The following is a 57,671-nucleotide window of genomic DNA, read 5'->3' on the forward strand; positions in this document are numbered from 1 at the left end:
CAGCTCAACCAACTCGGCTACCAAGTGACCCTCCAAACAGAAGGAGCTGCCTGACCGGCGGCTACAGACACGAGACCGGGGGATTTTCGAATCAGGGGGTGGCGGCGGCGTCCCACAGGTCGCATTTGTGTGCGGCCTCGGTATCCGACGTTGCGGTATTGCCGCTCTGTGAGGCGGTCCGCAGCTGAAGCACTTCACCAGGCGTCGAGGTCTGGTCCGGCATGGCGGGCTGGCCGGGGGCGCTCGGGGCCGAGCCGTGGATGAAGGAGCCCCAGTAGGCGGTCATCTGGTCGGCCAGGGTGCGCTGTTCGGCGTTGAGACGGGCGCTGATGCCGTATGGCTTGAACAGGTAGTTCAGTTCGGCCGCGTGCGTCGCGCCGAAGTCGAAATCGGCGTTTTGCGGCAGGGAGGCGAACAGCGGGGAGGTGCGGTCGGCGAACTCGTACGCATAGACCTGTCCCCGGTTGGCCAGGCGCTCGCTGGTGCGCAGGGCGGGGCAGGCGAAGAGCTGGTCGCCGAAGGCCGCGGCGTAGGCGTAGCCGGGGCGCGGGTAGGTGCTGAGCGGGTAGCGCGCCAGGGCCTTGGCGCCGGTGGCGTCGCCGAAGGCGGACGTCAGAGCCTTGGGGTAGGCGTCGGCGGTCAGGGGGTTGCCCCAGCGGTCGAAGCTGTCGTAGGAGAAGACCAGGCCCTCGTCGCTGTTGGCGCCGTTGAGGACGGGGACGTGGGAGGCCCGGCCGGAGGTGAAGGCTTGCGCGGGCTGGAGGGGCAGTGCACGGCCGCCGACGGTGTAGTTCCAGGTCTCGAGGAATGTGCCGTTCTGTGCGTCGAGGATCGCCTTGGCCGGCTTGGCCCGCAGGCAGTCGGCCGCGGTCGCCGCGACGGTGCAGCCGAGCTTCTTGGCGAAGGCGAGTCCGTTGGCGACGGCCTTCTCACGGGGGATGCCCGCGCAGTCGAAGTAGGCACCGCTTTGAATGATGGCCGCGCGGTACAGCCCTCGGCTGGTCGGGGAAGCGAGCTGGGTGCAGACCGCGCCGCCGCCCGCCGACTCGCCGGCCAGGGTGACCTGCCGGGGGTCACCGCCGAATGCCGCGATGTTCGACTGGACCCAGCGCAGCGCCTGCTGCTGGTCGAGCAGGGCGAAGTTGCCGGTGGTTCCGGGCAGGGTCAGGAAGCCGAGGGCACCGAGCCGGTAGTTGACAGTGACCACGACGGCGTTCGTTCGGCGGGCGAAGGTGTCGGGGACGATGTCGCGTGCGGCTCCGCCGATGTTGCCGCCGCCGTGGATCCAGACGAGAACAGGCAACCGTGACGCGCGGGCGGCTGTGGACGGCGTGTACACGTTCACATCGAGGCAGTCCTCGGTGGTGTGCTGCGTCGCGTAGCCGGGCGCCCAGTAGGTGTTCTGCGCGCAGTAGTCGCCGTAACGGGTGGCATCCCGGACACCGCGCCAGTTCGCCGGGCGATGGGGGGCCTGCCAGCGCAGGTCGCCGGTGGGCTTCGCGGCATAGGGAATGCCGAGGAACTGCCGCCCCCCGGCGGTGCTCTCCCCGCGCACCAGGCCCTGGTCGGTGCGGATCAGGGAGCGTTCAGAATCGGCCGCTGATCCGGCCGGGCCGGGCGGGCTCGCCAGAGCGGGGGCGCAGGTGAGCGTCAAGGCGGCGGCGGTGAGCGTGATCAGGCTCCGGCGCACTCGGCGCCAGGGTCTCAAGGTCAGGGGCATAGGGTCTCCCGGTGCATGGGTGGCTCGGCTGGGACGGCTCGGGCACCATGAGAGTAGGGGCAAAGTGACATAGGTGACTAGTGCCATAGGGGAAGGGGCGCAACCGACTGATGAAGCTGGAGCACGTGCTGCTGGGAATGGTGGCCATGCGTCCCTGCACGGGATACGACCTGAAGCGCTGGCTGGACAGCGAAATGGGCCGCATGCTCCGCATCCGCACCCAGCAGAGCCAGGTGTACCGGACGCTGAACCGCATGTGCGCCGACGGCTGGGTCCGCTACGACGTGCAGCGCAACGAAGGCCGGCCGGATGCCAAGGTGTACGTCGCCGCCGAAGCCGGCGAGCGCGAACTGCGCGAGCGCCTGGCCGTTCCATACGTGCCGTCACCCGATTTCGGCGACCCGGAGTTCTTGGTCCGCTATACCTTCGCGATCTTCCTCGACCGCGACGAACAGGTCCGCCTCGTGCAGACCGAACTCGACGCACGCCTTGCCCAGCTGGACAGGTTCCGGGCCCGGGAAATCCGCGATGAGCCCTGGCTGCCCGGCGTCGACCGGCCCCGCATGGCCCAGATCCTGGATCATGTTCACGGCTACAAGGACCTCGCTCTGGACACGCACGTGCGCTGGCTTAAACAGACACTGGCCGAGCTCACCGAGAAAGCGGGGTGACCTCGGCCGCCCGCCGGACCGAACACCCGAGGAGAATCCTGCGTCGCAACATGGCGAGTACGTTTCGCAGGCGCATGGCGCCACGGTAGGACGCGGCGGGTTGAGCCCGGGCGGACTCCCCGTGAACGTTCGGCCGCCCGGTCCTTGGTGTGCCGGGGGAAACCCCCACCGCGGACGCTCATGCAGGCACCATCGATCCGGCGTGCAACGAAAGGCCGTTCGCCATCCTGTTGGCCGCAGCAGGAGCGGTGCTGTTCCTGGGATGGGTCAGTCAGCTGTGAACCGGACGGCGTGTGGTTCCGGCTCAGGTATCGCGCCAGTTCGGGGTTGATTCTGCGGCTCCCACCTGGCGAGGAACCTACTAGGAAATAAACGGCAATTCGCCTACATCAAATGCCCTCTCAGAGCTACCGAATAGCGCACGGCCAGGCCGACTCCTCACCAGCACGCCGTTCTCGCCGGGCCGACGCGATGTCCACCCGCGCTCGGCTCTCTCCCCAGACCTGCCCTGGTCCCCCCGCGCGACGTGGCTGATGCCGTGAGGCGGGTCCGCCCGGCACCCAAGAGGCAGCGCGCTGGTGGTGACGGCCGTCATAGCCGGGGTGGCCGTCGCCACCTGTCCGGTCGCTGCCGGGGCCGCCAACTCCTAACCGCAGACGGGCAGTTGCTCGCCCCGCGTGGCCATCGACAGCTACTCCGACATGCTCGACAAGACCGAGTTCCAGGGCACCTTCGTCGGTAACTTCTCCGCCCTCGCCGTCGATACGGACGGCCGCATCGCCGCCGTCTCCGACCGGTCCTCGCTCTTCACCCTCGACGCCCGGACCTACGCGCCCCGCACCGTCGTCCCCCTCGCCGACGAGAACGGCGCGCAGCTCGACTCCGAAGGGCTCGTCGTCGAGCGCGACGGCAGTCGGCTGATCAGCTCCGAGACCGAGCCCTCCGTACGGCGCTACGACCGCCACGGCACGCTCCTCGGCAGCCTCCCGGTGCCCGACGCGCTGCGGGTCGCCCCCGCCGGGCGGGCCGCGCGGAACCTCACCTTCGAGGGGTTGACCCTCCAGCCCGGCGGCCGGACCCTCGTCGCCGGTATGGAGGGAACGCTCGCCGGTGACGGCGCAGGGATCGTGCGGCTGCAGACCTGGCGGCGGCATGGGGCCGGCCATGACTTCCGGCTCGCCGCCCAGTACGGCTACCGCGTCGACGCCGGGCTCTCGATCAGCGAGACCACCGCCACCGGGGACGGGCGGCTGCTCGTGCTCGAGCGTGGGTTCACGGCCGGTGTCGGCAACACCGTGCGGCTGTACCTCGCCTATCCGGGTCGGGCCGGCGATGTGAGCCGTGTGGAGAATCTCACGGGGGACGAGCGGCTCGTGCGCAAGACGCTCCTCGCCGACCTCGTCGACTGTGCCTCCCTCGGCGCCCCCGCCAAGCAGCCGCAGCCCAATCCCCTCCTCGACAACATCGAGGCCCTGGCCGTCACTTCGCACGGCCCCGGCGGCCGGCTCCGGCTCCTGCTCGCCAGCGACGACAACCAGAACCCCTCCCAGATCACCCGGATGTACCGGCTGACGGTTCGGCTCCCGTAGAACCACTGACGCCGTACAACTTTTCGCCCAGTCGTGAGTCATGTGGAGCGGGTGCGCCGCAGAAGCGCGCCCCCTCCAGCACAAGGGGATGGAAAGCCTCCATGACTCACCACCGAATAACGGGCCGCATAGCGGGCCGTATGGCGGGGCGCATGTCCCGGCGCGCCCGTGCCACCGCCGCGGTCCTCGCCGCGGGCGTGCTCGTGCCGCTGGCCGCGGGCGCGACGCCCGCGGCCGCCGCGACGCCGACGGTCAGCTGCACCTCCGGCAAGTCGGGACTCGCCGCCAAGCTGACCCAGGACATCACCGCCTCGCTCGCGGGCCGCGCCTCCACCACCGCCGTCGCCGTGCGCGACAACACCACGAACACCACCTGCGGGCTGCGGATCGGCGACCGTTACGACTCCGCCAGCGTCGTCAAGGTCACCGTCCTGACGACGCTCCTGTGGGACGCGCAGAAGACCGGTCGTCAGCTGACCGACCGCGAGAAGCAGCTTGCCTCCGACATGATCACCAAGTCGGACAACGCCGCCACCAGCGCGCTGTGGAAGCAGCTCGGCGTCACCAAGATCCAGGGCTTCCTCAACGCCGCCAAGATGTCCCGGACCATCCCCGGCTCGGGCGGCTACTGGGGCCTCACCCAGATCAGCGCCGGCGACCAGATGCTGCTCATGAACCTGCTGGCGCTGAAGAACACCGTCCTGACCGACGCCTCGCGCGGCTACACCCTCGGCCTGATGTACAAGGTCGTGCCCTCGCAGCGCTGGGGCGTCTCGGCCGGCGCCCCGAGCACCGCCCGCGTCCAGATCAAGAACGGCTGGCTCTCGCGGGCCACGCACGGCTGGCGCGTCCACAGCGTCGGCGCCTTCACCAGCGGCGGTCACAGCTACACGATCTCCGTGCTGACGCACGACAACAGCTCGATGCAGTACGGCGTCGACACCATCCAGAGGGTCGCCCGCGCGGTCCACAAGGACCTGGCCCCCGCGGCCACCGCCACGGCCGAGGTCTTCGCGCCGCCCGCCGTCCCGCACGAGGCGCTGCCGGCCACCCCGGAGACGGCCCCGAAGGAAGCGGTTCCCGCCACCCGCTGATCGCCCGCTGATCGCCCGTCGATCGCCCGCGGATCACTCGTTGATCACCGCCGCGGCCCGTCCTCGGCCTCGATGTGTTGCAGCGGAATGAAATCCCCTGCTCGCGGCGTTGGTGCCTTCCGGTAGACCAGATGAAAACCGGGAGGCACCACGTGGCGTCGGCAGAGCAGTCGGCAGATCAGGGGTGGGCGCGGCGGCTGTCCGGATACGCCTGGCGGTACCGGCGCAACGTCATACTCGCGCTCGGCTCCTCGCTGGCCGGCATGGCCGTCATGGCGCTCGTACCCCTGATCACCAAGGTCGTCATCGACGACGTCATCGGCGACCGGACCAGCTCCCTCGCCCTCTGGACCGGCCTGCTGATCGCCGCCGCCCTCGTCGTCTACGTCCTGACCTTCATCCGCCGCTACTACGGCGGCCGCCTCGCGCTCGACGTCCAGCACGACCTCCGCACCGAGATGTACGGGACGATCACCCGCCTCGACGGACGCCGCCAGGACGAACTGTCCACCGGACAGGTCGTCGGCCGCGCCACCAGCGACCTTCAGCTCATCCAGAGCCTGCTCTTCATGCTCCCGATGACCATCGGGAACATCCTGCTCTTCCTCATCTCCCTGGTGATCATGGCGTGGCTGTCGCTGCCGCTCACCCTGATCGCGATCGCCGTCGCCCCCGCCCTCTGGTTCATCGCCAAGCGCAGCCGCACCCGGCTGCACCCCGCCACCTGGTACGCGCAGAGCCAGGCCGCCGCCGTCGCGGGCGTCGTCGACGGCGCCGTCTCCGGCGTACGCGTCGTCAAGGGCTTCGGCCAGGAGGACCAGGAGACCGGCAAGCTGCGCGAGGTGAGCCGCAAGCTCTTCGCGGGGCGGCTGCGCACCATCAAGCTCAATGCGAAGTACACCCCAGCCCTTCAGGCCGTCCCGGCGCTCGGACAGGTCGCGATGCTGGCGCTCGGCGGCTGGCTCGCCACCCGCGGCCAGATCACGCTGGGCACGTTCGTCGCATTCTCCAGCTATCTCGCGCAGCTCGTCGGCCCGGTCAGGATGCTCGCCGTGGTGCTGACCGTCGGACAGCAGGCGCGGGCCGGTGTGGAGCGCGTACTGGAGCTGATCGACACCGAGCCGACCATGAAGGACGGCACGAAGGAGCTCCCGGCAAACGCCCCCGCCACCGTCGAGTTCGACGATGTGACCTTCGGCTACGACGAGGAGCGCCCGGTCCTCGACGGCTTCTCGCTGGAGATCAGGCCCGGCGAGACCGTCGCCGTCGTCGGCTCCTCCGGCAGCGGCAAGTCCACCGTCTCGCTGCTGCTGCCCCGCTTCTACGACGTGACGCACGGCGCGGTCCTGGTCGGCGGTCACGATGTGCGCGAGCTGACCCTCGACTCGCTGCGCGCAGCCATCGGGCTCGTGCCGGAGGACAGCTTCCTCTTCTCCGACACGGTGCGCGCGAACATCGCGTACGGAAAGCCGGACGCCACCCAGGAGGAGATCGAGACCGCGGCGCGCGCCGCGCAGGCCGACCGTTTCATCGCCGAGCTGCCCGGCGGCTACGACACCAAGGTCGGCGAGCACGGCCTCACCCTCTCCGGCGGCCAGCGCCAGCGCATCGCGCTCGCCCGCGCGATCCTCACCGACCCCCGGCTGCTCCTCCTGGACGACGCCACATCAGCCGTCGACGCACGCGTCGAGCACGAGATCCACGAGGCGCTCCGATCGGTCATGGCCGGGCGTACGACCCTGCTGATCGCCCACCGCCGCTCCACCCTCGGCCTCGCCGACCGCATCGCCGTGCTGGACGGCGGACGGCTCGCCGACATCGGCACGCACGAGGAGCTGACGCGCCGCTCGGCCCTGTACCGGCGGCTGCTGACCGACCCGGACGAGCTCGGCGGCGTATCGCCCGGGCACATACCGCTGCCGACCGTGGAACCGGCAGAGGACCGCACCGTACGGGACGAACTCGACGCCGAATTCGACGCCGAGCGCGGCATCACCCCCCGGCTGTGGGAGCGCGAGGAGAACGCCGAGGAATCTGCGGCCCCCGGCGCGACCCCCGAACTGCTCGCCCAGGTCGAGGCGTTGCCCCCGGCCGACGGCACCCCTGGCATCGACGAGGCCCGCGCCGTGCGCCCCGAGCACGACTACGGGCTGCGCCGACTGCTGCGCGGCTTCGGCCTGCCGCTGCTGGTCAGCCTGTCGCTGGTAGCCGTCGACGCCGGCATGGGCCTGCTGCTTCCCGTGCTGATCAGACACGGCATCGACAAGGGCGTCAGCCAGCTGGCGCTCGGCGCGGTGTGGGCGGCCTCCGCGCTCGCGCTGGTGAGCGTGATCGTGCAGTGGACCGCGCAGACCGGCGAGACCCGGATGACGGGACGCACCGGCGAGCGGATCCTCTACTCCCTGCGCCTGAAGATCTTCGCGCAGCTCCAGCGGCTCGGACTCGACTACTACGAGCGCGAGTTGACCGGCCGCATCATGACGCGGATGACGACGGACGTGGATGCCCTGTCCACGTTCCTGCAGACCGGTCTGGTCACCGCGTTCGTCTCTGTGGTCACCTTCTTCGGCATCATGGTCGCCCTGCTCGTCATCGACGTACAGCTTGCGCTGGTGGTCTTTGCGACCCTGCCGGTACTGATCGTCGGCACGTACTTCTTCCGCAAGCAGAGCGTGAAGGCGTACGAACTGGCCCGTGAGCGCATCAGCGTCGTCAACGGCGACCTCCAGGAGTCCGTGTCCGGACTGCGGATCGTCCAGGCGTTCCGGCGCGAGCGCGACGGCGCGGACCGGTTCGCGGCCCGCAGCGACAGCTACCGCCGGGCGCGGATCCGCGGCCAGTGGCTGATATCGGTCTACTTCCCCTTCGTCCAGCTGCTGTCCTCGGTGGCCGCGGCGGCCGTGATGATCGTCGGCGCGGGCCGGATCGAGGCGGGCACTCTGACCGCCGGCGCGCTCGTCGCGTATCTGCTGTACATCGATCTGTTCTTCGCGCCCGTGCAGCAGCTGTCCCAGGTCTTCGACGGCTACCAGCAGGCGACGGTGTCGCTCAGGCGCATCCAGGAACTGCTCCAGGAGCCGACGTCGACCGTCGCCGCGAAGAGGCCCGTCGATGTGCCGACGCTGCGCGGCGAGATCGCCTTCGAGGACGTGAACTTCGCCTACGGCGACGAGGAAGACGCCCTCACCGGCATCGATCTGCGCATCCCGGCCGGTCAGACCGTCGCCTTCGTCGGCGAGACCGGCGCGGGCAAGTCGACGCTGGTCAAGCTGGTCGCGCGGTTCTACGACCCGACGAGCGGCCGGATCACCGCCGACGGCGCGGATCTGCGCGAGCTGGATCTGACGGCGTACCGGCACCGGCTCGGCGTCGTCCCGCAGGAGGCGTACCTCTTCGCGGGCACGGTCCGGGACGCCATCGCCTACGGTCGCCCCGGCGCGAGCGACGCCGAGGTGGAGGCCGCGGCCCGGGCCGTCGGCGCGCACGACATGATCGCGACCCTGGACGCCGGCTACCTCCACGAGGTCTCCGAGCGCGGCCGCAACCTCTCGGCGGGTCAGCGCCAGCTGATCGCCCTGGCCCGCGCCGAGCTCGTCGACCCGGACATCCTGCTGCTCGACGAGGCGACCGCGGCGCTCGACCTGGCCACCGAGGCCCAGGTCAACCAGGCCACGGACCGCCTCACCGGCCGCCGCACCACGCTGGTCGTCGCCCACCGCCTGACGACGGCGGCGCGCGCGGACCGGGTGATCGTGATGGACGGCGGTCGGGTCGCGGAGGACGGCACCCACGACGAACTGCTCGCGCTGGGCGGCACCTACGCGATGCTGTGGCGGACGTTCATCGGGGAGGACGAGCCGGCCGCCGTGTGAGGGGTGCGATGCGGCGACAGGACGAAGTCCGGCCAGTCGGCCGAGGCTTGTGAGGCCCCCAGGGGCCGAGCAATGCGAGGGCGGCAAAGGGGGAGGGGCCGCGATGCTGTGGCGGACGTTCATCGGGGAGGACGAGCCGGCCGCGGTGTGACCCGGTTCGGCTGCCTCAACCTCGCGGATGGCGTCTCGCGCCCGGCAGTTGGCCGACTGCCGCGACACGCCTTCCGCGCCACCGGGACGAAGCCCAATGCCTGATAAACCAGGATCAAGCTGACGGCGGCTCCGAATCCGGTGAAGGGCAGGCACGTGAACACCCCCAAGATCGATGACGCTTCGGCGCCGTCAACCATGTCCTCCGCCGTGGGGTGGCGACAGCGCTCCCACGGCCTCGTCACCCCACGCCCGGCCACCGTCAGTCCCTCCTCCGAACCCGTCCGCCGCCGAGTCGACGCGGCTGGGCGAGCCGTCGTACATTCCGCGGTGCTGCTGCTGACCGTGCTTCTGCTGCTGCTGATCCAACGACTGCCGTGGAACGGGGACCTCGGCCTCCACGCCGCGACGATCGAGCGGCTGCGCACCGATCTGCTCCATCCGGGCAGCCCGCAGGTCGATGCCGACACCGACAGCCCGTACTACTCACCGTGGACCGTGCTGCTCGCCCTGGTGGCCAAGGCGACCGGAGTGAACGCCTTCACGATGCTGCGGATCGCGGCCCTGATCACGCTCCCTCTGCTGCTCACCGGTATCCGGCACTTCACCCGGACGCTCAGCAAGCGCCGGCTCGCGCCGCCGCTGGCCGTGCTCTGCCTGCTGCTGCTCTGGGGCCCGCCCCTGCTCGCGTGGAGCGGTTTCCTGGAACTCGGCTCGCTCGCGCTCGTCATCTCGTACCCGAGCACCTTTGTCGTCGCGCTCTCCTTCCACTTCTGGGCACTGCTCACCAAGGCCCTGCGCACTGCGGCGTCATGGAAGGCCTACATCGGGCTCGGCCTGATGTGGGCCGTGATCATGCTCAGCCACCAGTTCTCGGGGGTAGTCGCGACCCTCGGGGCTCTGGCCGTGCTGCTCGCCGCACGGCCGTGGCCGGCCAAGGAGACCTGGCTGCACCTGGCATGGGGCTTCATGCTCGGCGTCGCGGTGATCGCCGTCTGGCCGTACTACTCGTTCTTCTCGCTGTTCGGCTTCGACGGGCTGGAGGAAATCCACCTCCCGCTGTACAGGGACATGCCGGCCCGCTTCGGCCTCGCCTTCCTCGGGGTCGTCGCCCTGCTGTTCCGGTGGCGGCGGGACAAGCGCGACCCGCTGGTGATCCTCTTCGCGCTGGGCACGCTGGTGGTCGCGGCCGGCGGTCTCACCGGCCACTGGTCGTGGGGCAGGGCGCTGCCCGCGGCGATCATCCCCGCGCAGTTGGCCATCGCCCTCGCGATCGCGGAAGCCGGGAACAGGTTCGTCCGCAATGCCCTCGCGGCGGTCACAGCCGCCGCGCTGCTGTTCGGGGCATGGACCCAGTCCACCGCCCTCGGCTATGTCATGGTCGGCGAAGCGCTGCCCCAGGCCGTACGGGAGAAGTCCTGGCCGTCCTGGCAGGGCCCCGAGTGGGTGACCCGCGCGGTGAAGCCCGGCGACACCGTCATGACGACGTACCGCACCGGCCTGATGCTGCCGGCGTACGGCATCTACACCGTCGCCCCCGGCTTCGACGACATCTTCCTGCCGGACCAGAAGGAGCGGCACGCCGCCGTTGAGCGCTTCTTCGCGCGCGACACGTCACGCAGGGACCAGCTCGACATCCTGCACCGCTACAACGTCAAGTGGCTCCTGCGGTGGGATCCCGAGGGCGGTCTGCCGTCGAAGGACCCGGCGCTGCGCCGGGCCGACTTCGGGCCGGACGGCCAGACGCTGTACAAGGTGGTGGGCTGACCGGCCGCCGTCGGTGGCGTCCCCGGCTTCCCCTTGGACGAGGTTCGTGAGTGGATGAGATTCGCGAGCCGTCCCGCGCCCGTCACCGTCTGACGGATTCCTGAGCCTCGCAACCGTTCAGCCCCCGGCTGCGTCGTACGCATGTACGGAGCCGTGACTAGGGGGCGCAGAGTGTTCGGTGTGGCGGGGAACAAACGACTCGGGCGGCGGCTGCTCGCGCAGGGCCTCGCCGTGCTCATGGCCGCGGCCGCCCTCACCCTGGCGGGCCCGGGCACACAGCGCGCCGACGCCATCGTCTCGGCCTGCAGCGGACGGCCGCTGAAGACCGTCAAGTTCGCCACCGGCGAGCTGCGCGTCTACAAGAAGCGGCAGTACGCCTGCGCCATCACCGTCTCCAACACGCCCGGCACCCGGCGTGCCATGTCCGTCTCCCTCCAGGCGCGCGGCGGCCATCCCGCTGGGGACAGGGGCACTTTCACCCGTCACGCCGGCCCCGTCACCGTCCACGCCCTCAACCGTTGCGTACGGGCCACCGGCGCCGTCTCCGGCGTCGCCCGCTCGACCGGCTGGATCCTCTGCTGACCGAGCCCCGGCCCCACTTGACCGACTCGCGTCCCAACTGGGGCTGGCGGGCACGGCATTGCCCCCGCTAGGTTCACCGCGACCGCTGGTGAATCAAGGGGAGGGTGAATGCGCAAGGCGCTCAGATGGCTGTTGTCGCTCGTGGTGCTCATTGGCACCGTGAGCGCGGCCGGCGCGACGGCCGGTGCGGCTACCGCCGCAGAGCCGACGACCGGCACGGACATCAAGGACCGGATCCTCGCGATACCGGGCATGAGTCTCATCGAGGAGAAGCCGTACCCGGGTTACCGCTTCTTCGTCCTCAACTACACACAGCCGGTCGACCACCGGCACCCGGCCAAGGGCTCCTTCAAGCAGCGGATCACCCTGCTGCACAAGGACACCAACCGTCCCACCGTCTTCTTCACCTCCGGCTACAACGTGAGCACCACGCCGCGCCGCAGTGAGCCGACGGCGATCATCGACGGCAACCAGGTCTCCCTGGAGTACCGGTTCTTCACCCCGTCGCGGCCCGATCCGGCCAACTGGTCCAAGCTGGACATCTGGCAGGCCGCCAGTGATCAGCACCGGGTCTTCACGGCGCTGAAGAAGATCTACGCCAAGAAGTGGCTCTCCACCGGCGGCTCCAAGGGCGGCATGACCGCCACCTACTTCGAGCGCTTCTACCCCCGGGACATGGACGGCGTCGTCGCGTACGTCGCCCCCAACGACGTGGTGAACAAGGAGGACTCGGCGTACGACCGGTTCCTCGAGAACGTCGGAACCAAGGAGTGCCGGGACAGGCTGAACGCGGTCCAGCGCGAGGCTCTCGTGCGCCGCGAGCCGCTGGCGGCCAAGTACCAGCAGGCCGCGACCGCCGAGGGCTACACCTTCAAGACCATCGGCAGCCTCGACAGGGCGTACGAGGCCGTGGTCCTCGACTACACCTGGGCGTTCTGGCAGTACAGCCTGCTCGCCGACTGCGAGTCGATCCCGGCCGCGGCGACCGCCAGCGACCAGGAGATCTACGACTCCATCGACGCGATCTCCGGCTTCTCCTTCTACACCGACCAGGGCCTGGGCACGTACACGCCGTACTACTACCAGGCAGGCACCGAGCTGGGCTCGCCCGACATCAAGCAGCCGCATCTGAACGGGCTGAGCCGGTACGGGTACCAGCCGCCGCGGAACTTCGTGCCGCGTGACATCCCCATGCGCTTCAAGCCGTGGGTGATGAACGACGTCGACAAGTGGGTCCGGCACAACGCCCACCAGATGATGTTCGTCTACGGCGAGAACGACCCGTGGGGCGCCGAGCCGTTCCGGGTCGGCAAGGGCAGCCGCGACAGCTACGTGTACGTCGCGCCCGGCGGAAACCACGGGTCCAACGTCGCCGGCCTGGTGCCGGACCAGAAGGCGAAGGCCACCGCCGCGATCCTGAAGTGGGCGGGCGTCGCCCCGGCCGCCGTCCAGCAGGACGCCGAGAAGGCGCAGCCGCTGACGAAGTACGACGCGAAGCTCGACAAGCGGGACATCGAGCGGGAGCCTGCCCTGCGGCCGTAACTCCGGGCAGGTAAGTCAGTGGGCTGTGCCCGTCGTTGAGTGATCCTCATACTCGGCGGGCACAGCCCACCGGCTCGTCACCGCCCAGCCGTACGTAGAGCGCCGTAGACGGCGGGCACTGCGCCCTGTTCCGGACCGCCGACGCCACCTCGAACTCCGGTGCCCGCACGCCCGATCCGTCGCAGGCCGTCTCCTTCACCTGCCCCTTGCTCGCGCTGTACACGCAGTCGCCGACGACGGTGTGCGGGCCGCCGCCCTCGCCCGGGTCGCCCGGATGAGGTGGCTCCAGATTGCGCATACAGGCGTACCCGCGGCCCACCTCCCCGTCGCCGTCCTCGTCGGCCGCCGGACGGCTCTCGGAGATGTGCAGCACGAAGTCGGTGGCCGCGGGGCAGCCGGGGCCGCTCGCGGGCCGCCCCTCGTCCCCGCCTGCGTCCCCGCCTGCGTCTCCTCCCTGGTATTCGCGCTCGTATTCGCGCTCGTACGGGCCTTCGTACCGGCCTTCGTGGCGGGCGATCACCCGGGCCGCCGCCTTCTCGCTGGTGCAGGGCACTTCCTGGACGTCACGGCCGCGTGAGCCGCAGTCGCCGGGGCCGAGGAAGACCAGGCCGTACCCAAAGGGCGTGGCGGCGGGGCTCCCGGCGCTGCCGCCGGCCGCTGTGGTGCGTCCCGTCGCCTGCTGGCAGCCGGCGGTGAGCGCCGACGCCAGCGCGAGTGCCAGTGCCAGGGCGCTCACCGCCCCCACGGGCCGCCGCTGTGTGCCCATCCGTACCCCCGAGCCCCGGCCCCCGGGCCGGTTGGTCCAGCGTGGCCCGCCGAGGCGGGCACACGCCAGACGCGCGGAGTGTTTCGGGACAGTTGGGGGAGTGCGCCGGTGGCGCGGGACGGGGCGGCGACGTCAGTCGAACGACAGACCGTGGCCGATGGGATACAGCACCTGGGCCGGATCGTCCGCCCGTTGGACGGGCACGGGCAGCCGCCCCCGGGGCTCGGCACGGCCCGCGATCACCCGTGCCGCTGCGCGCAGTTCGACATCCGTCCAGGAGTACGCGGCGAGCGCCGCCCGTACGCCGTCGAGCCGTGCGATGTCGTACGGATTGCGGATGGCGAGCGCGACGACCGGCACCCCTGTCGCGGCGAGCCGTGCCACCAGGGTGCGCTGGGGGCTGGTCGCCGAGACGTTGTACGTGCCGACGATCACCGCGTCCTTGCCGCCCGCCGCAGCCACCGCTTCCTCGATCTTCGCCGCGGTGGGGGTGATGCCGGTGGACAGCGCGGTCGCGGTGAAGCCCAGTTCGGTGAAGGCCTTCGCCAGTACGGCGGTCGGCGGGCCCGTCGTCCCGGTCGGCGAGGCCGGGTCGGCGCCGACCACCAGGAGGGCCGGCTGCCTGCGCCGGCTCAGCGGCAGCAGCCCGCCCTCGTTGACCAGCAGGGTCGTCGTCCGCTCCGCGATTCGGTCGGCGGCGGCGAGATGCGCGCCGATGCCGACAGTGCGGTCGAGACGCCGGTGGGAGACGAACGGGTCGCGGAACAGGCCCAGTCGCTCCTTGAGGGAGAGGATGCGCAGGATCGATTCGTCGATGCGTGACACGCTGATCTCGCCGCTCTTGACGGCGCTGAGCACGCCGTTCCAGGCGACGGCCAGGTCAGGCGGGTTGAGCAGCTGGTCCACCCCCGCCTTGAGCGCGAGCACCGGCACCCGGTGGTCTCCGTACTTGTCCCGTACGCCCTGCATATTGAGCGCGTCGGTGACGACCACACCGTCGTAGCCGAGCTCCTCGCGCAGAATGCCGGTGAGGATGGGGCGCGACAGCGTGGCCGGGTCATTGCTCGGGTCCAGCGCCGGGAACTGGATGTGCGCCGTCATGATCGAGTCGATGCCGGCGGCGATCGCGGCCCGGAACGGCGGGGCGTCGATCTCCTCCCACTGCTGACGAGTGTGCGTGATGACCGGGATGCCGGTGTGACTGTCCACGGTGGTGTCGCCGTGCCCCGGGAAGTGCTTGGAGGTCGCCGCGACGCCCGCGCCCTGGTAACCCTTGACCTGCGCGGCGACCAGGCGGGCGACCGCCTCCGGGTCGGCGCCGAAGGACCGTACCCCGATGACCGGGTTGGCGGGATTGACGTTGACGTCGGCGACCGGGGCGTAGTTCTGCAGGATGCCCATCGCGGCCAGTTCGGCACCGGCGATCTGCGCGGCGCTGCGGGCGTCGGACCGTGCCCCGCCCGCCCCCAGCGCCATCGCGCCCGGCAGCAGGGTGGCGGGCCTGCCGACCCGGGCGACGATGCCGTGCTCCTGATCGGTGGAGATCAGCAGCGGGACGGGGGTGGGCTGGGCGAGCCCGGCACGCTGAATGCCGTTGGACAGATCGGCGATCTGGTGCGGATCGCGGGTGTTGTGCGCCCAGGAGAAGTAGATGATCCCGCCGACGTGGTAAGCGGCGACCAGCTCGGCGGCCGTGCGGACGCCCATCTCCTTGAGGTTGAGCTCGATGTCGGCCTGGTCGGGGGCGGTGGCGGAGTGCCCGTACACCCGCATCACAAAGAGCTGGCCGACCTTCTCCTCCAGGCTCATCAGGGAGATCAGCCGTTTGAGACGGTTGCGGTTCGAGGGGTGGGCGAGGGCGGGCGATGCGGTGGCTACGGCGCCTGCCGCGACGGCGGTGGCGGCGGTCGCGGTGAGGAGGGTGCGTCTGGAGAGGCTCCGGTCGTGCATGGGTGCTCCTTCCGGCCTTGCTCGACAAGGGAGTTGAAGGAAACTTCCAAGGTTTCACGGATAGCCGGAAAGTTACTGCCAGGTCAAGGGTGTGGCAACAGAAAGCACGCGCGGCACGCGAAAGGTCACCCGGACGCGGTGGCGGTGGCGGGTGCCGGGCGTGGGCGGCCGGCGGGAACGGCACCCCGGATCCGCCGCGCGGCTCACGCGCCGGGCTTACGCGCCCAGGCTCACGCGCCGGGCGCAGGCGGCGTCGGGCTCAAGCGCCCGCCGTCACGCGCCCGGCCAGTGGCGCTGGAGCGACTCCACCGTCGCTGTGATCGCGGGGCGGCGCGCCGCGCCCGTGCGCCACAGCGCGTACAGCTGTCGCTTCGGCACCGGATCCAGGGCGAGAGCCACCACCCCGGCAGGCAGCGGGCCGCGGCCGAGCCGCGGGATCAAGGCGATGCCGAGCCCGGCCGCGACCAGTGCGAGCTGGGTGTGGTACTCCTCCGCCTGGTGGGCGAGATCGGGCTCGCAGCCTGCCGCGCGCAGCGTACGGACCAGCCAGTCGTGGCAGACCGTGCCCGGCGGCTGGCAGATCCACCGCTGCCCCGCCAGATCCTCGCGGCGCACGGACGCGCGCGAGGCCAGCGGATACCCCTCCGGCACCAGCAGATCGCACAGGTCGTGGCCGATGGCGGCCTGTTCCACGCCCTCGGGAGCCGGCAGCGGCGCGATGTCCCAGTCGTGCGCGACGGCCAGGTCGATCATCCCGCGGGCCACCAGGTCGATGGAGAGATGCGGGTCGACCTCCGTCATGCGGGCGTCGAGCCCCGGATAGCTGCGGCCGAGTTCGGCGAGCACCGCGGGCAGCAGTCCGCGGGCCGCCGAGGCGAACGTGCCGATGGTGAGCCGGCCGGTCGGCTCCCCTCTGCGCTCCTCCAGGGTGGTCTCGGCGCGCTCGACGATCGCGAGCAACTCCTCGGCGGTGGCGGCCAGATGACGTGCCTCGTCGGTGAGCGCGACGCCCCGTCCCCGTCGTTCGAGCAGGGTCGTACGTGTCTCCCGCTCCAGCTTGGTGATCTGCTGCGACACGGCGGACGGGGTGTACCCGAGGGCGATGGCCGCGGCGGCCACGGAACCGTGGACGGAGACGGCGTGCAGTGCGCGCAGTCGTCCCAGATCGAGCATGGCCGACCTCCCCTTCTGCGGGCATTCATAAGCAACGCTCAATTCCACCATGAAGAAACCCGTGCTGGTGCTACATGGTCGAGGCCGGAGATCCTCGGTGCATGCGTCCCGCACACATCGCACTCGCCGTCCTGGTCGCCGCGGTCTGGGGAGTGAACTTCGTCGTCATCGAGCTCGGGCTCGGCCACTTCCCGCCGCTGCTCTTCTCCGCCCTGCGCTTCTTGGTGGCCGCGCTGCCCGCGGTCTTCTTCGTGGGCCGCCCCAAAGTCGCCTGGAAGTGGGTGATCGGCGTCGGACTGGCGCTGGGTGTCGCGAAGTTCGGGCTGCTGTTCATCGGCATGGACCGCGGGATGCCGGCCGGGCTGTCCTCGCTCGTCGTGCAGATCCAGGCGGTCTTCACGGCCCTGTTCGCCGCTGTAGTCCTCAGCGAACGGCCGGGGAGGGTACGGGTCCTGGGCATGGCGGTCGCCCTGTGCGGCATCGCCCTCGCGGCGGTCGACGAAGGGACCTCGGGCCCCGTGCTCGCCTTCCTGCTCGTCATCGCGGCGGCGGCCTGCTGGGGCGTGTCCAATGTGCTGACCCGCAAGGCCTCCCCGCCGGACGCGCTGAACTTCATGATCTGGGTCTCGACCGTCCCCGTGCTGCCGCTGCTCGCGCTCTCCCTACTGTTCGAAGGCCCGCAGACTGATCTGGACGCGCTGCGCGCCCTGGACTGGAGCGGCGCCGGCGCGATCGTCTACGTCGCCTGGGGCGCGACGGTCTTCGGCTTCGGCGCCTGGGGTTTCCTGCTGCGCCGCTACCCCGCCTCCGCCGTCGCCCCCTTCTCGCTGCTCGTGCCGGTCTTCGGCATGTCGTCGGCGGCGCTGCTGCTGGACGAGTCGGTGAGCCCGCTGCGCTGGGGCGCGGCGGTGCTGCTGGTCGGCGGGGTGGCGCTCACGTCCCTGTCGCGAGCAGGAGCTCCAGGTGCTGCCGCCCCGGCACCAGCAGCCCCGGCAGGTCAGCTGCCTCCGGATGCCAGCGCTTCTCGTACTCCCAGCACAGCCACGTCTCCTCGGTGAGTGTCGCCAGGCACTCGGCCAGCGGCAGTACGCCCGCGCCGAGCGGCAGCGGCGCGAGGTCGTCGCGTGATGCGACGTCCTTGACCTGGACATAGCCGAGGAAGGGAGCGAGCGCCGCGTGTGCCGCCGCCGGTTCCTCGCCGTCGAGCCACGGGTGCACCACGTCCCAGATCGCGCCCGCGTGCTTGTGGCCGACGGGGCCCAGGATGCGGGAGACACTGGCGCCGGTACGGTGCGAGTCGTGCGTCTCCAGCAGGATCCGTACGCCGAGCCCGGCCGCGGTCTCGGCAGCGGCTCCGAGCCGGCGGGCGGCCGTGGCCTCCGCCTCGGCCGGGTCCTGGTCGCCCCCGCCGGGGAAGACGCGTACGTTCGGCGCGCCCAAGTCCTTGGCCAGTCGGAGCAGTTCGTCGAGCTCCTCGTACACCGGAGCGTCGTCACCGGGAGCCGCGACGCCGGTGTACCCGCACACGGTGAGAATCTCCACGCCCGCGCGTTCGAACTCCGCCGCCACGGCGGCCCGTTCCCGCGCCCCGATCCCCGGATGCACCGGCTCCTCGGGGTCGGCGCGCAGCTCGACCCCCTGGTAGCCGGTGTCCGCGGCGAGCGCGACCACGTCCGCGACGGGCATGCCCGGCACGCCGAGCGTCGAGAAGGCGAACCTCATTTGACCGTTCCTTCCTGCAGGGGCAGCCGCCAGTCCTGGCCGACCAGATCCGCTCCGTACGAGCGGTGCGGCTTCTCGGCGACGAGGGTGAACCCGGCCCGCTGATAGATCCGGCGGGCCCCGTCCAGTACGTCATTGGTCCACAGCACCAGTTCTCGGTACCCCACATCGCGCGCGAAATCCACGACAGTGCTGACGAGTCGGTCACCGAGTCCGTGCCCACGCGCCTCCGGTTCCACGAGCAGGAGCCGCAGCCGCGCGGTCGCCGGGGCGTCGTCCCGTACACACATCACCGACCCGACCGGCCGCCCGTCCAGCTCGGCGATCCAGACCCGCTCCAGATGGGGGTCGTGGTCCTGCGCGAAGTCCGCGATGATCCGGGCGACGAGCCCTTCGAAGTCGGCGTTCCAGCCGTACTCTGCGGCGTAAAGCGCCCCGTGCCGCTGCACGACCCATCCCAGATCACCGGGCCCGGGCTCGCGCAGGACGGGGCCCTGGCGGTGGGCGGGACGCCCGCGGCCGAGGATCTCGCGCACGGTCCGCATCGCCTCGACCAGCCGCGACTGCTCGTCCGTGGCCACCTTGTCCAGCAACGCCCCGACGGCCTCCCGCGACCGCTCGTCCAGCAGCGCCGCGGCCTCGCGCCCACGGGGAGTGAGGGTGATCCGCTGCCGCCGCGAATCCACCTCGGACGGCGCCCGCCCGACCAGCCCGTCCCGCTCGAACTTGGCGAGCAGCCTGCTCAAGTACCCGGCGTCTAGGGAGAGTTCGGCACGCAGGTCGGCGGCGTCGGTACGGGGGCTGTGGGCGAGTTCGTACAGGACGCGCGACTCGGTGAGGGTGTACGGGGTGTAGAGGTGCTTGCTGTAGTCGAGCGCCCCGATGAGGTTGGTGTAGAAGCGGTTGAACGCGCGGATTTCATGGATCGGCATGAGCTGCTCCGGGCTGATTACTCCGGGCTCTATCCTTGACTGAGTCAACAGTATGGCGGAGCTCGGGCCGCGGCAAGGTCTGGCGGGGCGCTCTGTCACTCAGGGTCGCGTCGGGCAGCCCCGGGCCGCCCGTCGCCGGAAGGACCGCCGTTTCCTCATTTGATTCAGTGTTCACAACATCTCCTCATACGTCGGCTATGAGCGCTACGGTTCTCTTCGTCGCACCACGTGCGCACTACGTCACAGATCGACATGTTGTAGCTGCTTGGGCCTGCCCTGAGGCGGCCGCACGTCTGGGGGACTGCATGCTCGAAATGGCCAAGGGTTCCAATGCCGGCCTGACAGCCCTGAGCGATGACATCGGATCGGTGATCGTGAGTCTGCGCTGGAGCAGCGCGACGGGGGACGGGGACGCGGATGTGTCCGTACTGCTGTTGGACGACAACGGCAAGGTGCGCAGCGACGCCGACTTCTTCTTCTACAACAACCCCGCGGCAGCCGACGGCAGCGTGCAGCTGCTGGGCAAAACACCGACCGACATTGGCAGCGAAGACCGCATCAGCCTCGACCTGACCGCAGTGCCTCCGAATGTTGAACGCATTGTTGTGGCGGCCAGTCAGTACGGCGGTTCCTGCTTCGGCGAACTGGACGACCTGCGGGTGACGCTCGCCGATCGCAGCGGTGAGACTCTGCTCGGATTTTCCATCACCGACGCCGGCGTCGAGAGCGCATTCATCTTCGGTGAGCTCTACCGCCGGGGCGAGGAGTGGAAGTTCCGGGCGATCGGCCAGGGCTACGAAACCGGCCTGGCGGGTCTGGCCACGGACTTCGGCATCGCTATCGATGACGAGAGCGAGGACGATGCCACAGAACCAGCTGAAGTGGAGCCGGTACTGAAGGCCGAAGAGCCGCGGGCTCTGGCCGTCGAACCGCCAGTGGCGTTCCCCGCACAGGCGGTACGCGAAGAGCGGCCCGCCGATGCCAATCCGACGCCGACGCCGACGGGCGGCGCCCGTGGCCCTCGTACCGCCAAGAAAAAGGTCACGCTGCCCAAGGTGGCCAGGAAGACCCTCGCCGAGAACGATTCCTGGAGGCCTGCGCGGCTCTTCCCCGCGCCGTCGCTCAAGAGCGACAAGGAGCGGGAGCTGCGGGCAACTTCAGTTCTGCTCTCTGTGATGGCCGAAGTGCCGGAGTTCGGGCGCCGGCTCACCGCTGCTTTCGGCGCGCCGGCCGGCCGTATGCAGACCTTCACCGAGGTCACGCTGCCGCACGGAGAAAGCCCCAAACGCCCGGACGGTGTGATCCGCGTGGAAAGGGCGGGCAAGCTGTGGACCGCTCTGGTCGAGACGAAGACCAATGGAAACCCGCTCAAGGCGGATCAGGTACAGAACTACATGGACATCGCCGCCCGCCGTGGCTACGAGGCCGTCATCACGCTCTCCAACGACGTGGCCCTGGAAGGCAGTCCGCTGGTGGACGTCAGGACTGACGGACGGCGTAAGCACAAGGTCGCCCTGTGGCACTTGTCCTGGGCCGAAGTGGCCCACCAGGCGCAGATGCTGATTCGCCACGAGGGCGTCGGCAATGCCGCCCATGCCTGGCTCCTGCAGGAACTGCTGCACTACCTTCAGCACGAGAATTCCGGCTGCCACGGATTTCAGAACATGGGTCCGGCCTGGGTGCCGGTACGAAACGGCATCGACACGGAGACTCTCTGTCAGGGTGACCGGCGCGCCGTCGAGGTCGTCGAGAGCTGGGAACAGCTCATCCGTCAGGTCTGTCTGCGCCTGGGCGGTGAACTCGGCCAGAAGGCGCTGCCGGTACAGCGTGCCAAGCGCGGCACCGACCCGCATTCCCGGCGGACCGCACTCGCCGACCGGCTGTGTGAGGAGGGCCGGCTGACCGCCGAGTTGCGCATCGACGGCACGCCCGGCGTACTGGCGATCGTCGCCGACCTGCGGACCGGCAAGCTGCGCACGTCCATCGAAATCCAGGCCCCGGAAGGGAGTTACCCCCTCACCTCGGCCAAGCGCCTGATCCGACTGCTGGCCGAGGCGCCGGCGGACCTCCATGTCGAGACCCTCGTCGAGGGCTGCAGCGGCCCGCGCGGCACCCTGGAACGGCTGCGCCCAGAACCGGCCGACATGCTGCCCAAGGACGGCGCCAGGATGACCGGTTTCCGGCTTTCGTTGTTCAAGGGCATGGGCGCCACTCGCGGCAGTGCCGAATCCGGATTCATCCGTAGCGTCGACGAAGCGGTGGACCGGTTCTACGCAAGTGTGGTCGCTCAGTTGGGCCCCTTCGGACGACGCCCGGCAAACCGGTCGCAAGCCACGGAACCAGCTGCCGTCAGCTGATCCCGAGTTGCGGGCCTGGTAGCCGTGCTGCGCCGCTGCGGCGGCGCAGGCTGCGCTCGGCTTCGCCCGTGCATGAAGAGTGTCCGTGGCCGGCCCGGCCCGCCCGCTCACCCCTTCCGCGGTGGCGCCGTCGACGCCCGTGCCATCAGTTCCGCGCCGATCGTCGCGATCCCCCCGGGCGGCGGGGCCTCGTTGCCCATCGCCAGGCGGCCCGCCCGTGCGCCCGCCTCGTACAGCGGCAGCCGGACCGTCGTCAGCGCCGGGACCGCGTCCACCGAGAAGGGGAGGTCGTCGAAGCCCGCCACCGAGATGTCCTCGGGGATGCGCAGTCCCTGGTCGCGAAGGGCCGCGCACGCGCCCAGCGCCACCGTGTCGTTCGCGGCCACGATCGCCGTCAAGTCGGGGTCGCGGCGCAGGAGTTCGAGCGTGGCGTCGTAGCCCGAGCGGCGCGCGTAGGGGCCGTGCACGGTCACGTGTGACTGGTCCTCGTCGATCTCCGCCGCGGCCAGCGCCGCCCGGTGGCCCTCCAGCCGGTGCCGGGTCGTCGTGCGCTCCGGCGGCCCCGCGACGTAACCGATCCGGCGGTGTCCGAGTGCCAGCAGATGCTCGGTGAGCCGGCGCCCGCCGCCCCGGTTGTCGAAGGTGAGCGCGGCGACGATCGCCTCGCTGCCCGGCAGCGGGGGCCGGCCGCACAGCACCACCCGCGTCCCCGCGTCCGCGAGCTTCGCCAGCTTGGCGGCCATCGCGGCGATGTGGTCCGGGTCCTCCAGCGCGCCGCCGGTCAGGACGACGGCCGCGGCCCGCTGGCGCTGGAGCAGGGTGAGATAGGTGAGTTCGCGCTCCGGCGAGCCGCCGGTGTTGCAGACGACGGCCAGCTTCTCGCCGCCCGCCCGCCCTGAGCCCTCCTGCCCGCCGATCTCCGTCTGCGCCGCCCCGGCCATGATTCCGAAGAAGGGGTCGGCGATGTCGTTGACGAGGATGCCGACCAGGTCGGAGGTGGCCGCGGCGAGTGAGCTCGCGGGCCCGTTCAGTACGTAGTCGAGGTCGTCGACCGCCCGCAGCACCCGCTCCCGCGTCGACGCCGCGACCGGGTAGTTGCCGTTGAGCACACGGGAGACGGTGGCCGGGGACACCCGGGCGCGCGCCGCCACATCCGCCAGGGTGACTGTCATCGCTTTCCTCCACGGGAGATGGAACGGGGCCCTTGTCCGGGCCACTGTCCGCAGGCTAGCGTCATACCGTCTAGAAAGCGCTTGCTACGGCCGTATCGAGGGAACACGGCCGTGATGAGGGAAACAGGACGCGTCGAGGGCACCTGGAGGCACCTTCGTGACACGCAGGACAGTGCGGATCGCCATGAACGGCGTCACGGGGCGGATGGGGTACCGCCAGCACCTGGTGCGCTCCCTCCTCGCGATCCGCGAACAGGGCGGCCTCGACCTCGGGGGCGGCGAGGTCCTGTGGCCCGAGCCCGTCCTCGTCGGCCGCCGTGAGCACGCGCTGCGCGCGATCGCCGAGCGGCACGGGCTCGCGCACATCTCCACCGACCTCGACGTCGTGCTCGCCGACGACAGCATCGACATCTACTTCGACGCGCAGGTCACCTCCGGCCGCGTCGACGCGATCAGGCAGGCCATCGCCGCCGGCAAGCACGTCTACACCGAGAAGCCGACCGCCACCGACCTCGCCGGCGCACTGGAGCTCGCCCGCCTCGCCGAGTCCGCGGGCATCAAGCACGGCGTCGTGCAGGACAAGATCTTCCTTCCGGGCATGCTGAAGCTGAAGCGCCTCGTCGCGGGCGGCTTCTTCGGCCAGATCCTCTCCGTGCGCGGGGAGTTCGGCTACTGGGTCTTCGAAGGCCACTGGCAGGAGTCACAGCGCCCGAGCTGGAACTACCGCGCCGAGGACGGCGGCGGCATCGTCGTCGACATGTTCCCGCACTGGGAGTACGTACTGCACGAGCTGTTCGGCCGGGTCACGTCCGTCACCGCGCAGGCCGCCACGCACATCCCGCAGCGCTGGGACGAGCGCGGCAAGCCGTACGCCGCGACCGCCGACGACTCCGCGTACGGCATCTTCCAGCTGGAAGGCGGCGCTGTCGCCCAGATCAACTCCTCCTGGGCGGTACGGGTGATGCGCGACGAACTCGTGGAGTTCCAGGTCGACGGCACTCACGGCTCGGCGGTCGCGGGCCTGCGCCGCTGCCGAGCCCAGCACCGCTCCGCCACTCCCAAGCCGGTGTGGAACCCGGATCTGCCCGCCACCGAGTCCTTTCGCGACCAGTGGCAGGAGGTGCCGGACAACGGGGAGTTCCAGAACGGCTTCAAGGCGCAGTGGGAGCTGTTCCTGCGCCATGTCGCGCTCGGCGAGCCGTACCACTGGGACCTGCTGGCGGGTGCGCGCGGCGTGCAGCTCGCCGAGCTGGGCCTGAAGTCCTCGGCCGAGGGCCGGCGCTTCGAGGTGCCGGAGCTGTCGCTGTGACGATCAGGCTTCCGCACGGGGTGTACGAACCCCGCGCCGAACCAGCCGTGTTCGCCGGCGGGGCCGCACTCGCCTCGCGTACGGTCTTCTCCGCGGCGCATGTCGTGGCCGACCCGTACGCCGATACGAGCCCCGAATCGCCCGCCGCCGTCGACTGGGACGCCACACTCGCCTTCCGCCGCCATCTGTGGTCGCACGGCCTCGGTGTCGCGGAGGCCATGGACACGGCGCAGCGCGGCATGGGCCTGGACTGGGCGGGCGCGGCGGAGCTGATCCGCCGCTCGGCGGCGGAGGCCAAAGCTGTGGGCGGCCGGATCGCGTGCGGGGTGGGCACGGACCAACTCGGCTCCGGCGGCGGTTCGCTGACCCGGGTGCGCACGGCGTACGAGGAACAACTGGCGCTCGTCGAGGACACCGGCGCGCAGGCGGTCGTGATGGCGTCGCGCGCACTGGCCTCGGCGGCCCGGACGTCCGACGACTACCTCTCCGTCTACTCCCACCTTCTGCGGCAGGCGAGCGAACCGGTGATCCTGCACTGGCTGGGCCCGATGTTCGACCCGGCGCTGGAGGGTTACTGGGGTTCCGCCGATCTCGATACGGCCACATCGGTCCTGCTCGACGTCGTCGCCGCCCACCCCGGCAAGGTCGACGGCATCAAGATCTCGCTGCTGGACGCGGAGCGCGAGATCGACCTGCGCCGCCGCCTCCCTCAGGGCGTCCGCTGCTACACCGGCGACGACTTCAACTACCCGGAACTGATCGCGGGCGACGAGCGGGGCTTCAGCCACGCGCTGCTCGGGATCTTCGACCCGCTCGGCCCGCTGGCCGCTCAGGCGGTCCGGATCCTCGACACCGGCGACGTCGCCGGGTTCCGCAAACTCCTCGACCCGACGGTCGAGCTGTCCCGCCATCTTTTCGGGGCGCCGACCCGTTTCTACAAGACGGGCGTGGTGCTGCTCGCCTGGCTGGCCGGGCACCAGTCGCACTTCACGATGGTGGGCGGCCTGCAGTCGGCCCGCTCGCTGCCGCACTTGTGCCGGGCGTACGAACTGGCCGACGGCCTCGGCCTGTTCCCCGACCCGTGGCTGGCCGAGAAGCGTATGAAGTCCCTGCTGACGATGTACGGAGTCGCCCAGTGACCGGTTCAGCCGATCTGACCCGCTTCAGCATCAACCAGATGACGGTGAAGCAGCTCACTCTCCCCGAACTCACCGAGACATGCGTACGCCTGGGCATCGGCGCGGTGGGCCTGTGGCGCGTACCGGTCCGGGCCTACGGAGTCGATGCGGCGGCGAAGCTCGTACGTGACGCGGGGCTGACGGTGACCAGCCTGTGCCGCGGCGGCTTCTTCACCGCGATCGAGCCGGCGGAGCGGGCCCGCGCCCTGGCCGACAACCGCACGGCGATCGACGAGGCGGCGGCGCTCGGCACTCAGACCCTGGTCCTGGTCTCGGGCGGCCTCCCGGCGGGCAGCCGCGACCTGCCGGGCGCGCGGGAACGCATCGCGGACGCGCTGTCGGTACTGGCTCCGTACGCGGGGGAACGGGGCGTGCGGCTGGCGATCGAGCCGCTCCACCCGATGTACGCGGCGGACCGGTGCGTGGTCTCGACGCTGACGCAGGCGCTCGACCTCGCCGAACGCTTTCCGGCGTCGCAGGTCGGCGTGGTGGTGGACACGTACCACATCTGGTGGGACGAGGCGGCGCCGACTGCGGTGGCGAGGGCGGGCGCGGCGGGCCGTATCCACGCGTTCCAACTGGCGGACTGGACGACGCCGTTGCCGGCGGGGGTGCTGAACGGCCGGGGCCAGCTCGGGGACGGTGTGATCGACATGCGCGAGTGGCGGGAACGGGTGGAGGCGGCGGGGTACGGGGGCGCGATCGAGGTGGAGCTGTTCAACGAGGGGCTGTGGACGCGGGACGGTGTGGAGGTACTGCGGGAGACGGCGGGGCGGTACCTGGCAGAAACGCTCTGAGCAGGGATGGAGCCCTACCCCGCTGCTCGGCACGAGTGAAATGTGCCTTCTGATCGCGGTCGCGCGTCCCCTCCCGCCGACCGGCAGCCCATCAGTCAGTGAAGAGGCTTTCAAGCAGCGATCCGACAGAGTCGACCTCAGCCTTACTGTAGCCCGTCCTGAATCTCAGTTCCTCCTCGCCGAGGGACTCGACTGCCGCGTCCATCAATGGCCGCCAGTGCCGTGCCGTCGCGGAGGGAAATTCTCTTGTCGAAATCTCCGCGCTCACTTCGGATTCCGCCGATTCCAAGATCCGCAGGATCCTTCTGTCCGAGGGGTCCGGCGAGATGAAGTGGATCTCCACACGGCCGGCAGAGGCGGCCTTCCTGATGTCGCGTGCCAACTCCAGGATGTCAATGGAGTGGTGCGGTGGAATCCCACCCTCCGCAAGCCGCTCCTCGGGAATGCTGCGTAGCTCCTTCGTCACCTGGAAAGCGATCTTGAACTGTTGCGCGGTCATGGTTACGTCGGGTGTGCTGTGCATTTCCTGATGCCTTCCCCTGTTACTCCAACTCATCGAAGTACGTCTTCCCCTCCTTCGGGGTGAAGACGGTGCCCTTGTCGCCCTCTTCGATGATTACGGAATTCTTGTCCGTATCCCAATAGGCCACTCGACCCCTGGCCAAGAATTTGGGTTCCAGGACGGTGGGTACGTCCCCGTTGATGACGCCGTCGACGTAGTATTCCAACGCCTTTGGGTCGACGTCCTTCACGTAGTGCTCGAAGCCGCCCGGGTCGTTGAAGCGCTTACGAGAGTGATCCGCGATGTTCTGGGATATCTCGTCAACCTCCGGACAGGGGGAAAGGCCCAGCGGGTCGGCCCAGGTCAGCGGGTTGTGCACATAGGCAGCGGGATTGGGCGCCGGACCCAAGCCGAGCGGGTCCACGCTCAGATAGCGACATGCCTCCGGGTCATAGTGGCGATGGAAGTTGTAGTGGAGGCCGGTTTCTGGATCGAAGTACTGGCCGGGGAATCGAAGTGGAGTGTAGGTCGTGCTCGACGTCGCCCAGGTTGTTGTCCCCCATAGCGTGCCGCGTGCGCGCCACGCGAGGGTGCCCGACTCGTCGATGAGTTCGCTCGGTGTGCCGACCAGATCGGTGACTATCGCGAAGAAGCGCTCATCGATCGTTTCCTGTGGGGCGTCCGCTGCGAGAATGCGTTCCGTCTGGGCCAGCGGTCGGAGGCCGCTGTGGTCCCAGGTGAGCGTCACCGGATGAGGCAGGCCCTTCGACTCGGTCGTCTGCTCGCAAAGGATGGTGGAGTCCCAGGTGAAGGAGACCTGTTCCAGGACGCTTCGGCCGTCGTCGGTGAGGCGTTGCTTGGCAATGCGCCGCCCCAGTGCGTCGTACAGGTAGCGCCATACCGAACCGTCCGGCGTTGTGACCGAGACGAGCCGGTCTTCCGCGTCCCATCGGTAGCGCCAGGTGTCCGGCTTGCGCGACAGCCGAGTCTTCTGGCGCAGGACGACCCGTCCTTGTGCGTCGTGCTCGTAGCGCACGTTTCCGGCGCGGGTGATGCGTGTGCCGACATAGGAACGGGTACCGGTGGCTTCCTGGACCGGGTGGGTGTGGGGCCAGGAAGCCTCGGTCTGGTTGCCTGCCGCATCGTAGGCGTAGCGCTCGGTCCAGTTTGCCGCGTGGACCGCGGTGACGCGCCCTGCTTCATCGAGTTCGAAGCTCCGAGTGCCTGAGAGCTGGTCGTCGATGGCGACGAGGTTGCCGTCCGCGCGATAGGTGTACGCGCGGTGCTGAAGGTCTTGGCCCTGGCCGCTGATCCGCTGATCGGTAAGGCGGCCCCTCGCGTCGAACTGGTGCTTGAGCGTGATGGTCTGGCCGATGTGGCGGGCAAGTTCATGCCCGGCGGCGTCATGCTCGAAGGTGAGGGTGCGGCCTGACGTGGTGAGCTCTGTTCGCCTCCCTGATGCGTCGTATGCCCAGGTGCTGACCGCCCCACTGGGAGTCGTCCTGCCGGTTCGACGCCCTTGCGCGTCGTGGTCGAAGGTGAGTCTGCGGCCGTTCACTGTTTCGGACTTGAGACGCCCGAAGCGGTCGTGCACTCGGTCGATTGTGGCGTCGGGGGCAGTGGCCACGGCCAGTTCGTCAAAGATGTCGTATTCGAAAGTGGTGACCGCGCCTGCGGCATCCTTGCGGATGACCTGGCCGAGCTCGTTGTATTCGTACCGGATGCTCTGGCCGAGTCCGGTCGTCCGGGTGGTGAGCCGACCGGCAGCGTCGTAGGCGTAGGCGAGTATCCGGCCATCGAAGTCTGTCTCGGATATGAGCCGGCCGACCGGGTCGTACTCGTAGTTCCACGTCAGGCCCTGCGGGTTGGTGACCTGGGTCAGCCGGAGGTTCGTATCGTGGCTGAACTCGTAGCGCACGCCATCCGGCCCGGTTCGCGCAGCCAAGAGGTCGAAGTCTGTGTGCTCGTAGGTCGAGACCCCGCCCATCGCGTCTGTGTGGCTGACGCAGTTGTCCTCGCCGTCGTAGCCCCACGACTGGGCGGTACCGTCAGCTTCCGTACGTCGCGAGAGTTTGCCCTCAGTGGTCCATTTCAGGCTGGTGACCGTTCCGAGTGGGTCGGTGACCGCGATGGGGCGACCGAAGGCATCGCGTTCGTATCGCGTGGTTGCACCCAATGGGTCGGTGACAGTGACGGGGAGCCCTGCCTTGTCGCACTGCAAGATCGTGCTCTGGCCGAGAGCGTCCGTAATCGCTGTGAGGTTGCCTGCTGCGTCGTAACAGAAGGAGGTCGGCGCCCCCGACAAACCAGAGACGGACGTGCGGTTTCCGCGTTCGTCGAAGGTCTGGCGTGTGACGTTGCCGTCCGTACCGATGATGCGGATCGGGAGTCCTAGTGCGTTGTACTCGGCACGCGATTGGCGTCCGTCCGGTCTTTCAACCGTGATCAGTCGGCCGTGTTCGTCGTAGGTGTTGCGGCTGACATGGCCAAGAGGGTCTCTGCGGGACAGCAGGCGGTCGTGCCGGTCGTACTCGAAGCGGCTGACCGCGCCGAGAGAGTCGACTTCGGCGACGACCCGGGAACGATCGTCGATGAGATACCGCTCGGTGTTGCCCAAGCCGTCCGTGAGGGTGGTCACCCGAAGGCCGGTTTCGGGGTCGGTGTCGTCCCAGGTGAAGCGGGTTTCAAGGTGGCCGTGCGTGCCTGACTGGTACGTGCAGCGGTCGAGGTCGTCGTAGACGTAGTCGAAGCGGCTGCCGTTGGTGTCCGTCCAGGACGTGATGCGGCCGCGGTCGTCGTAGCCCAAGCGCAGAGGGCGGCCGGAGGAGTTGGTGACTGCGGTGAGGTGGCCGTCCTCGTAGCTGTAGCGCAGGATCTCTTGGTCGGTGCCGTCCGGGGCGGCTCCTGCAAGGTGGAGGGCGGTGATCCGGCCGTCGACTGCGGTGAGTTTCAGGTGGTAGCCGCCGTGGTGGACGAGCGAGGTCGGGGCGCCGGTCTCGTCGTACTCGAAGGAGATCCAGCGGCCGTTGCGGTCGTCGATCTGGACCAGGAGCGCGAGTTCGTCACTGTGATCTGTGAAGTGCCAGACCTTGCCCGTGCCGGGATCGGTGACGGTGTAGCCGTCGTCCACTCGGTCCAGTGGCCATTGCCGGCCGTGGGTGGGCATGACCGGGACGCCGGGCGCGGGGTGGGGGTAGGCGAGCAGGCTGCCTTCGTCGCAGCTGAACACCACGCCCTCGGAGTCGATCTCGAGGCGCTGATCAACTGTCGACGACCAGGCGGAGCCGAACCAGCGGCCGGATCGGCGCGAGGAGTCGAACGTGCGCCGGAACAGCAAGGGCAGGGAGCCTGGCAGAGTGATGTCGGTCTGCGGCAGCAGCATCCGGCCGGTGGCAATGTCGATCGGGTCCTTCCTGCAGACCGTCTCGCTGCATCGCCGGCCGTTGCTGTCCGGGTTGCCCTCGTGGTCCCCGCGGTTGCTGTCCGGCTTGTTGCCGTCGGGAAGGTGCTTGGCGCCGTTGCGCATGCCCGCGCGCAGGCCGCCGCGCAGCACGCCTGCCCCTTTGGTGCCGAGGATCTCTGGGAGGAGGCGGCCTACGAATTCGGTGGGGTCGCCCTTGGCGGCCTCCCAGGCGTTCTTCAGGGCGCGGTCGGGGTTGGCGACGGTGGTGGCGAGGCCGGCGAGCGTCATGTTGACGCCCTTGTAGTACTCGGCGGGGTGGGTCAGGTTGTAGACGTCGATCGGGTTGACCGAGCGGACGAAGTTGACCAGGCCCGCGGCGCCCTTGACGACGCCTCCGGCCAGGTGCATGACTTCCACGCCCTGAGCCATCTGGTGGTCGAGAAACTCGAGTTTGAGTTTCTCCCGGCCGGTGGGTTCCTTCGGCGCGTGCGCCATTGCGGCGGTGACCGCGCCCTTGGCGATGTCGGCGGCCTCGTTGCGGGCCTTGCGGGCGTCGTTCAGGATCTCCCGCGCACGCTGCCGTTTGGCCTTGCCCGGATCGGTGGGCGTGCCGGGATGCGGCAGCGGGGTTTCGCTGTTGCGGGCGGCGTCGTATGCGTCGGCCTTCTTCTTGTACTCGGCCTTGGCTGTCTCGGTGTCCTTGTCACCCTCCTTGTAGAGGGCGATCGCCTCGCGGGCCTTGCCCTGCGCGCTAGTGATCGCCTTGGAGTAGCTTTCCAGGGCCTTGGCCGCGTCCTCGAACGCGTCCGCTGCGTGCAGCCAGTCCGTGGGCAGGGTCTGGAACTTCTCCCGGAAGGTGGTGGCGGCCTCGCCCTTCCAGTGGTTGGAGTCGAGCTCCTTCATGCCGGCGCCGACGAGATCGAACGCTTTCTGGAAGTCCCGCAGGTTCTTCCCTGCGGCAGCGATCTCGTCGGGCTTGCCGTGGATCAGCTCGTTCGCTTCCTCGGTCCGCCCGAGTTGCTGCTCACCGACCTCCGCGCCCAGCGAGGACGCGGTTTCGTCGCCCCAGTCAGTGACGATGTCGGCGGCCTTGTCGTAGCCGTAGTGCTCCAGACCATCACCGATCTTGTCGGTGGCCTTGTCGATGCCCTGGCCGACGAGTTCCTTGCCCTTGTCGATGCCCTTGTCGACACCGTCGATGGCCTTGTCGGCCAGTCCGCCCCAGTCCACCATCAGCGACTCTCCCCCCAACGCGGCTGCTCGGCCTGATCGATCGTCGCCTGGTCCGGGTCGAGGTCTTCCTTGAGCTGCTCGTCCATCCGGTCGCGGACGGCCGGGTCGATCAGACCCGAGCGCTCCATCGAGTCCAGCTGCGCGTCCATCACGTCATAACCGGTGTTCTTCCAGGTCTGCTTGACCTCGGCGTGGGCTTCGGAGAACGACTCACGGCTCCAGTCCGCGTTGTCCCAGGCGTGCTGGTCCCGGACCGTGTCCCAGCTCATCTCCTTGACCTCGTCCTCGGACAGGTGCGGATTCCCGTTGAGCGAGTTCACCCCGATCTTGAACGAGTCCTTGACGTACTGCTCCTGCTCCGCATACGAACCCGCCGACAGACCCACACCCTGTGCAAAGCTGTTCCCGCGCAGTGTCAGGGCCCGCACGCCCCACTCCCACCGTTCGCAGAACGTGTCAAACTCCTTCGCCAGCGCGCTGTGCCCCAACTGCAGCCCGGTCAGCGCCAGATCCGAGAACCCCCGCCCGACCGACGCCTCCCCGATCATGCCGAGGTCCTTCAATTCCGCATGCGCCTTATTGATGCCCCTCGCGATCTTGACAAGCGCCCACGCCGGCGCCGCGAGGTCAGGGTCGTTTCCGCTCACTGCGTCCCCCCGAGATCCACCACCGCCGCGTCGGGCACGATGCCCTCGACCGGCGGGAACAACATGCCGTCCTCGCTGCCCGCATCCAACGCAACCCCCGCCGGCACCGGAAGCATCGGCACCATCACATCCAGCAGCCGTGCACCCAGAATCGTCCGGTACGTCCACTCCCGCTGCGCATCACCCTGCGCCTGCGCAAAGTGAGCCAGCGCCCCTTCGTCGGAGAACGCGCAGATCCAGCGCACCCCGTTCTGGTCGGCCGTCCACAGGCTCCCGTGCGCGTCGAACGGCACGAGCACGGCGGTGCGTCGAAATTCACCGAGCAGCCGGGCAAACTGCTTTCGAGTAAGCTCAAGCTCGTCGACCGGTGCAGGAGTCGGCGCGGCCGTCGGCGGTGCGGGTGGTCCTTCCGGCGTCGATGCCTCGGCCAACTCGGCGAGTTTTGAAGCCCGATGAGGCTTCGGTATGTCATCCCCGTTGTCAGTCACGCGCCGAATGCTGTCATGCGCGCGTTCTCAAGAGCAACGAAGAACATGGGGCCCGCTGAGCAGGCGCCGCCGTCCCCGAGCGCTCAGACGGACAGTTCACCGCTCCTGATCGCGGTGACGAACGCCGACCAGCCCTCCGGCGAGAAAACGACCGCCGATGCGGTCACGCCCGCGTCACCGTCGCCGCCGGGATTCCGCCGCCCGACATGGCCGAGACCGTCGACTCCACGACCCTCTGCGCGCCGGCCGCGTCCGTTCCGAGCAGCCCGGCGATCTCTTGGAGCTTGTCGTCGCCGAGCTCGGGCAGGACATCCTTCTGAAACGAAACATCGCTCATGGGTAGAACGCTGTGCCCCGTTTCGTCGGCATTCCGAGATTCCGGACAAATAACTGCCCGCTGTCGTGCAACCCTTTCCGCGTGACGGGGGTCGTACCTGTCATCAAGGCTCCCGGGGAGGGATCTGGGGGGATCAGGGAGCCCTTGACGGAGGGGAACAGGAGGGGCCCGGTCGTCGGACCGGGCCCCCTCGACCGTTCAGGGCCACGCCGCGGGCGCGCGCGGCGCGGAGCCCCGATGCTCAGCTGCCCGACGCAGAGTCCCACGCACACCCCGACGCTCAGCCGCCCCGGCGCAGAGTCCCTCGCACACCCCGATGCTCAGCTGCCCGACGCTCGGCCGACCGACGCAGAGTTGTCCACAGGCCACCCGCACTGTCGGACCCCGGCGGTAGCGTCGGATCATGTCCAATCTCGCAGTGGTCGAAGGGGTCCTCGAGCGGATCACATACGCCAACGAGGAGACCGGCTACACCGTCGCCCGCGTCGACACCGGCCGCGGCGCAGCCGATCTCCTCACGGTGGTCGGCTCGCTGCTCGGCGCGCAGCCGGGCGAGTCCCTGCGTATGGAGGGCCGCTGGGGCTCCCATGCCCAGTACGGCAAGCAGTTCACGGTGGAGAACTACACCACCGTCCTTCCGGCCACGATCCAGGGCATACGCCGCTATCTCGGCTCTGGTCTGATCAAGGGCATCGGCCCAAGGATCGCCGAGCGCATCGTCGAGCACTTCGGGACCGACACCCTCGACATCATCGAGCAGCAGCCGAAGAAGCTCATCGAGGTCCCCGGACTCGGCCCGAAGCGGACGAAGTTGATCGGCGTCGCCTGGGAGGAGCAGAAGGCCATCAAGGAGGTCATGATCTTCCTCCAGGGCGTCGGCGTCTCGACGTCCATCGCGGTGCGCATCTACAAGAAGTACGGCGACGCCTCGATCTCGGTCGTGAAGAACCAGCCGTACCGCCTGGCCGCCGACGTCTGGGGCATCGGCTTCCTCACCGCCGACAAGATCGCCCAGGCGGTCGGCATACCGCACGACAGCCCCGAGCGGGTCAAGGCGGGCCTGCAGTACGCCCTGTCGCAGTCCACCGACCAGGGGCACTGCTTCCTGCCGGAGGAGAAGCTGATCGCGGACGCGGTGAAGCTGCTCCAGGTCGACACCGGCCTTGTCATCGAGTGCCTCGCCGAACTCGCGGGCGAGGAGGAGGGCGTCGTACGGGAACAGGTCCCGGCCCCGGACGGAGGAGACCCCCTGACCGCCGTCTATCTGGTGCCCTTCCACCGCGCCGAGATCTCGCTCGCCGCCCAGCTGAACAGACTGCTGCGGGCCGAGCAGGACCGGATGCCCGCCTTCCAGGACGTCGCGTGGGACAAGGCGCTGGCGTGGCTGGCGGACCGTACGGGCGCGGAGTTGGCGCCCGAGCAGGAGCAGGCGGTCAAGCTGGCCCTCACCCGCAAGGTCGCCGTGCTGACCGGCGGTCCCGGCTGCGGCAAGTCGTTCACGGTCCGCTCCATCGTGGAGCTGGCCCGCGCCAAGAAGGCGAAGGTCGTGCTCGCTGCCCCCACCGGGCGCGCGGCCAAGCGGCTCGCCGAGCTCGCCGGCGCGGAGGCGTCCACCGTGCACCGGCTGCTGGAGCTGAGGCCCGGCGGGGACGCGGCGTACGACCGGGACAGACCGCTGGAGGCGGATCTGGTGGTGGTCGACGAGGCGTCCATGCTCGATCTGCTGCTGGCCAACAAATTGGTCAAAGCGGTCGCCCCCGGCGCGCATCTGCTGCTGGTGGGGGACGTGGACCAGCTGCCGAGCGTCGGCGCCGGCGAGGTGCTGCGCGATCTGCTCGCGGACGGCGGCCCGGTGCCGAATGTCCGGCTGACCCGCATCTTCCGGCAGGCTCAGCAGTCCGGCGTCGTCACCAACGCCCACCGCATCAATTCCGGTGTTCAGCCCATCACTTCCGGTCTCCCCGACTTCTTTCTCTTCGTGGAGGAGGAGACGGAGGACGCGGGAAAGCTCACCGTGGACGTGGCGGCCCGCAGAATCCCCGCCAAGTTCGGCCTGGATCCGCGGCGCGATGTGCAGGTGCTCGCACCCATGCACCGTGGCCCGGCCGGCGCCGGCGCCCTCAACGGACTGCTCCAGCAGGCGATTACGCCCGCACGCCCCGACCTGCCCGAGAAGCGATTCGGCGGCCGGGTCTTCCGCGTCGGCGACAAGGTCACCCAGATTCGCAACAATTACGAGAAGGGAAAGAACGGCGTCTTCAACGGCACGGTCGGCGTGGTCACTTCGCTCCAGCTGGACGATCAGCGGCTGACGGTGCTGACGGACGAGGACGAGGAGGTTCCGTACGACTTCGACGAGCTCGACGAGCTGGCACACGCGTACGCCGTCACCATCCACCGCTCGCAGGGCAGCGAATACCCCGCGGTGGTGATCCCGGTCACCACCGGGGCCTGGATGATGCTCCAGCGGAACCTCCTCTACACGGCGGTGACCCGGGCCAAGAAGCTCGTCGTGCTGGTCGGCTCCCGTAAGGCGATAGGACAGGCAGTGCGCACTGTCTCCGCGGGTAGACGCTTCACCGCGGTGGACCACCGGCTGGCCGGCGGCTGACGCGGCGGGCTCCGCCGCCCGGGGGAAGCCCTCCGGCCCCCGGGGGTGGGAAACGCCACCCCGGCTTCCGGAACCTGGGCGAAGAGGGCAAGATGATCAGGTTGGCGGCACTGAGTGCCGCCCATAGGCCCAATGGTCGACCCCGAGTGCACCCTCCTCTGCCAAATGGGGGATGGTAGAGACAGTCAGGGCATCTCGAAGAAGAGGCACTACGTCGGTGAGGGATGACGTGAGCGACAACTCTGTAGTACTGCGGTACGCGGACGGTGAATACACCTACCCGGTGGTCGACAGCACCGTCGGTGACAAGGGCTTCGACATCGGGAAGCTCCGAGCCCAGACCGGTCTGGTGACCCTGGACAGTGGATACGGCAATACCGCCGCCTATAAATCCTCGATTACCTACCTCGACGGCGAGCGGGGCATCCTGCGTTACCGCGGTTACCCCATTGAGCAGCTGGCCGAGCGCTCCACCTTCCTCGAGGTGGCGTATCTGCTGATCAACGGCGAGCTTCCGACGGTCGACGAGCTTTCCAGCTTCCGGGGTGAGATCACCCAGCACACGCTGCTGCACGAGGACGTCAAGCGGTTCTACGGCGGATTCCCGCGGGACGCGCATCCGATGGCGATGCTGTCCTCCGTGGTCAGCGCACTGTCGACGTTCTACCAGGACAGCCATAACCCGTTCGACGAGAAGCAGCGCCACCTCTCCACGGTCCGGCTGCTCGCCAAGCTGCCGACGATCGCGGCGTATGCGTACAAGAAGTCGATCGGCCACCCCTTCGTCTACCCGCGCAACGACCTCGGGTACGTGGAGAACTTCCTGCGGATGACCTTCTCGGTCCCCGCCCAGGAGTACGACCTGGACCCGGTCGTGGTCGCGGCGCTCGAGAAGCTGCTGATCCTCCACGCGGACCACGAGCAGAACTGCTCGACCTCCACCGTGCGACTGGTCGGCTCCTCGCAGGCGAACATGTTCGCCTCGATCTCCGCCGGCATCAGCGCCCTGTGGGGCCCGCTGCACGGTGGGGCCAACCAGTCGGTCCTGGAGATGCTCGAGGGCATTCAGGCCAACGGCGGCGATGTCGACTCCTTCATCCGCAAGGTGAAGAACAAGGAGGACGGCGTCCGTCTGATGGGCTTCGGTCACCGCGTCTACAAGAGCTTCGACCCGCGCGCGAAGATCATCAAGGCCGCGGCGCACGATGTCCTCTCGGCGCTCGGCAAGTCCGACGAGCTGCTCGACATCGCGCTCAAGCTGGAGGAGCACGCGCTCTCCGACGACTACTTCGTCTCGCGCAACCTCTACCCGAACGTGGACTTCTACACGGGCCTGATCTACCGGGCCATGGGCTTCCCGACCGAGATGTTCACCGTGCTCTTCGCGCTCGGCCGGCTGCCCGGCTGGATCGCCCAGTGGCACGAGATGATCAAGGAGCCGGGTTCCCGCATTGGCCGTCCGCGCCAGATCTACACCGGCGAGGTCCTGCGCGACTTCGTCCCCGTCGAGGCCCGCTGACACGTAGAGGCCCGCTGACAACAGGGCTCCGGCGCGTGGTGCGCATCCGCGCCTCGTGGCCGGTCCCGTCGCAGGCGCAGGCAACGGAAAGCGCCCCGCTGCCGATCCCCCCACGGGTCGGCGGGCGGGGCGCTTCCCATATCCCCGGAGCGGATTCCCCCCACGGGATCCGGCCGGGCGTCTGCGGGCTGCAGAAGCTCCTCACGCGGTCTGCCGGGGTACGTACGCACGGGAGGGCCGCTCAAAGCTCCCCGGGCACGTGCCCCGGCCAACGCTTGCCTGGGACGTCCCCCAAGACATCCCATGAACGTCCCCCAAGACGTTCTCGGCATCGCCAATCTAGACTCGCGAGGAGCCTCAATGGTTACCCCTAAATATCTGTGATCTAGGTCTCTTTGTGAAGGTCTTGTGCCCCACTTGTAGTCACCTGAAGGAGCGCAGCCGCAGACTGTTGGCTACCACAAATACGGACGAAAAGGCCATGGCGAAACCGGCGATCATGGGGTTGAGCAGGCCTGATGCCGCGAGGGGCAGTGCGGCGACGTTGTAGCCGAAAGCCCAGAAAATATTGCCCTTGATTGACGTCAGTGTCCGACGGGCGAGACGGATCGCGTCGGCCGCGGCCCTCAGATCCCCCCGTACGAGCGTCAGGTCACCGGCCTCTATCGCCGCGTCGGTGCCTGTGCCCATCGCCAGCCCCAGGTCGGCCTCGGCCAGCGCGGCCGCGTCATTGACCCCGTCGCCCACCATGGCGACGCTGCGGCCCTGCGCCTTCAGGCGCCTGACCACCTCCACCTTCTCCTCGGGCATGACCTCGGCGTACACCTCCTCGATGCCGACCTCGGCGGCGACCGCATTGGCGACCGCCTTGCTGTCGCCGGTCAGCAGCACCGGGGTGAGACCGAGGCCGCGCAGCCGCGTCACCGCCTCGGCGCTGGTGTCCTTGACCGCGTCGGCGACGGTGAGCACCCCGAGCGCCTTCCCGTCCCGGGCGGCGAAGACGGCCGTACGTCCCTCCTCCGACGCGGCCTTCAGTTCGGGGGACAGTTCCACCCCGGCGTTCTCGAGCAGCTGCGCGCGCCCGACCAGTACCTGGTGTCCGTCGATGACGCCTCGTACGCCCAGACCCGGGACGTTCTCGAACGCCGTCGGCACGGGCAGGGCGCCGACGCGTTCCTCGGCTCCAGCTGCGACAGCGCGGGCGATGGGATGCTCCGAAGCGTGCTCCAATGCGCCCGCGAAGCGCAGCAGTTCATCCTCGTCGGCGGTTTCGGAGACGTACACGCCCTGAAGGCTCATCCGGCCCGTGGTGACGGTCCCCGTCTTGTCCAGGACGACGGTGTCGACCCGGCGGGTGGACTCCAGTACCTCGGGGCCCTTGATGAGGATGCCGAGCTGGGCGCCGCGACCGGTGCCGACCATGAGGGCGGTGGGCGTCGCCAGGCCGAGCGCGCAGGGGCAGGCGATGATCAGTACGGCGACGGCGGCGGTGAAGGCCGCGGTCGCGTCCGAGGTGGCCAGCAGCCAGCCGGCCAGGGTGCCGAGGGCGATCACCAGGACGACGGGTACGAAGACGGCCGAGATCCGGTCGGCGAGGCGCTGTACGTCGGCCTTGCCGTTCTGGGCGTCCTCGACCAGCCGGGCGATCCGGGCGAGCTGGGTGTCCGCGCCGACCCGGGTGGCCTCGACGACGAGACGGCCGGCGGTGTTGACGCAGCCGCCGGTGACCGGGTCGCCCGTGGCCACATCCAGCGGCACCGACTCGCCGGTCAGCATCGAGGCGTCGACGGCGGAGGCGCCCTCGACGACCGTGCCGTCGGTGGCGATCTTCTCTCCGGGGCGTACGACGAAGCGGTCGCCGACCGCCAGCCGGCCGACCGGAATCCGTACCTCCGTACCGTCGCGCAGCACGGCGACGTCCTTGGCGCCCAGCTCCATCAGGGCGCGCAGGGCCGCGCCCGCCTTCCGCTTGGAGCGGGCCTCCAGATAGCGGCCGAGGAGGAGGAAGGTGGTGACGCCCGCGGCCACTTCGAGATAGATCGTCGAGGAGGCGTCGGTGCGCGAGACGGTGAGGTCGAAGCCGTGCCGCATGCCGGGCATGCCCGCGTGGCCGAGGAACAGCGCCCAGAGCGACCAGCCGAAGGCGGCGAGCGTGCCGAGGGAGATGAGGGTGTCCATGGTGGCCGCGCCGTGCCGGAGGCTGGTCCAGGCGGCCCGGTGGAAGGGAAGTGCGCCCCAGACGACGACGGGGGCGGCGAGGGTGAGGGAGAGCCACTGCCAGTTGTCGAACTGGAGGGCGGGGATCATCGCCATGAGGACGACGGGTATCGCGAGCAGGGCTGAGACGGTGAGGCGCTGACGGAGGGCGGTGGACTCCGGGGCGACGTGTGCGGCGGGTGCCGCGTCGGAGGTCGCGGCGGGAGTCGCGCCGGGGGCGGGGTCCGGCTCCGGCTCCGGCAGCGGGGGCGGGGGCTGCTGGGCCGTGTAGCCGGTTTTGACGACGGTGGCGATGAGGTCGGTGACCTCGAGCCCGTGGGGGTAGGAGATTTTCGCCTTCTCGGTCGCGTAATTGACCGTTGCGCTGACGCCGTCCATGCGGTTGAGCTTCTTCTCGACGCGGGCGGCGCAGGAGGCACAGGTCATCCCGCCAATGCTGAGCTCGACCTGGGAAGTTTCCACGTTCAGGACTCCATCTCCACGACGGGCGCCGGGCCGTACACGACCAGCATCGGACTGGTCGGGCACGGCCCGGCGGGAGGGCTTTGCAGAAGCGGCGCGGGGGTGCCCGGTCTCAAGCCTGGCCGACGAGTTCGTATCCGGCCTCGTCCACGGCCTCGCGCACGGCCGTCTCGTCGAGCGGGGCGTCGGAGACCACCGTCACCTGGCCGCTTGCGGCGACCGCCTTCACCGAAGTGACGCCCGGCAGCTCGGAGAGCTCGCCGACGACCGCGCCCTCGCAGTGACCACAGGTCATGCCGGTGACTTGGTAGACCGTGGTGACGCCGCCGATCCGGACGTCGGCCGCGCCGTCGTGACAGGAGCCGGTGGGCGCGCAGCAGGAGCCGGTCGCCTGGGCGGTCTCGGTCTTCGTCTCGGCGGTCATGGCGTTCTCCTCTTCGAGGGTGCAACACGTACTGGGTACACGTATTGAGTACACGTACGAGGTCATGGTGTGCCGGAGGGCCGGGGGAATGCCGTGGCTCCCCGACGTTCACCAGACATCAGACTATACCCCTAGGGGGTATTAGTGTGAACTCGGCGCCGCGTTTCGCCGCTCCGCCGTGCAGTGCACGGCTTCGCCGAGGACCGGGTCCAGGTACCCGAACATGACCTTCTTGATCTCCGTGATGTACGCCTGCCGCTCCTCGCCCTCGTGGGTGAGGACGAGATCGAGACCGGCCTTGAAGACGGCGAACATCGTGGCGGCGGTGCGGGAGAGCTCGGCGGGCGGGGTGTCGGGGAGGAAGCCCGCCAAGAGCTCCTCGATCCGGGTGAGCAGCCCGTCGTGCAGGGCGTTGAACTCCTGGGTGATCTGGCCGGGGATGTCGGGGCCGTGCATCAGGACGGCGAAGGCGGGGTTCTCGTGGTTGAACTCGAAGAGGGGATCGAGGACCGCGTCCAGCAGCTCGTCGAGCGGGAGGTCGAGGCTGGCGGCGCTCAGGGCCGCGCCGTGGGACTCGCGCCACCGGTCGAGGAGTCGTCCGCCGAGCTCGACGGCGATGGCCTCCTTGTTCGGGAAGAACTGGTAGAGCGTGCCGGGGGAGACGCCGGCCTCGCGGGCGATGGCGTTGGTGCTGGCGGCGGTGTAGCCGCTGCTGCAGAAGACGTTCGCGGCGGCTTCGAGGAGCTGGGCGATGCGGCGCTCGCCGCGGGCCTGACGGCGGCGCGGCTTGGCGGTCTCCGGGGCTTCGGTGGTGCCGGAGGCTCCGCCGGCCCCGGAGGTCCTGCCGGGCCCTGCGGTCGAGGCCGGCCCGAAGGCCCCCTTGGCTGCGGCGGTCGCGGCGGCCTGAGTGGTCTCAGCGGCCTCAGCGGCCTGAGTGGTCTCAACTGCCGCAGCGGCCTTGGTGGTCTTGGCGGTCGCGGCGGGCCTCGGCGTCGTGGGCTGCGGCACGTGAAATCCCCAGCTTTCCTGGTGCGGTTGACAAACGCGAGTGACCGCTCGCATTCTTGATTAATGCGAGCGCTGGCTCGTGTTTGCCAGTCTATGGCAATTGTCGACTCATGCTGCCTGCCGGGAAGCCTGCGCATGGGCCACGGTGAAGGGGACACCGCACCATGTCCGAAGTCAACAGTCCGTCGCCCATCGGGGGATGGACCCGCTTCGTCACCGCGCGGCCGCGGCTCTCGCTGCTGGCCGCCCTGGTGCTCACCGCACTCGCGGTGTTCGCCGGCAGTGGGGTCGCCGAGCGCATGGGCAGCGGCGGATGGGAGGACCCGGCCGCCGAGTCGACCTATGCGACGGCCGCGCTGGAGCGGGAGTTCCCCGCGTCGCAGCCGAATGTGCTGCTTCTCGTGGACAGCGGGCGGGCGAGCGTGGACGCCCCGGCTGTCGCGGCCGAGGGGCGGCGGCTGGCGGAGCGGCTCGCCGCCGAGAAGGACGTCACGGGTGTCGGTTCGTACTGGCAGACCGGCTCACCCGCGCTGCGCGCCGAGGACGGCCGGCAGGCGCTCATAGCTGCCCGGATCGAGGGCGACGAGAAGGCCAGGGCCGAGGTGCTGGAGCGGATTGCGCCCGACTTCCGGGGTGCGCACGGTCCGGTGGAGGTCTCGATCGGCGGCCCCGTCGCCGTGCAGCACGAGATGACGACGATCATCCAGGAGGACCTGCTGCGGGCCGAGCTGATCGCCCTGCCGGTCACACTGGTGCTGCTGGTGATGGTCTTCGGCAGCGCGATCGCGGCGCTGCTCCCGCTGGGCGTCGGCATTGTCGCCATCCTGGGGACGAATGCCGTGCTGCGCGGCATCACCGAGTTCGCCGATGTCTCGGTCTTCGCGCAGAACCTCACCACGGCTCTGGGTCTCGGACTCGCCATCGACTATGCCCTGTTCATCGTGCGCAGATTCCGTGAGGAGCTGGCGGCGGGGGCCGAGGTGCGGGAGGCGGTGGGAATCACCCTGCGCACCGCGGGCCGCACGGTGCTCTTCTCCGCGATGACCGTGGCCGTGTCGCTGGCGGCGATGCTGGTCTTCCCGCAGTACTTCCTGCGCTCCTTCGCCTACGCCGGGATCGCGGTGGTGCTGCTTGCCGCGGCTGCCGCGCTGATCCTGCTGCCGGCCGCGCTGATCCTCCTGGGCCACCGGGTCAACGCACTGGATCTGCGCCGTCTCTTCCGGCGTGGCCGGGGCAAGGGCGGCGCATCGTCCGAGGAGGCGGGCGCTGACACGGAGGCGGCCGGAGGCGGGTGGGCCAGGGTTGCGGCCCTGGTGATGCGCCGGGCTCCGCTCTTCGCCTTCGCCACCGTCGCCGGTCTGGTGCTGCTCGGACTGCCCTTCCTGGGCGTCAAGTTCGGCACCCCCGATGATCGCCAGCTGCCTTCGACCGCCGAGTCCCATGTGGTCCAGCAGCAGATACGGGACGGCTTCCCCGGCAGCCCGGCCGGCGGCCTCGCGGTGGTCGCCCAGGACGCGGACTCCGGCGAAGCCGCGACGACGCCCGCCGCCTACGCCGAATACCGCGACCGCATCGCCGCCCTTCCGGGAGTGCTGCGGGTCGACGGCCCCGTTACCTCGGGCGGGACCGCCTACTTCACGGTGCAGCCCAAGGGGGAGGCGGTGGGGGAGGAGGCGCAGCGGCTCGTCCATGAACTGCGCGACGTACCGGCCCCGTTCGAGACCTCGGTGACGGGCAGGGCGGCGGTGCTGGAGGACTCCAAGGCCGCCATCGCCGACCGGCTGCCCCTGGCGCTCGTCATCATCGTCGTGGTGACCCTGCTGCTGGTCTTCCTGCTCACCGGGAGTGTGCTGATCCCGATCCAGGCGGTCGTGCTCAACGCCCTCAGTCTGACGGCGATGTTCGGCGCGGTCGTCTGGGTCTTCCAGGACGGCAACCTCTCCGGGCTGCTCGCCTTCACCTCAACCGGTGACATCGAGACGACGCTGCCCGTGCTGATGTTCTGCATCGCCTTCGGGCTCTCCATGGATTACGGCGTCTTCCTGCTCTCCCGCATCAAGGAGGAGTACGACCGCACCCACGACCATGAGCAGGCGGTGCGATTCGGCCTCCAGCGCACCGGCGGGCTGATCACAGCGGCGGCCGTGATCCTCGCGGTCGTGATGGTGGGCATCGGCACCTCGCGGGTCACCAATACCAAGATGCTCGGTCTCGGAATCGCGCTGGCCGTGCTGATGGACGCCATGGTGGTCCGCAGCCTGCTCGTCCCCTCGGTGATGAAGCTGATGGGCGCCTCGACCTGGTGGGCTCCCGGGCCGCTGCGCCGGTTCCATCAGCGATTCGGGCTGAGCGAGGGGGAGATATCCCAGCCCGTGCCACCGCGGCCGGACTCGGAATCGGACCCGGACGCGCAATCGGACCCGAAGCCGGACCCGCAGCCGGACCCGGACGGGGCACGGGACAGCGTCAGGGCCTGACGCCGCGGGGGGACGGCCCACTCCGGGGCCCGCCTCGCGCGGTGCCTCACTCCCTACGGCTCCTGTTCCCGGGGCGATTGGCCACCCAGACGCGGATCGTGTCCGCGTACCAGTAGGGCTTTCCGGCCTCCACATGGTCGGGAGGCGGGAGAAGGCCGTGCTTGCGATAGGAGCGGACCGTGTCCGGCTGCACCTGGATGTGCGCGGCGATGTCCTTGTAGGACCAGAGTCTTCTGTCCGTCATCTGTGTGGCACCTCCGTGCGTGCGCGGCAGCGGCGGCGCGGGGGGCCGTCGGGGGAGCTGTAGCGCGGACGCTGGCGATCACTGAGCTGTACTCCTTGAACGACTGCGAGGGGAGTGAGGGGAGGGGCTGTTGATCGACTGTGACGGAAGACCCGCAAAACGGAGACATGCGTGATGAGGCGGCAACACCGCTGACGCAATTTGTGTGTTCGCGTCAGGCGCCACACGAGCGCAGGAAACCGCGGGTCCGCCGGGCGATGGGGAAGGGCTTGTCCGGCGGGCAGGGGTACATGTCCTGCTCGACGATGGCGAAGAGTTCGATGTCCAGTGCCTGGGCCGCGGCCAGTACGGGCTCAAGCGCGGGCACCCCGGCCGGCGGTTCGCACATCACGCCCCGGCCGACCGCAGGGCCGAAGGGCACCTCGTCCGCGACGACTTCGGCGAGGATCTCGGGGTCCACCTGCTTGAGGTGGAGGTAGCCGATCCGCTCCCCGTAGGTCTCGATCAGCTTGACGCTGTCGCCGCCGCAGTAGGCGTAGTGCCCGGTGTCCAGGCACAGGGAGACCAGTTCGGGATCGGTGGCGTCGAGAAACCGGCTGACGTTCTCCTCGCTGTCGATATGGGTGTCCGCGTGCGGATGGACGACGATCTTCAGGCCGTACCGTTCGCGCACCTCGCGGCCCAGTCGTTCGGTCTGGGCGGTGAGGTCGCGCCACTGGCCGGGGGTGAGGGTGCGGTCCTCCAGTACCTGGCCCGTCTTGTCGTCGCGCCAGAAGGAGGGGATGACGACCAGATGCTCCGCGCCCATGGCCCGGGTCAGCGCCGCAATGTCGGAGACGTGCGCCCAGGTCTTGTCCCAGACGGCCGGCCCGTGGTGCAGCCCGGTGAAGACCGTTCCCGCCGAGACCTTCAGGCCGCGCCGGGCGGTCTCCTCGGTGAGGCGGGCGGGGTCGCTCGGGAGATAGCCGTACGGACCGAGCTCGATCCATTCGTAGCCGGCACTCGCGACCTCGTCGAGGAAGCGCTGCCAGGGGACCTGCTGAGGATCGTCGGGGAACCACACCCCCCAGGAGTCAGGGGCCGAGCCGACCCGGATGCGGTTCAGGGAGGGGACGGATGAGGTCATGCGGACGAGCTTTCCGGCCGCCGCGGAAGGGTGTCAAGCCTTCGTCCGAATGTAAGGACAAAATGTTGACAGGGTTCAGGAAGGAGCACTACACCTGGGGGCAGCCGGCGTCGAACCGAAGGGACGCGCATGCCTCAGCCGTACGACGTGATCACGATGGGACGGGTCGGGGTGGACCTCTATCCGCTGCGGACCGGGGTCCCGTTGGCGCAGGTCGACACGTTCGGAAAGTTCCTCGGCGGCTCGGCCACGAACGTCGCGGTCGGGGCGGCCCGGCTCGGACGGCGGACGGCGGTGATCACCCGCACCGGACAGGACGCCTTCGGGGACTATGTCCACCAGGCGCTGCGGGAGTTCGGGGTCGACGACCGCTGGGTGACCGCGGTCGCCGCCTATCCGACGCCGGTCACCTTCTGCGAGATCTTCCCGCCGGACGACTTCCCGCTCTACTTCTACCGGCAGCCGAAAGCCCCCGACCTCGAGATCCATGAGCACGAGCTGGACCTCGCGGAGATCCGCTCGGCGCGCGTCTTCTGGATGACCGGGACCGGCCTGTGCGCGGAGCCGAGCCGTACGGCGACGCTGGCCGCGCTCGCCCACCGGGACCGCTCCGGCATCACCGTCTTCGACCTCGACTGGCGGCCGATGTTCTGGGGGGACCCGGCCGAGGCGCGGCAGTACTACGCAGAGGCGCTGGCGCACGCCACCGTCGCCGTCGGCAATCTGGAGGAGTGCGAAATCGCCACCGGCGAGCGCGAGCCGTACGCCGCGGCCCGTGCGCTCCTCGCCGCCGGGGTCGAGCTCGCCGTCGTCAAGCAGGGCCCCAAAGGTGTCCTTGCCGTACACCGGGACGGGGCGCAGGCCGAGGTCCCGCCCGTCCCCGTCGAGGTGGTCAACGGGCTGGGCGCCGGGGACGCATTCGGTGGGGCGTTGTGCCACGGGCTGCTCTCCGGATGGGAGTTGGAGCGCGTCATGCGGTACGCGAACGCCGCCGGAGCCATCGTCGCAGCCCGCCTCGCCTGCTCCACCGCGATGCCGTACGCCGCCGAGGTCGACCAGGTCCTGACCGGCGGCCCGGTCCCGCCGTCCCCGACCCCGCCGCCCGCCGCGCCGACCCCGCCGCCCAGTGAACCGGGCGCGCCCGCCGCGCCGTCCCCAGCCCCGCCGACCCTGCCCGTCGCGCCACCCCCGCCCGTCGCGCCGACCCCGTCGTCCAGCGCATCGCCCCCGCCGTCCCCGGCCCCGACATCCGCCGCGCCGTTCCGGCCCGGCGACACACCCCCGCCCGGAGCCGCTTCGTGAGCCGCGTCGACATCGCCGAGCTCGTCGGGATCCGCACCCGTCACCCCGAGGCCGTCGCCGAGGCCGCCACTCGGCGGCGCAGACGGCCCCGGCTCATCGGGGACAGCGGACGCCTGATGATCATCGCCGCCGACCACCCCGCCCGCGGCGCCCTCGGCGTCGGCGACCGCCGCCTCGCCATGGCGAACCGACTCGATCTGCTCGAACGGCTCTGCCTGGCCCTCTCCCGCCCCGGCGTCGACGGCGTCCTCGCCACCGCCGACATCCTCGACGACCTGCTCCTCCTCGGCGCCCTCGACGACAAAGTCGTCATGGGTTCGATGAACCGCGGGGGCCTCGCCGGCGCCGCGTTCGAGCTCGACGACCGGTTCACCGGGCACCGCGCCCAGGACCTGGACCGGCTCGGATTCGACGCGGGCAAGCTGCTGCTCCGTATCGACTACCAGGACGCCGCCTCCCTCGACACGCTGCACGCCACCGCCCGCGCCGTCGACGAGATGGCTGCGCGTCAGCTTCCCGTCTTCATAGAGCCGTTCATCTGTCACCGGATCGACGGCCTGCTCCGTAACGATCTCAGCGCCGAAGCAGTGACCCGGTCGATCGCCATCGCGTCCGGGCTTGCCGGCACCTCCGCGTACTCCTGGCTGAAGGTCCCCGTCACCGACGACCCCGACGACATGGCGGCCGTGATGGAGACCTCGACCCTGCCCGCCGTCCTTCTCGGCGGCGAGATCGGCGACGACCAGCACGGCGCGTACGAGAAGTGGCGTGGTGCGCTGCAACTGCCCACCGTGCAGGGGCTGGTGGTGGGACGCTCGCTGCTCTATCCGGTCGACGGAGACGTTGCCGGGGCGGTCGATACGGCCGTTGGACTGCTGTAGGGGGTACGGAGAAGCCATGAGCGAGACCGACGACCAGAAGCAATACGTGCCGGCGGGGAGCGCGGCAAGCGGTCCCTACGCCCTTCGGATCGACCCCGAGCAGGCCGGCTGGGGCTACTCCAGCCTCCGTGTACTGGAGCTGGAGCCCGGCGGCTCACACTCCCTCGCCGCCGGGGAGAGCGAGTGGATCGTGCTGCCGCTCGTCGGCGGTTGCACGGTGCAGACGCAAGACGAGATCTTTGAACTGCGGGGCAGGGAAAGCGTGTTCGGCGGAGTGACGGACTTCGCCTACGTACCGCGCGATGCCCATGCACAGATCGCCTCCGGTGCGGGAGGCCGCTTCGCCCTGGCAGGAGCGAAGTGCGAGCGACGACTCCCCGCTCGCTACGGCCCCGCGCCGGAGGTACCCGTCGAGCTGCGCGGCTCGGGCAACTGCTCGCGCCAGGTCAACAATTTCGCGGCCGCCGACACTTTCGCCTGCGACAGGCTGATCGCGGTCGAGGTGCTCACCCCCGGCGGCAACTGGTCCTCCTACCCGCCGCACAAGCACGACGAGCACCGCCCCGGCGTCGAGTCCGAGCTCGAGGAGATCTACTACTTCGAGATCGACCGCGACGGCATGGGCTACCACCGGGTGTCCCCGTCCCGGCCCGGCGGTACGGACGTCCTCGCCGAAGTCCGCACCGGCGACGCCGTCCTGATCCCCGACGGCTGGCACGGCCCGTCCATCGCCGCGCCCGGCCGCGACATGTACTACCTGAACGTCATGGCCGGTCCGGGTGACAAGCGCGAGTGGCTGATCTGCGACCACCCGGACCACGGCTGGATCCGCGACACCTGGCCGACGCAGCCCGTCGACCCCCGACTGCCCCTGTACGAAGCCGACGCCCAGGAAGGCCCCCGATGAGCAGTACGCGCCGACTCACCGTCGCCCAGGCCCTCGTCGCCTTCCTCGCCCGCCAGTACACCGAGCGCGACGGCCGCCGCCACCGCCTGATCAACGCCACCTGGGGCATCTTCGGCCACGGCAATGTCGCCGGACTCGGCCAGGCGCTCCTCGAGTCCGGCACGTCCCCCACGTCAGGCCCGTCCGCCACCGGTATGCCGTACTTCCAGGGCCGCAACGAACAGGCCATGGTGCACGCCGCCGTCGGCTACGCCCGCCAGTCCCGCCGCCTCTCCACCCACGCCGTCACCACCTCCATCGGCCCCGGCGCGACCAATCTCGTCACCGGCGCAGCGCTCGCCACCATCAACCGGCTGCCGGTCCTGCTGCTGCCCGGCGACGTGTTCGCGACCCGCCCCGCCGACCCGGTCCTCCAGCAGCTCGAAGTCCCGTACGCGGGCGATGTCTCGGTCAACGACGCGCTGCGCCCGGTGTCCCGCTACTTCGACCGCGTCACCCGCCCCGAGGCGCTGATCCCGGCCGCCCTTCAGGCCATGCGCGTACTCGCTGACCCCGCCGCCACCGGCGCGGTCACGCTCGCGCTGCCGCAGGACGTGCAGGCCGAGGCGTACGACTGGCCGGAGGAGTTCTTCGCCGAGCGCGTCTGGCAGGTGCGCCGGCCCCGGCCCGACCTGGACGCGCTCGACGCGGCGCGCCGCGCGGTGACCGGGGCCCGCCGCCCCTTGATCGTCGTGGGCGGCGGCGTCCACCACAGCGAGGCCGAGGAGGCCCTGCGGTCCTTCGCCGACGCGACCGGCATCCCGGTCGCCTCCACCCAGGCAGGCAAGGGCTCGCTGCCCCACGACCACCCCTGCGACGTCGGCGGCATCGGCCACACCGGCACCGCCACGGCCGACGAACTGGCCCGTACCGCAGATCTGGTGATCGGCGTCGGCACTCGCTGGTCCGACTTCACCACCGCCTCCGCGACCCTCTTCCAGAACCCGGGCGTCCGGTTCCTGAACATCAACATCACCGCCTTCGACGCCCACAAGATGTCCGGGCTCTCGCTCGTGGCGGACGCCCGCACCGCCCTTGAGGAGCTGGCAGCCGCACTGGGCACGCGTTTTCGTGTGGAGCCCGCGTACGAGACGGAGTACGCCGACGACAAGGAGCGCTGGGAGCACCGCGTCGACGCCGCCTACGAGGCCGAGGACCCGGACACCCGCCCCACCCAGCCCCAGGTGCTCGGCGCGCTGGACGCCCTGATCACCGGCGAGGACATCGTGATCAACGCCGCGGGCTCGCTCCCGGGCGACCTGCACAAGCTGTGGCGGGCCCGTTCCGCCGACCAGTACCACGTCGAGTACGGCTACTCCTGCATGGGCTACGAGATCCCCGCGGCCATCGGCGTCGGGATGGCCGCGCCCGGTCGGCCCGTCTGGGCGCTCGTCGGCGACGGTACGTATCTGATGAATCCCACCGAAATCGTGACAGCAGTCCAGGAGAACATTCCGATCAAAGTGGTCATCCTGCAGAACCACGGGTACGCCTCCATCGGAGGCCTCTCCGAGTCGGTGGGTGCGGAGCGCTTCGGCACCGCCTACCGCTACCGGGCCGGCGACGGTACGTACACCGGCGCCCCGCTCCCCGTCGACCTGGCCGCCAACGCCGCCTCGCTGGGGATGCGCGTGATCCGCGCCAAGACGGTGCGTGACCTGCGCGAAGCCCTCGCCGAGGCGCGGGAGGCGGACGTTCCCACAGGTGTCTACGTCGAGACCGAAACGGCAGACACTGTGTCGGGGGCGCCCCCCGCGCAGGCGTGGTGGGATGTTCCGGTGGCCGAGACCGCGACCCGGCCGTCGGCGGTCAAGGCCCGGGAGGAGTACGACCGGCAGGTCGCAGCCCGACGCCGCCATCTGTGACGCCGCCATCTGTGAAGGAGCACGAAATGAAGACCGTCAACCACTGGATCGGTGGCAAGACCGTCGAGGGCGCGTCCGGTAACTGGGGCCCGGTCACCGACCCGGCGACCGGCGCCGTCACCACCCAGGTCGCGCTGGCCTCGGCGGAGGAGGTCGACGCGGCCGTCGCGGCGGCGAAGGAGGCGTACGCGACCTGGGGCACGTCCTCGCTCGCGCAGCGCACCAGCATCCTGTTCCGCTACCGCGCGCTCCTCGACGCGCACCGCGATGAGATCGCCGCGCTGATCACCGCCGAGCACGGCAAGGTCCACTCCGACGCGCTCGGCGAGGTCGCCCGCGGCCTGGAGATCGTGGAGCTGGCCTGCGGCATCACCACCCAGCTCAAGGGTGAGTTGTCCACCCAGGTCTCCAACCGGGTCGACGTCTCCTCGATCCGCCAGTCGCTCGGTGTCGTCGCCGGCATCACGCCGTTCAACTTCCCGGCGATGGTGCCGATGTGGATGTTCCCGCTGGCGATCGCCTGCGGAAACACCTTCGTACTGAAGCCCAGCGAGAAGGACCCGTCGGCGTCCAACCTGCTTGCGGAGCTCGCCGCAGAGGCGGGCCTGCCCGACGGCGTGCTCAATGTCGTCCACGGCGACAAGGTCGCGGTCGACGCGCTGCTCGCCCACCCGGACGTCGCCGCGGTCTCCTTCGTCGGCTCCACCCCGATCGCCCGCTACATCCACACCACCGCCTCCGCCAACCACAAGCGCGTCCAGGCGCTCGGCGGCGCGAAGAATCACATGCTGGTCCTCCCGGACGCGGACCTGGACGCGGCCGCGGACGCGGCGGTCTCCGCGGCGTACGGCTCCGCGGGCGAGCGCTGCATGGCGATCTCCGCGGTCGTCGCGGTCAGCTCCATCGCCGACGAGCTGGTCCAGAAGATCCGCGAGCGCGCCGAGAAGATCAAGATCGGCCCCGGCAACGACCCGGAGTCCGAGATGGGCCCGCTGATCACCAAGGCCCACCGCGACAAGGTCGCCTCCTACGTCACGGGCGCGGCGGCCCAGGGTGCGGAGGTCGTCCTGGACGGCACCGGCTACACGGTCGACGGCTTCGAGGACGGCCACTGGATCGGCCTGTCGCTCCTGGACCGCGTCTCGACCGACTCGGACGCCTACCGCGACGAGATCTTCGGCCCGGTGCTGTGTGTGCTGCGCGCGGAGACGTACGAGGACGGCGTGGCCCTGATCAATTCGTCCCCGTTCGGCAACGGCACCGCCATCTTCACCCGTGACGGCGGCGCGGCCCGCCGCTTCCAGCTGGAGATCGAGGCCGGCATGGTCGGCGTGAACGTCCCGATCCCGGTCCCGGTGGGCTACCACTCCTTCGGCGGCTGGAAGGACTCGCTCTTCGGCGACCACCACATCTACGGCAACGACGGCGTGCACTTCTACACCCGCGGCAAGGTCGTCACCACCCGCTGGCCGGACCCCTCGGAGGCCCCGGCGGGCGTGGACCTGGGATTCCCGCGCAACCACTGACCGCCAACAGGCCCGGCCCGTACGGAATCTTCATCCGTACGGGCCGGGCCTGTTTCCGGACTGCTCACCCAACTCGCTGACGAGGGAGCGCAGTTCGCGTAGTGAGCGCCGGGGCGGGGCCTCGCCGGATAGGATAGCAGATTTACCCTAATTCCTATTTATTTGTCATCCAGGTGGCCGACAGCCGGAGGGGGACTGTTGTCGTTGAGAGGTCTGTGAAAACGCCTATCGCACAGCCCGAATTGCTCAAGCCGCGTTCCGAGGTATCGCCCATGCGGCCCCTGTACACCAGCACGGAGAGTGCCGCCGCCCTGGTCCGGCCGTGGAACCCGGAACTGGCGGACTTCATGGCGGCCATGGAGCTGATCGAGGCCGATTACGCCCGTCGCTGCACGACGTGAGTGCCGCGCGTGCGCTCGCACGCTGCCGCCGCGGCCCGCTGCGGAGCGGCCAAGGCCTCTACCACCGACATCGTCCACGGCAGGAATCACATGCATGACAGGTATGACCACTTCGGGACGTACGGAGTTGCTGCTGAGCAGTACGGCGAGGCGTACGCCACCCTCCCCGGTCAGTGGGACGGCTACCCTTCCGCGTTCGTGCAGGAACCGATCTCCGCTCCGGACCTCGATGTGCTGCAGGGGCGCTGGGAACCGGACGTCGAACTGACGCAGCTGCTGCAGGACGCCCCCGACCCCCTGGACCTGCCGCCGAAGCCGGTCATGGATATGCGGCCCCCGACCATCGGCCCTTCCTGCCACCGTCGGCGCCCCATGCACAGGATGAAGGCGAGAGGGTGGACGCTCTCTCGCAACCAGACCCTCAGCTACGCCATCGCAGCGGTGAGCACGGTCATCATTGCCATGGTGAGCGTCCTCGGGGGCCTGTTCACCCACGACATCCTGCGACAGGTCGCTGTCCCGGGTGCCACCCACGGCCTGGCGCCCTGGTGGCCGATGCTGGTGTACGGGCCCTGGATGGTCGCATCCCTCTCGATCCTGCGTGCCGCGCTGCACCGCCGCAGCGCCCCGCACTCCTGGGCCTTCGCCGTGCTCTTCTGCTCAGTGGCCGTTATCACGTGCATCGCCGAAGCGCCCAGGACCGTGACCGGAGCGGCCGTCGCCGGTCTCCCCGCCGTCGCGGCCATGGTCTGCTTCCATCAACTCGTACGCCACATCACCCTCACCCGGCCGGCACACGATCGGGTGGGCGGCTGGTGCAAAGCCGCGCGCCCCTGCACGGCTCATGAACATTCGGAGTCGCAGTAGGCGAAGCCGGCAGGCAGCAAGCTGCCCGAGGAGCGCCCGTACCCGGCCCGTACCCGGTAGGGAAGACGCTCTTCGGGCAGTTGCTCGTCCGGGGCTAGAAGAGCGAGTGCAGCAGCTTGTTCGGTGACCCGGTCCGCGGGTCCTGGACCTTGCCGTTCGTGGCGTTGTTCACCACTGCGTCCCGGACCTGCGCCGGGGTGGCGGTGGCGTGCGTCGACAGATAGAGCGCCGCGACGCCCGCCGTGTGCGGCGTTGCCATCGACGTGCCCGAGATCGTGTTCGTCGCCGTGTCGTTGGTCTTCCACGCCGAGGTGATGTTCACGCCCGGTGCGAACAGATCAAGGCACGTTCCGTAGTTCGAGAACGACGCCCGCCGGTCGGAACTGTCCGTCGCGCCGACCGTGATCGCCTCGGGGACGCGGGCCGGCGAGTAGTTGCAGGCGTTCGCCGGGAGGCCGAGGATGTTGCCGTTGCCCGCGGCGATCGCGTAGCTGACGCCCGAGGCGATGGACTTCTTCACCGCGTTGTCCAGCGACGTGTTCGTGCTGCCGCCCAGGCTCATGTTCGCCACAGCCGGCTTCTTGGCGTTGGCCGTCACCCAGTCGACGCCGGCGATGACACCCGCCGTCGTGCCGGAGCCGTTGCAGTCCAGGACCCGTACGGCGATGAGCTTGACGCCCTTGGCGACGCCGTACGTCTTGCCGCCGACCGTGCCCGCGACATGCGTGCCGTGGCCCTGGCAGTCCTGGCCGTTCTGGCCGCCGCCCACCGTGTCCGTGCCGACGCTCGCGCGGCCGCCGAACTCGCTGTGCGAGGTGCGGATCCCCGTGTCGATGATGTACGCGTTCACATTCGACGCGGATGTGCTGTATGTGTACGACTTCGACAGCGGGAGATTCCGCTGGTCGATGCGGTCGAGGCCCCAGGTCGCGTTGGCCTGGGTGTCGTTGAGGTGGACCGTGGCGTTCTGCTCGACGTAGGCCACACGCGGATCGGAGGCAAGCTCTGCCGCCTTCGCGCGGGACATCGTCGTGGAGAAGCCGTCGAGGACGCTGCGGTAGGTGTGCTTCGGCGTGACCCCCAGATCGGCGGCGCGCGTCGAGCCGTCCTTCAGGACGACAATCCAGCTGTTCTGTATGGCAGTTGCAGTGGGAGCGAGACGGAGATCGCCGACAATCGCGCTGTGCGCGGTGGGGGAGACGGCGAACTGGAGACCGGCCGCAAGGGCGACTGCGGGTATCAGTGCCCCATAGCGGCGGGCAGTGCTTCTCATCTCGTGCACCTGACCTTTCGTTGACCGGGGGGGACGGGCAAGTACGGTCGTGCATGGTGTCAGTAGATGCATATGCGCTGACCAGGGTCTCGTGACGTGACCTGCGACACAAGACAGTTGCATGGTGCAACGCATGGCGGGCCGCCGGACCGTGAATACCCGTCAGGCCGAGTGGAAAGGTTTGGAAAGGTTACGGAATGCCGGATTCCGGAGGCTCTGCCTAAGAGAAGTCCCAGGTGAGCATCGCGAACACGCCGTCGTCCTTCGTCCCCGCCGAGCGGTACGTCGCGAGTGCCGGGTCGTTGTCCGTGTCCACGCCGACCCACATGTCGTAGCAGCCCCGCTCCCGCGCCACCTTGAGCAACGCCTCGACCAGTGCCCGTCCGATGCCGCGCCTGCGGTACGGCTCGCCCACCGACAGCTCGTACAGGCACATCTCCGAGCCCTTGTCGGGGTGGAGCATCTCGATGCCCGAGATCATCCCGGCCGGCGTCCCGTCCGCGTACGCGATCAGCATCAGATGCCCCGGGGCGGCCAGGAAGCGCTCGGCCCACTCCGCACGCGCCGGGCCGTCGTAGAGGTGCTCGGCCGCAGTGAGCTCGGCCACGGTCGTGGCGCGCCGGATGTCCATACGGGTCCCTTTCCTGGCCTTTCCCCACAGGGGTGCGTACCGCGTCTGGTGTACGGCGACCGTACTGCGTACTACCTGCGGAGGCTCATGAGTTCCGCCTGGCGGCAGCGGAGAGGGCACAGGGGAGCCGCTTAGGGTTCAACCATGCAGATCCGACTTCCCCGGCCGCGCGGCCGATGGCTCGCAGGCGTGGCCGCCTTCGCCGTCCTCGCCGGCGCGGGCACCTGGACCGCGGTCGCCGACGACGGCGCACCGGCCGTGCACCGTGAGGACCGGGTGCAGGAGATGCCCGGGGCGAAGATCGACACCTCCTACTTCACGACGGGCGGCAAGGAGCGCCGGCCCGCCGTCCTCATCGGGCACGGCTTCGGCGGCAGCAAGGACGATGTCCGCGCCCAGGCCGAGGAGCTGGCCCGTGACGGATACGCCGTGCTGACCTGGTCCGCCCGCGGCTTCGGCACGTCCACCGGGCAGATCGGGCTCAACGATCCCGCCTTCGAGGTCAAGGACGTCTCCCGGCTGATCGACTGGCTGGCGAAACGGCCCGAGGTGCGGCTGGACGCGGACGGCGATCCTCGGGTCGGCATGACCGGCTCCTCCTACGGCGGGGCGATCTCGCTGCTCGCCGCCGGACACGACAAGCGCGTCGACGCGATCGCCCCCCAGATCACCTACTGGAACCTGGCCGACGCCCTCTTCCCGAACGGCGTCTTCAAAAAGCTCTGGGCCGGAATCTTCTTCTCCACCGGCTCCGCGGGTACCAGGGACGGAGCCGCCCCCGCCGACGCGCCGGCAGGAGACGCCCCGGCAGGAGACGCCCCGGCAGGTCCCGCGACCGGCGGTGATGCGGCCGCCACCGGGGCGGCCGAGGCAGACGCGGCAGCGGGCCCGGCGAACCCGGGCGGCTGCGGGCGCTTCCAGCCCGCGCTGTGCGCCATGTACGAGCGCGTCGCCGTCGCCGGAAAGCCCGACGCCGCGGCCCGTACGCTCCTCGAAAGCCGCAGTCCCTCCGCCGTCGGCGACCGCATCAAGGTGCCCGCGCTCATCGTGCAGGGCCAGGCCGACTCCCTCTTCCCGCTCTCGCACGCCGACACCATGGCCAAGCGGATCAGCGCCAACGGCGCGCCCGTCTCGGTCGACTGGATCGCCGGCGGGCACGACGGCGGCGACCGGGAGACCGGCCGCGTCGAGGGCCGCATCGGCGACTGGTTCGACCGGTATCTGGGGCAGGACAAAGGCGCGGACACCGGACCCGCCTTCCGCGTCAGCCGGACCGGAGGCGTCGACTCCACCGACGGCCAGGCCCTGCTGCGCGGCGCGACCGGCGACAGCTACCCAGGTCTTTCGAGCGGTGCGCAGCCGATCCCGCTCACCGGCCGCGAGCAGCGCTTCGCCAATCCGGCCGGTGCCGCCCCGCCCGCCATCTCCACCGTCCCGGGCCTCGGCGGCGGACTCGGCCAGCTCTCCTCTCTCGGTGTCGGCCTCTCGCTCGACTTCCCCGGCCAGTCCGCACGCTTCGACTCCGCGCCGCTGGCCCGGTCGCTGCGGATCACGGGCTCGCCGACCGTCCGGGTCAAGGTCGCCTCCAACAACGGCGACGCCGTCCTGTTCGGGAAGGTGTACGACGTCGGGCCCGACGGCCGTCAGCAGGTGCTGCCCTCCCAACTGGTCGCGCCGGTCCGCGTCGAGAACGCCGAGCAGGGCAAGGACGTCACACTGACCCTGCCTGCCGTGGACCACGACGTCGACGCCGGGCACCGGCTGCGTCTTGTCCTGTCCGCGACCGACCTCGGCTATGCCTCGCCGGCCGCCCCCGCCACGTACACCGTCTCGCTCCTGGATGCGGGCGCGCTCGCCGTGCCGACCGCGCCCGCAGTGAAGACCCAGGCCGCGGGACTGCCCTGGTGGACCTGGGCTCTCCCGGCCGCGGGCGCACTGCTGGCGGCGGGCCTGCTGATCACCGCCCGCCGCCGGGTCCTCGCCCCGGCGCCCGACCCCGAGCTCGCCGAAGTACCCCTGGAGATCACCGGGTTGACCAAGCGGTACGCCAAGTCCGCCGACCGCTACGCCGTACGCGAGCTGTCCTTCCGCGTCGAGAAGGGCCAGGTCCTCGGCCTCCTCGGGCCCAACGGCGCGGGCAAGACCACCACCCTTCGCATGCTGATGGGGCTCATCCGGCCCGACGACGGTGAGATCCGTGTCTTCGGCCACGCCATCCGGCCGGGCGCGCCCGTGCTCTCCCGGGTCGGCGCGTTCGTCGAGGGCGCCGGCTTCCTGCCGCATATGTCGGGCCGCGACAACCTGGAGCTGTACTGGCGGGCCACCGGCCGCCCCTCGAGCGACGCGCATATCGAGGAGGCCCTGGAGATCGCGGGTCTTGGCGACGCCCTCGCCCGTGCCGTACGCACCTATTCGCAGGGCATGCGGCAGCGACTCGCCATCGCCCAGGCCATGCTCGGCATGCCTGATCTGCTGATCCTCGACGAGCCGACGAACGGACTCGACCCGCCCCAGATCCGCGAGATGCGGGACGTGATGATCCGGTATGCGGCCGCGGGCCGGACCGTCATCGTCTCCAGTCACCTCCTCTCCGAGGTCGAGCAGTCCTGCACCCATCTGGTGGTCATGGACCGCGGCCGGCTGGTGCAGGCAGGACCGGTCGCCGAGATCACCGGCGAGAGCGACACGCTGCTCGTCACCACCGCGGAGGAGGTACCGGAGCCGGTGGTCGAGAAGATCGCCGCGCTGCCGGGCATCGGTTCGGCGACCCGTACGGACGAAGGACTGCTCGTACGGCTCGACGGGGCCACCGCCACCGGGATGATCGCCGAACTCGTCCGGCTGGACGTGCCGTTGACGGGCGTCGGGCCGCACCGCCGCCTGGAGGATGCCTTCCTCAACCTGATCGGAGGATCCGCATGAGCACGCTGGTCGGTTC

Annotated in this window: 41 protein-coding genes and 2 pseudogenes (1 of these 43 running past the window's edge); 24 read left to right on the plus strand and 19 right to left on the minus strand. The window is 69.7% G+C overall.

Annotated elements, in window-relative coordinates; all coding sequences use genetic code 11:
- Positions 1 to 91: 91 nt before the first annotated feature.
- A complete protein-coding gene (locus ACFYWY_RS22650) occupies positions 92 to 1,720 on the minus strand; it encodes a carboxylesterase/lipase family protein (protein ID WP_389189565.1) in 1,629 nt (542 codons plus the stop codon).
- 110 nt (positions 1,721 to 1,830) lie between these two features.
- Here ACFYWY_RS22650 and ACFYWY_RS22655 point away from each other — a divergent pair, with 110 nt between their 5' ends.
- From ACFYWY_RS22655 to ACFYWY_RS22685, 7 genes and pseudogenes are all read left to right on the plus strand, one after another.
- Complete coding sequence (locus tag ACFYWY_RS22655; protein ID WP_389189568.1) at positions 1,831 to 2,391, plus strand: PadR family transcriptional regulator; 561 nt, start codon at positions 1,831 to 1,833, stop codon at positions 2,389 to 2,391.
- 602 nt (positions 2,392 to 2,993) lie between these two features.
- A pseudogene (locus tag ACFYWY_RS22660) lies at positions 2,994 to 3,980 on the plus strand (esterase-like activity of phytase family protein).
- A gap of 101 nt (positions 3,981 to 4,081) precedes the next feature.
- Positions 4,082 to 5,074, plus strand: coding sequence for a serine hydrolase (locus ACFYWY_RS22665; protein WP_389189572.1), 993 nt, complete (start codon positions 4,082 to 4,084; stop codon positions 5,072 to 5,074).
- A 131-nt stretch (positions 5,075 to 5,205) separates the two neighbouring features.
- The gene (locus tag ACFYWY_RS22670; RefSeq protein ID WP_389189575.1) at positions 5,206 to 8,946 is read left to right on the plus strand and encodes an ABC transporter ATP-binding protein; all 3,741 of its coding nucleotides are present in this window, start codon (positions 5,206 to 5,208) and stop codon (positions 8,944 to 8,946) included.
- A gap of 348 nt (positions 8,947 to 9,294) precedes the next feature.
- A complete protein-coding gene (locus ACFYWY_RS22675) occupies positions 9,295 to 10,863 on the plus strand; it encodes a hypothetical protein (protein ID WP_389189829.1) in 1,569 nt (522 codons plus the stop codon).
- Between the two features lie 237 nt (positions 10,864 to 11,100).
- A complete protein-coding gene (locus ACFYWY_RS22680) occupies positions 11,101 to 11,445 on the plus strand; it encodes a hypothetical protein (RefSeq protein ID WP_389189831.1) in 345 nt (114 codons plus the stop codon).
- Between the two features lie 108 nt (positions 11,446 to 11,553).
- Complete coding sequence (locus ACFYWY_RS22685; protein WP_389189578.1) at positions 11,554 to 12,987, plus strand: S28 family serine protease; 1,434 nt, start codon at positions 11,554 to 11,556, stop codon at positions 12,985 to 12,987.
- 46 nt (positions 12,988 to 13,033) lie between these two features.
- On the opposite strand, the gene ACFYWY_RS22690 is transcribed toward ACFYWY_RS22685, so the two are convergent.
- From ACFYWY_RS22690 to ACFYWY_RS22700, 3 genes are all read right to left on the minus strand, one after another.
- Positions 13,034 to 13,753 (minus strand): hypothetical protein, encoded by a 720-nt coding sequence (locus ACFYWY_RS22690; protein ID WP_389189581.1) that lies wholly within the window; start codon positions 13,751 to 13,753, stop codon positions 13,034 to 13,036.
- A gap of 132 nt (positions 13,754 to 13,885) precedes the next feature.
- Positions 13,886 to 15,703: a glycoside hydrolase family 3 protein gene (locus ACFYWY_RS22695; RefSeq protein WP_389189584.1), complete on the minus strand. Its 1,818-nt coding sequence runs from the start codon at positions 15,701 to 15,703 to the stop codon at positions 13,886 to 13,888.
- Between the two features lie 273 nt (positions 15,704 to 15,976).
- Positions 15,977 to 16,876, minus strand: a complete 900-nt coding sequence (locus tag ACFYWY_RS22700; protein ID WP_389189587.1) for a LysR family transcriptional regulator — start codon at positions 16,874 to 16,876, stop codon at positions 15,977 to 15,979.
- A gap of 101 nt (positions 16,877 to 16,977) precedes the next feature.
- Between ACFYWY_RS22700 and ACFYWY_RS22705 the strand changes: the two genes are divergently transcribed.
- The gene (locus ACFYWY_RS22705; protein ID WP_389189590.1) at positions 16,978 to 17,934 is read left to right on the plus strand and encodes an EamA family transporter; all 957 of its coding nucleotides are present in this window, start codon (positions 16,978 to 16,980) and stop codon (positions 17,932 to 17,934) included.
- Here ACFYWY_RS22705 and ACFYWY_RS22710 read toward each other — a convergent pair.
- A pseudogene (locus tag ACFYWY_RS22710) lies at positions 17,822 to 18,598 on the minus strand (sugar phosphate isomerase/epimerase family protein); the annotation flags it as partial. The gene ACFYWY_RS22705 and the pseudogene ACFYWY_RS22710 sit on opposite strands and share 113 nt — an antisense overlap.
- A complete protein-coding gene (locus tag ACFYWY_RS22715; protein WP_389189593.1) occupies positions 18,595 to 19,530 on the minus strand; it encodes a GNAT family N-acetyltransferase in 936 nt (311 codons plus the stop codon). The gene ACFYWY_RS22715 and the pseudogene ACFYWY_RS22710, both read right to left, overlap by 4 nt.
- Before the next feature lie 314 nt (positions 19,531 to 19,844).
- Here ACFYWY_RS22715 and ACFYWY_RS22720 point away from each other — a divergent pair, with 314 nt between their 5' ends.
- Positions 19,845 to 21,887 carry a TerD family protein gene (locus ACFYWY_RS22720; protein ID WP_389189596.1) on the plus strand — a complete coding sequence of 681 codons (2,043 nt, stop codon included), beginning with the start codon at positions 19,845 to 19,847 and terminating at the stop codon, positions 21,885 to 21,887.
- A gap of 107 nt (positions 21,888 to 21,994) precedes the next feature.
- Here the strand turns inward: ACFYWY_RS22720 and ACFYWY_RS22725 are convergent, their stop codons facing one another.
- Positions 21,995 to 23,059, minus strand: coding sequence for a LacI family DNA-binding transcriptional regulator (locus tag ACFYWY_RS22725; protein ID WP_389189599.1), 1,065 nt, complete (start codon positions 23,057 to 23,059; stop codon positions 21,995 to 21,997).
- A 157-nt stretch (positions 23,060 to 23,216) separates the two neighbouring features.
- Between ACFYWY_RS22725 and ACFYWY_RS22730 the strand changes: the two genes are divergently transcribed.
- Genes ACFYWY_RS22730 through ACFYWY_RS22740 form a run of 3 tightly spaced genes read left to right on the plus strand, consistent with a single transcriptional unit; the run spans position 23,217 to position 26,343 of the window.
- Positions 23,217 to 24,368, plus strand: coding sequence for a Gfo/Idh/MocA family protein (locus tag ACFYWY_RS22730; protein ID WP_389189602.1), 1,152 nt, complete (start codon positions 23,217 to 23,219; stop codon positions 24,366 to 24,368).
- On the plus strand, positions 24,365 to 25,507 hold the full coding sequence (locus tag ACFYWY_RS22735) for a dihydrodipicolinate synthase family protein (protein WP_389189605.1): 1,143 nt from the start codon (positions 24,365 to 24,367) through the stop codon (positions 25,505 to 25,507). Before ACFYWY_RS22730 ends, ACFYWY_RS22735 begins: the two co-directional genes overlap by 4 nt.
- Before the next feature lie 38 nt (positions 25,508 to 25,545).
- On the plus strand, positions 25,546 to 26,343 hold the full coding sequence (locus ACFYWY_RS22740) for a sugar phosphate isomerase/epimerase family protein (protein ID WP_389189833.1): 798 nt from the start codon (positions 25,546 to 25,548) through the stop codon (positions 26,341 to 26,343).
- Positions 26,344 to 26,434: 91 nt separating this feature from the next.
- Here the strand turns inward: ACFYWY_RS22740 and ACFYWY_RS22745 are convergent, their stop codons facing one another.
- From ACFYWY_RS22745 to ACFYWY_RS22765, 5 genes are all read right to left on the minus strand, one after another.
- Complete coding sequence (locus ACFYWY_RS22745) at positions 26,435 to 26,866, minus strand: hypothetical protein (RefSeq protein WP_389189608.1); 432 nt, start codon at positions 26,864 to 26,866, stop codon at positions 26,435 to 26,437.
- Positions 26,867 to 26,885: 19 nt separating this feature from the next.
- Complete coding sequence (locus tag ACFYWY_RS22750; RefSeq protein ID WP_389189610.1) at positions 26,886 to 31,481, minus strand: putative T7SS-secreted protein; 4,596 nt, start codon at positions 31,479 to 31,481, stop codon at positions 26,886 to 26,888.
- Positions 31,481 to 32,128: a hypothetical protein gene (locus tag ACFYWY_RS22755; RefSeq protein WP_389189613.1), complete on the minus strand. Its 648-nt coding sequence runs from the start codon at positions 32,126 to 32,128 to the stop codon at positions 31,481 to 31,483. Before ACFYWY_RS22755 ends, ACFYWY_RS22750 begins: the two co-directional genes overlap by 1 nt.
- Positions 32,125 to 32,616, minus strand: coding sequence for an SseB family protein (locus tag ACFYWY_RS22760; protein WP_389189616.1), 492 nt, complete (start codon positions 32,614 to 32,616; stop codon positions 32,125 to 32,127). Before ACFYWY_RS22760 ends, ACFYWY_RS22755 begins: the two co-directional genes overlap by 4 nt.
- 163 nt (positions 32,617 to 32,779) lie before the next feature.
- Entirely contained in the window at positions 32,780 to 32,953 is a 174-nt protein-coding gene (locus ACFYWY_RS22765; protein WP_389189619.1) for a hypothetical protein, read from the minus strand.
- A 403-nt stretch (positions 32,954 to 33,356) separates the two neighbouring features.
- On the opposite strand from ACFYWY_RS22765, the gene ACFYWY_RS22770 reads away from it, so the two are divergent.
- Together ACFYWY_RS22770 and ACFYWY_RS22775 are read left to right on the plus strand one after the other, a co-directional pair.
- Entirely contained in the window at positions 33,357 to 35,564 is a 2,208-nt protein-coding gene (locus ACFYWY_RS22770; RefSeq protein WP_389189622.1) for an ATP-dependent RecD-like DNA helicase, read from the plus strand.
- A 229-nt stretch (positions 35,565 to 35,793) separates the two neighbouring features.
- Positions 35,794 to 37,083 (plus strand): citrate synthase, encoded by a 1,290-nt coding sequence (locus tag ACFYWY_RS22775; RefSeq protein ID WP_389189625.1) that lies wholly within the window; start codon positions 35,794 to 35,796, stop codon positions 37,081 to 37,083.
- Positions 37,084 to 37,506: 423 nt separating this feature from the next.
- Here ACFYWY_RS22775 and ACFYWY_RS22780 read toward each other — a convergent pair whose 3' ends face one another.
- The 3 genes from ACFYWY_RS22780 to ACFYWY_RS22790 form a co-directional block, all read right to left on the minus strand.
- Positions 37,507 to 39,726: a heavy metal translocating P-type ATPase gene (locus ACFYWY_RS22780; protein WP_389189835.1), complete on the minus strand. Its 2,220-nt coding sequence runs from the start codon at positions 39,724 to 39,726 to the stop codon at positions 37,507 to 37,509.
- Between the two features lie 148 nt (positions 39,727 to 39,874).
- On the minus strand, positions 39,875 to 40,186 hold the full coding sequence (locus ACFYWY_RS22785) for a heavy-metal-associated domain-containing protein (protein WP_389189628.1): 312 nt from the start codon (positions 40,184 to 40,186) through the stop codon (positions 39,875 to 39,877).
- A gap of 141 nt (positions 40,187 to 40,327) precedes the next feature.
- Positions 40,328 to 41,194, minus strand: coding sequence for a TetR family transcriptional regulator (locus ACFYWY_RS22790; protein WP_389189631.1), 867 nt, complete (start codon positions 41,192 to 41,194; stop codon positions 40,328 to 40,330).
- Between the two features lie 164 nt (positions 41,195 to 41,358).
- Here ACFYWY_RS22790 and ACFYWY_RS22795 point away from each other — a divergent pair, with 164 nt between their 5' ends.
- Complete coding sequence (locus ACFYWY_RS22795; RefSeq protein WP_389189634.1) at positions 41,359 to 43,671, plus strand: MMPL family transporter; 2,313 nt, start codon at positions 41,359 to 41,361, stop codon at positions 43,669 to 43,671.
- A 46-nt stretch (positions 43,672 to 43,717) separates the two neighbouring features.
- Here ACFYWY_RS22795 and ACFYWY_RS22800 read toward each other — a convergent pair whose 3' ends face one another.
- Both ACFYWY_RS22800 and ACFYWY_RS22805 read right to left on the minus strand, forming a co-directional pair.
- Positions 43,718 to 43,915: a helix-turn-helix transcriptional regulator gene (locus tag ACFYWY_RS22800; RefSeq protein ID WP_389189637.1), complete on the minus strand. Its 198-nt coding sequence runs from the start codon at positions 43,913 to 43,915 to the stop codon at positions 43,718 to 43,720.
- A gap of 214 nt (positions 43,916 to 44,129) precedes the next feature.
- Positions 44,130 to 45,041 (minus strand): sugar phosphate isomerase/epimerase family protein, encoded by a 912-nt coding sequence (locus ACFYWY_RS22805; RefSeq protein WP_389189640.1) that lies wholly within the window; start codon positions 45,039 to 45,041, stop codon positions 44,130 to 44,132.
- A gap of 129 nt (positions 45,042 to 45,170) precedes the next feature.
- Here ACFYWY_RS22805 and iolC point away from each other — a divergent pair, with 129 nt between their 5' ends.
- The 7 genes from iolC to ACFYWY_RS22840 all read left to right on the plus strand — a co-directional run bounded on the left by iolC (position 45,171) and on the right by ACFYWY_RS22840 (position 52,829).
- Positions 45,171 to 46,343, plus strand: a complete 1,173-nt coding sequence (iolC, locus tag ACFYWY_RS22810; protein ID WP_389189643.1) for a 5-dehydro-2-deoxygluconokinase — start codon at positions 45,171 to 45,173, stop codon at positions 46,341 to 46,343.
- Complete coding sequence (locus tag ACFYWY_RS22815; protein ID WP_389189646.1) at positions 46,340 to 47,224, plus strand: deoxyribose-phosphate aldolase; 885 nt, start codon at positions 46,340 to 46,342, stop codon at positions 47,222 to 47,224. Before iolC ends, ACFYWY_RS22815 begins: the two co-directional genes overlap by 4 nt.
- Positions 47,225 to 47,240: 16 nt before the next feature.
- Entirely contained in the window at positions 47,241 to 48,131 is an 891-nt protein-coding gene (gene iolB, locus ACFYWY_RS22820; RefSeq protein WP_389189649.1) for a 5-deoxy-glucuronate isomerase, read from the plus strand.
- Positions 48,128 to 50,035, plus strand: a complete 1,908-nt coding sequence (gene iolD, locus ACFYWY_RS22825; RefSeq protein ID WP_389189652.1) for a 3D-(3,5/4)-trihydroxycyclohexane-1,2-dione acylhydrolase (decyclizing) — start codon at positions 48,128 to 48,130, stop codon at positions 50,033 to 50,035. Before iolB ends, iolD begins: the two co-directional genes overlap by 4 nt.
- A 26-nt stretch (positions 50,036 to 50,061) precedes the next feature.
- A complete protein-coding gene (mmsA, locus tag ACFYWY_RS22830; RefSeq protein ID WP_389189655.1) occupies positions 50,062 to 51,561 on the plus strand; it encodes a CoA-acylating methylmalonate-semialdehyde dehydrogenase in 1,500 nt (499 codons plus the stop codon).
- Between the two features lie 272 nt (positions 51,562 to 51,833).
- Positions 51,834 to 51,962: a hypothetical protein gene (locus ACFYWY_RS22835; protein ID WP_389189658.1), complete on the plus strand. Its 129-nt coding sequence runs from the start codon at positions 51,834 to 51,836 to the stop codon at positions 51,960 to 51,962.
- Between the two features lie 90 nt (positions 51,963 to 52,052).
- Positions 52,053 to 52,829: a DUF2637 domain-containing protein gene (locus ACFYWY_RS22840; protein WP_389189661.1), complete on the plus strand. Its 777-nt coding sequence runs from the start codon at positions 52,053 to 52,055 to the stop codon at positions 52,827 to 52,829.
- Positions 52,830 to 52,923: 94 nt separating this feature from the next.
- Here the strand turns inward: ACFYWY_RS22840 and ACFYWY_RS22845 are convergent, their stop codons facing one another.
- Both ACFYWY_RS22845 and ACFYWY_RS22850 read right to left on the minus strand, forming a co-directional pair.
- Positions 52,924 to 54,111: a S8 family peptidase gene (locus tag ACFYWY_RS22845; RefSeq protein ID WP_389189664.1), complete on the minus strand. Its 1,188-nt coding sequence runs from the start codon at positions 54,109 to 54,111 to the stop codon at positions 52,924 to 52,926.
- A gap of 211 nt (positions 54,112 to 54,322) precedes the next feature.
- Positions 54,323 to 54,733 carry a GNAT family N-acetyltransferase gene (locus ACFYWY_RS22850; RefSeq protein WP_389189667.1) on the minus strand — a complete coding sequence of 137 codons (411 nt, stop codon included), beginning with the start codon at positions 54,731 to 54,733 and terminating at the stop codon, positions 54,323 to 54,325.
- Between the two features lie 144 nt (positions 54,734 to 54,877).
- Between ACFYWY_RS22850 and ACFYWY_RS22855 the strand changes: the two genes are divergently transcribed.
- Positions 54,878 to 57,655 carry an alpha/beta fold hydrolase gene (locus ACFYWY_RS22855; protein ID WP_389189669.1) on the plus strand — a complete coding sequence of 926 codons (2,778 nt, stop codon included), beginning with the start codon at positions 54,878 to 54,880 and terminating at the stop codon, positions 57,653 to 57,655.
- Positions 57,652 to 57,671, plus strand: the start of a protein-coding gene (locus ACFYWY_RS22860) for an ABC transporter permease (RefSeq protein ID WP_389189672.1). Its footprint extends 838 nt past the window's final position; the window shows 20 of its 858 coding nt (coding positions 1-20); the start codon lies at positions 57,652 to 57,654; the stop codon falls past the right edge of the window. Before ACFYWY_RS22855 ends, ACFYWY_RS22860 begins: the two co-directional genes overlap by 4 nt.

Origin of the sequence: Streptomyces sp. NPDC002870 (assembly GCF_042888505.1) — a bacterium.
Taxonomy (GTDB): Bacteria; Actinomycetota; Actinomycetes; order Streptomycetales; family Streptomycetaceae; genus Streptomyces.

Coding starts and splice junctions, on each gene's coding strand:
- ACFYWY_RS22650 (WP_389189565.1), bottom strand. CDS start 1,720: ATGCCCCTGACCTTGAGACCCTGGCGCCGAGTGCGCCGGAGCCTGATC.
- ACFYWY_RS22655 (WP_389189568.1), top strand. CDS start 1,831: ATGAAGCTGGAGCACGTGCTGCTGGGAATGGTGGCCATGCGTCCCTGC.
- ACFYWY_RS22665 (WP_389189572.1), top strand. CDS start 4,082: ATGACTCACCACCGAATAACGGGCCGCATAGCGGGCCGTATGGCGGGG.
- ACFYWY_RS22670 (WP_389189575.1), top strand. CDS start 5,206: ATGAAAACCGGGAGGCACCACGTGGCGTCGGCAGAGCAGTCGGCAGAT.
- ACFYWY_RS22675 (WP_389189829.1), top strand. CDS start 9,295: ATGTCCTCCGCCGTGGGGTGGCGACAGCGCTCCCACGGCCTCGTCACC.
- ACFYWY_RS22680 (WP_389189831.1), top strand. CDS start 11,101: ATGGCCGCGGCCGCCCTCACCCTGGCGGGCCCGGGCACACAGCGCGCC.
- ACFYWY_RS22685 (WP_389189578.1), top strand. CDS start 11,554: ATGCGCAAGGCGCTCAGATGGCTGTTGTCGCTCGTGGTGCTCATTGGC.
- ACFYWY_RS22690 (WP_389189581.1), bottom strand. CDS start 13,753: ATGGGCACACAGCGGCGGCCCGTGGGGGCGGTGAGCGCCCTGGCACTG.
- ACFYWY_RS22695 (WP_389189584.1), bottom strand. CDS start 15,703: ATGCACGACCGGAGCCTCTCCAGACGCACCCTCCTCACCGCGACCGCC.
- ACFYWY_RS22700 (WP_389189587.1), bottom strand. CDS start 16,876: ATGCTCGATCTGGGACGACTGCGCGCACTGCACGCCGTCTCCGTCCAC.
- ACFYWY_RS22705 (WP_389189590.1), top strand. CDS start 16,978: ATGCGTCCCGCACACATCGCACTCGCCGTCCTGGTCGCCGCGGTCTGG.
- ACFYWY_RS22715 (WP_389189593.1), bottom strand. CDS start 19,530: ATGCCGATCCATGAAATCCGCGCGTTCAACCGCTTCTACACCAACCTC.
- ACFYWY_RS22720 (WP_389189596.1), top strand. CDS start 19,845: ATGGCCAAGGGTTCCAATGCCGGCCTGACAGCCCTGAGCGATGACATC.
- ACFYWY_RS22725 (WP_389189599.1), bottom strand. CDS start 23,059: ATGACAGTCACCCTGGCGGATGTGGCGGCGCGCGCCCGGGTGTCCCCG.
- ACFYWY_RS22740 (WP_389189833.1), top strand. CDS start 25,546: ATGACGGTGAAGCAGCTCACTCTCCCCGAACTCACCGAGACATGCGTA.
- ACFYWY_RS22745 (WP_389189608.1), bottom strand. CDS start 26,866: ATGCACAGCACACCCGACGTAACCATGACCGCGCAACAGTTCAAGATC.
- ACFYWY_RS22750 (WP_389189610.1), bottom strand. CDS start 31,481: ATGGTGGACTGGGGCGGACTGGCCGACAAGGCCATCGACGGTGTCGAC.
- ACFYWY_RS22765 (WP_389189619.1), bottom strand. CDS start 32,953: ATGAGCGATGTTTCGTTTCAGAAGGATGTCCTGCCCGAGCTCGGCGAC.
- ACFYWY_RS22770 (WP_389189622.1), top strand. CDS start 33,357: ATGTCCAATCTCGCAGTGGTCGAAGGGGTCCTCGAGCGGATCACATAC.
- ACFYWY_RS22780 (WP_389189835.1), bottom strand. CDS start 39,726: ATGACCTGTGCCTCCTGCGCCGCCCGCGTCGAGAAGAAGCTCAACCGC.
- ACFYWY_RS22785 (WP_389189628.1), bottom strand. CDS start 40,186: ATGACCGCCGAGACGAAGACCGAGACCGCCCAGGCGACCGGCTCCTGC.
- ACFYWY_RS22795 (WP_389189634.1), top strand. CDS start 41,359: ATGTCCGAAGTCAACAGTCCGTCGCCCATCGGGGGATGGACCCGCTTC.
- ACFYWY_RS22800 (WP_389189637.1), bottom strand. CDS start 43,915: ATGACGGACAGAAGACTCTGGTCCTACAAGGACATCGCCGCGCACATC.
- ACFYWY_RS22805 (WP_389189640.1), bottom strand. CDS start 45,041: ATGACCTCATCCGTCCCCTCCCTGAACCGCATCCGGGTCGGCTCGGCC.
- iolC (WP_389189643.1), top strand. CDS start 45,171: ATGCCTCAGCCGTACGACGTGATCACGATGGGACGGGTCGGGGTGGAC.
- iolB (WP_389189649.1), top strand. CDS start 47,241: ATGAGCGAGACCGACGACCAGAAGCAATACGTGCCGGCGGGGAGCGCG.
- iolD (WP_389189652.1), top strand. CDS start 48,128: ATGAGCAGTACGCGCCGACTCACCGTCGCCCAGGCCCTCGTCGCCTTC.
- mmsA (WP_389189655.1), top strand. CDS start 50,062: ATGAAGACCGTCAACCACTGGATCGGTGGCAAGACCGTCGAGGGCGCG.
- ACFYWY_RS22835 (WP_389189658.1), top strand. CDS start 51,834: ATGCGGCCCCTGTACACCAGCACGGAGAGTGCCGCCGCCCTGGTCCGG.
- ACFYWY_RS22840 (WP_389189661.1), top strand. CDS start 52,053: ATGCATGACAGGTATGACCACTTCGGGACGTACGGAGTTGCTGCTGAG.
- ACFYWY_RS22850 (WP_389189667.1), bottom strand. CDS start 54,733: ATGGACATCCGGCGCGCCACGACCGTGGCCGAGCTCACTGCGGCCGAG.
- ACFYWY_RS22855 (WP_389189669.1), top strand. CDS start 54,878: ATGCAGATCCGACTTCCCCGGCCGCGCGGCCGATGGCTCGCAGGCGTG.